This window comes from Rhizobium sp. PEPV16 (genome assembly GCF_008919455.1).
Lineage (GTDB): Bacteria > Pseudomonadota > Alphaproteobacteria > Rhizobiales > Rhizobiaceae > Rhizobium > Rhizobium leguminosarum_Q.
The window spans coordinates 1-49,813 of sequence record NZ_VSZV01000347.1; the positions used below are offsets into that span (position 1 = coordinate 1).

Annotated in this window: 45 protein-coding genes; 23 read left to right on the forward strand and 22 right to left on the reverse strand. The window is 61.6% G+C overall.

Features of this window, described 5'->3' with window-relative positions; all coding sequences use genetic code 11:
• Positions 1-20 precede the first annotated feature (20 nt).
• From FY112_RS28795 to FY112_RS28805, 3 genes are all read left to right on the forward strand, one after another.
• Positions 21-2,426, forward strand: a complete 2,406-nt coding sequence (locus tag FY112_RS28795; RefSeq protein ID WP_017957737.1) for a serine/threonine protein kinase — start codon at positions 21-23, stop codon at positions 2,424-2,426.
• A gap of 167 nt (positions 2,427-2,593) precedes the next feature.
• Positions 2,594-2,905 carry a DUF982 domain-containing protein gene (locus FY112_RS28800; protein WP_011655309.1) on the forward strand — a complete coding sequence of 104 codons (312 nt, stop codon included), beginning with the start codon at positions 2,594-2,596 and terminating at the stop codon, positions 2,903-2,905.
• Positions 2,906-3,510: 605 nt separating this feature from the next.
• Positions 3,511-4,695 (forward strand): phosphatase PAP2 family protein, encoded by a 1,185-nt coding sequence (locus FY112_RS28805; RefSeq protein WP_017957736.1) that lies wholly within the window; start codon positions 3,511-3,513, stop codon positions 4,693-4,695.
• 123 nt (positions 4,696-4,818) lie between these two features.
• On the opposite strand, the gene FY112_RS28810 is transcribed toward FY112_RS28805, so the two are convergent.
• The 12 genes from FY112_RS28810 to FY112_RS28865 all read right to left on the reverse strand — a co-directional run bounded on the left by FY112_RS28810 (position 4,819) and on the right by FY112_RS28865 (position 16,968).
• Positions 4,819-5,973, reverse strand: a complete 1,155-nt coding sequence (locus tag FY112_RS28810; protein WP_017957735.1) for a sulfite oxidase — start codon at positions 5,971-5,973, stop codon at positions 4,819-4,821.
• A gap of 668 nt (positions 5,974-6,641) precedes the next feature.
• A complete protein-coding gene (locus FY112_RS28815) occupies positions 6,642-7,517 on the reverse strand; it encodes an FHA domain-containing protein (RefSeq protein ID WP_151519864.1) in 876 nt (291 codons plus the stop codon).
• A gap of 2 nt (positions 7,518-7,519) precedes the next feature.
• Positions 7,520-8,425: a type II secretion system F family protein gene (locus FY112_RS28820; RefSeq protein ID WP_151519865.1), complete on the reverse strand. Its 906-nt coding sequence runs from the start codon at positions 8,423-8,425 to the stop codon at positions 7,520-7,522.
• A complete protein-coding gene (locus FY112_RS28825) occupies positions 8,422-9,285 on the reverse strand; it encodes a type II secretion system F family protein (protein ID WP_151519866.1) in 864 nt (287 codons plus the stop codon). The genes FY112_RS28820 and FY112_RS28825 overlap by 4 nt, the downstream gene beginning before the upstream one ends.
• 10 nt (positions 9,286-9,295) lie before the next feature.
• On the reverse strand, positions 9,296-11,194 hold the full coding sequence (locus FY112_RS28830; RefSeq protein ID WP_017957729.1) for an ATPase, T2SS/T4P/T4SS family: 1,899 nt from the start codon (positions 11,192-11,194) through the stop codon (positions 9,296-9,298).
• Positions 11,195-11,214: 20 nt separating this feature from the next.
• Positions 11,215-12,171, reverse strand: coding sequence for a Flp pilus assembly protein CpaB (gene cpaB, locus FY112_RS28835; RefSeq protein ID WP_017957728.1), 957 nt, complete (start codon positions 12,169-12,171; stop codon positions 11,215-11,217).
• Positions 12,168-13,094, reverse strand: coding sequence for a hypothetical protein (locus tag FY112_RS28840; RefSeq protein WP_017957727.1), 927 nt, complete (start codon positions 13,092-13,094; stop codon positions 12,168-12,170). Before FY112_RS28840 ends, cpaB begins: the two co-directional genes overlap by 4 nt.
• Before the next feature lies 1 nt (position 13,095).
• Entirely contained in the window at positions 13,096-13,776 is a 681-nt protein-coding gene (locus FY112_RS28845; RefSeq protein ID WP_017957726.1) for a hypothetical protein, read from the reverse strand.
• Positions 13,748-15,388 carry a Tad domain-containing protein gene (locus FY112_RS28850; protein WP_151519867.1) on the reverse strand — a complete coding sequence of 547 codons (1,641 nt, stop codon included), beginning with the start codon at positions 15,386-15,388 and terminating at the stop codon, positions 13,748-13,750. Before FY112_RS28850 ends, FY112_RS28845 begins: the two co-directional genes overlap by 29 nt.
• Positions 15,385-16,182 carry a TadE/TadG family type IV pilus assembly protein gene (locus FY112_RS28855; RefSeq protein WP_017957724.1) on the reverse strand — a complete coding sequence of 266 codons (798 nt, stop codon included), beginning with the start codon at positions 16,180-16,182 and terminating at the stop codon, positions 15,385-15,387. Before FY112_RS28855 ends, FY112_RS28850 begins: the two co-directional genes overlap by 4 nt.
• A 5-nt stretch (positions 16,183-16,187) precedes the next feature.
• Positions 16,188-16,751 (reverse strand): A24 family peptidase, encoded by a 564-nt coding sequence (locus FY112_RS28860; RefSeq protein ID WP_017957723.1) that lies wholly within the window; start codon positions 16,749-16,751, stop codon positions 16,188-16,190.
• Positions 16,752-16,764: 13 nt separating this feature from the next.
• Positions 16,765-16,968 carry a hypothetical protein gene (locus tag FY112_RS28865; RefSeq protein WP_003548168.1) on the reverse strand — a complete coding sequence of 68 codons (204 nt, stop codon included), beginning with the start codon at positions 16,966-16,968 and terminating at the stop codon, positions 16,765-16,767.
• 508 nt (positions 16,969-17,476) lie between these two features.
• Between FY112_RS28865 and FY112_RS38505 the strand changes: the two genes are divergently transcribed.
• Positions 17,477-17,608, forward strand: a complete 132-nt coding sequence (locus tag FY112_RS38505) for a hypothetical protein (RefSeq protein WP_003594894.1) — start codon at positions 17,477-17,479, stop codon at positions 17,606-17,608.
• On the forward strand, positions 17,608-18,750 hold the full coding sequence (locus FY112_RS28875; RefSeq protein ID WP_017957721.1) for an ATPase, T2SS/T4P/T4SS family: 1,143 nt from the start codon (positions 17,608-17,610) through the stop codon (positions 18,748-18,750). The genes FY112_RS38505 and FY112_RS28875 overlap by 1 nt, the downstream gene beginning before the upstream one ends.
• A gap of 206 nt (positions 18,751-18,956) precedes the next feature.
• Here the strand turns inward: FY112_RS28875 and FY112_RS28880 are convergent, their stop codons facing one another.
• Entirely contained in the window at positions 18,957-20,363 is a 1,407-nt protein-coding gene (locus tag FY112_RS28880) for an RtcB family protein (protein ID WP_017957720.1), read from the reverse strand.
• 361 nt (positions 20,364-20,724) lie between these two features.
• Here FY112_RS28880 and rtcR point away from each other — a divergent pair, with 361 nt between their 5' ends.
• Complete coding sequence (rtcR, locus tag FY112_RS28885) at positions 20,725-22,332, forward strand: RNA repair transcriptional activator RtcR (protein ID WP_151519868.1); 1,608 nt, start codon at positions 20,725-20,727, stop codon at positions 22,330-22,332.
• Positions 22,333-22,421: 89 nt separating this feature from the next.
• Here the strand turns inward: rtcR and FY112_RS28890 are convergent, their stop codons facing one another.
• From FY112_RS28890 to FY112_RS28905, 4 genes are read right to left on the reverse strand one after another with little or no spacing between them, the layout of a single operon-like run.
• Positions 22,422-22,967: a sarcosine oxidase subunit gamma family protein gene (locus FY112_RS28890; protein WP_017957718.1), complete on the reverse strand. Its 546-nt coding sequence runs from the start codon at positions 22,965-22,967 to the stop codon at positions 22,422-22,424.
• Entirely contained in the window at positions 22,945-25,917 is a 2,973-nt protein-coding gene (locus FY112_RS28895; RefSeq protein WP_151519869.1) for a sarcosine oxidase subunit alpha family protein, read from the reverse strand. The genes FY112_RS28890 and FY112_RS28895 overlap by 23 nt, the downstream gene beginning before the upstream one ends.
• Positions 25,914-26,195, reverse strand: coding sequence for a sarcosine oxidase subunit delta (locus tag FY112_RS28900; RefSeq protein WP_017957716.1), 282 nt, complete (start codon positions 26,193-26,195; stop codon positions 25,914-25,916). Before FY112_RS28900 ends, FY112_RS28895 begins: the two co-directional genes overlap by 4 nt.
• 11 nt (positions 26,196-26,206) lie before the next feature.
• The gene (locus FY112_RS28905; RefSeq protein WP_131643759.1) at positions 26,207-27,457 is read right to left on the reverse strand and encodes a sarcosine oxidase subunit beta family protein; all 1,251 of its coding nucleotides are present in this window, start codon (positions 27,455-27,457) and stop codon (positions 26,207-26,209) included.
• An 86-nt stretch (positions 27,458-27,543) separates the two neighbouring features.
• Between FY112_RS28905 and FY112_RS28910 the strand changes: the two genes are divergently transcribed.
• The 16 genes from FY112_RS28910 (at position 27,544) to minE (ending at position 42,840) form a co-directional block, all read left to right on the forward strand.
• Positions 27,544-28,503, forward strand: coding sequence for a GlxA family transcriptional regulator (locus FY112_RS28910; protein ID WP_131643758.1), 960 nt, complete (start codon positions 27,544-27,546; stop codon positions 28,501-28,503).
• 80 nt (positions 28,504-28,583) lie between these two features.
• Positions 28,584-29,267 carry a helix-turn-helix domain-containing protein gene (locus tag FY112_RS28915; protein WP_017968483.1) on the forward strand — a complete coding sequence of 228 codons (684 nt, stop codon included), beginning with the start codon at positions 28,584-28,586 and terminating at the stop codon, positions 29,265-29,267.
• Between the two features lie 88 nt (positions 29,268-29,355).
• On the forward strand, positions 29,356-30,264 hold the full coding sequence (locus FY112_RS28920) for a glutamine amidotransferase family protein (protein WP_131643757.1): 909 nt from the start codon (positions 29,356-29,358) through the stop codon (positions 30,262-30,264).
• A 38-nt stretch (positions 30,265-30,302) separates the two neighbouring features.
• Positions 30,303-30,989, forward strand: coding sequence for a GXGXG domain-containing protein (locus FY112_RS28925; RefSeq protein ID WP_027665463.1), 687 nt, complete (start codon positions 30,303-30,305; stop codon positions 30,987-30,989).
• Positions 30,990-31,003: 14 nt separating this feature from the next.
• Positions 31,004-32,332: an FMN-binding glutamate synthase family protein gene (locus tag FY112_RS28930; RefSeq protein WP_003548137.1), complete on the forward strand. Its 1,329-nt coding sequence runs from the start codon at positions 31,004-31,006 to the stop codon at positions 32,330-32,332.
• Positions 32,333-32,415: 83 nt separating this feature from the next.
• Positions 32,416-33,723: a type III glutamate--ammonia ligase gene (gene glnT / locus FY112_RS28935; protein WP_151519870.1), complete on the forward strand. Its 1,308-nt coding sequence runs from the start codon at positions 32,416-32,418 to the stop codon at positions 33,721-33,723.
• Positions 33,724-33,818: 95 nt separating this feature from the next.
• The gene (purU, locus tag FY112_RS28940; RefSeq protein WP_151519871.1) at positions 33,819-34,703 is read left to right on the forward strand and encodes a formyltetrahydrofolate deformylase; all 885 of its coding nucleotides are present in this window, start codon (positions 33,819-33,821) and stop codon (positions 34,701-34,703) included.
• Positions 34,704-34,877: 174 nt separating this feature from the next.
• Positions 34,878-36,011, forward strand: a complete 1,134-nt coding sequence (locus tag FY112_RS28945) for an aminomethyltransferase family protein (RefSeq protein WP_131643755.1) — start codon at positions 34,878-34,880, stop codon at positions 36,009-36,011.
• A gap of 11 nt (positions 36,012-36,022) precedes the next feature.
• Positions 36,023-36,628, forward strand: a complete 606-nt coding sequence (locus FY112_RS28950; protein ID WP_131643754.1) for a dimethylamine monooxygenase subunit DmmA family protein — start codon at positions 36,023-36,025, stop codon at positions 36,626-36,628.
• Entirely contained in the window at positions 36,625-37,590 is a 966-nt protein-coding gene (locus tag FY112_RS28955) for a PDR/VanB family oxidoreductase (RefSeq protein ID WP_017957706.1), read from the forward strand. The genes FY112_RS28950 and FY112_RS28955 overlap by 4 nt, the downstream gene beginning before the upstream one ends.
• A 31-nt stretch (positions 37,591-37,621) precedes the next feature.
• On the forward strand, positions 37,622-38,662 hold the full coding sequence (locus FY112_RS28960; RefSeq protein WP_017957705.1) for a DUF3445 domain-containing protein: 1,041 nt from the start codon (positions 37,622-37,624) through the stop codon (positions 38,660-38,662).
• A gap of 40 nt (positions 38,663-38,702) precedes the next feature.
• Positions 38,703-40,040 (forward strand): NAD(P)/FAD-dependent oxidoreductase, encoded by a 1,338-nt coding sequence (locus tag FY112_RS28965; RefSeq protein WP_151519872.1) that lies wholly within the window; start codon positions 38,703-38,705, stop codon positions 40,038-40,040.
• Positions 40,041-40,152: 112 nt separating this feature from the next.
• Positions 40,153-40,755, forward strand: a complete 603-nt coding sequence (locus FY112_RS38510; RefSeq protein ID WP_017957703.1) for a PAS domain-containing protein — start codon at positions 40,153-40,155, stop codon at positions 40,753-40,755.
• Between the two features lie 209 nt (positions 40,756-40,964).
• A complete protein-coding gene (gene minC, locus FY112_RS28975; protein ID WP_017957702.1) occupies positions 40,965-41,684 on the forward strand; it encodes a septum site-determining protein MinC in 720 nt (239 codons plus the stop codon).
• 83 nt (positions 41,685-41,767) lie between these two features.
• Complete coding sequence (gene minD / locus FY112_RS28980; RefSeq protein WP_018448670.1) at positions 41,768-42,583, forward strand: septum site-determining protein MinD; 816 nt, start codon at positions 41,768-41,770, stop codon at positions 42,581-42,583.
• On the forward strand, positions 42,580-42,840 hold the full coding sequence (gene minE, locus FY112_RS28985) for a cell division topological specificity factor MinE (protein ID WP_003548116.1): 261 nt from the start codon (positions 42,580-42,582) through the stop codon (positions 42,838-42,840). Before minD ends, minE begins: the two co-directional genes overlap by 4 nt.
• A 41-nt stretch (positions 42,841-42,881) precedes the next feature.
• Here minE and FY112_RS28990 read toward each other — a convergent pair whose 3' ends face one another.
• The 4 genes from FY112_RS28990 to FY112_RS29010 form a co-directional block, all read right to left on the reverse strand.
• Complete coding sequence (locus tag FY112_RS28990) at positions 42,882-43,262, reverse strand: DUF6481 family protein (protein ID WP_017957701.1); 381 nt, start codon at positions 43,260-43,262, stop codon at positions 42,882-42,884.
• A gap of 245 nt (positions 43,263-43,507) precedes the next feature.
• Positions 43,508-43,732, reverse strand: coding sequence for a hypothetical protein (locus tag FY112_RS29000; RefSeq protein ID WP_003548112.1), 225 nt, complete (start codon positions 43,730-43,732; stop codon positions 43,508-43,510).
• Positions 43,733-43,860: 128 nt separating this feature from the next.
• Entirely contained in the window at positions 43,861-44,070 is a 210-nt protein-coding gene (locus tag FY112_RS29005; RefSeq protein WP_151519873.1) for a cold-shock protein, read from the reverse strand.
• Between the two features lie 282 nt (positions 44,071-44,352).
• Positions 44,353-46,722 carry a DUF1989 domain-containing protein gene (locus tag FY112_RS29010; protein ID WP_151519874.1) on the reverse strand — a complete coding sequence of 790 codons (2,370 nt, stop codon included), beginning with the start codon at positions 46,720-46,722 and terminating at the stop codon, positions 44,353-44,355.
• Between the two features lie 249 nt (positions 46,723-46,971).
• Between FY112_RS29010 and FY112_RS29015 the strand changes: the two genes are divergently transcribed.
• On the forward strand, positions 46,972-48,756 hold the full coding sequence (locus FY112_RS29015; protein WP_151519875.1) for an APC family permease: 1,785 nt from the start codon (positions 46,972-46,974) through the stop codon (positions 48,754-48,756).
• Between the two features lie 109 nt (positions 48,757-48,865).
• On the opposite strand, the gene FY112_RS29020 is transcribed toward FY112_RS29015, so the two are convergent.
• The coding region (locus tag FY112_RS29020) for an aldo/keto reductase (protein ID WP_151519892.1) at positions 48,866-49,813 on the reverse strand (948 nt) is incomplete at its 5' end.

Consider the following 49,813-nt stretch of genomic DNA (forward strand, 5'->3'; position numbering starts at 1 on the left):
GAATGCAGGGGGACAAGTGCATGAGAAGTGATCTGATCGCCCGCTACACGATCGGCGAGCCGGTCTATGAGAACGAGTTCATCGTCTATCCGGCCCAGGACAAGCGGATGGACCATGCGGTCTTCATCGTCGCGCCCGATATGGCGCTGAAACTGGACAAGGCTCGTTTCGAGCGGGTCTGGACCTCCATCAACGAGGCCAAATCGCTGACGGCCCGGCGCTTCGTCGAAATCGAGGACCTCATTCCGCCGTCGCCGGAAGACGACAATTTCTACATCGTCGAGAAGCGGCCGTCGAAAACGCTGCACCAATATCTCGACGAAACGGAAATGGTGGCTTACGAGCGCGCCGTCGAGATCGGCCGCCACATCCTCGAGGGCCTGGCGACGCTGCATGGCGCCGGTTACGCCCACAATGCGCTGACGGACCAGTGCATCTACGTCTCCGAGGATTATTCCGGCCTGTCGGTGCGGATCGGTAACCTGCACCTGATCTCGAAGATCGGCGAACACATCATCCCGCCCTATGTGCCGGAATTCGGCGCGCCGGAAATCTATGCCAGCGGTACTTTTTCCGCCTCCGCGGCGCTCGACATCTACGCCATGGGCATGATCGCCTACAAGCTGTTCCTGCCGCGGCAGACCTATGCCAGCGTCTTCGACAGCGTCATGGTCTGGGAAGACGAACACCAGCGGGAGCAGAGCTGGAAGAACATCCATCTCGATCCTTCCAATATCTTTCCCCGCCTCGACGTGCTGATCCCGGGCTTTCCCGAGGGTCTTGCAAGCCTAGTGGAAAGGATGCTGAGCCGCGATCCGAGCGCGCGACCGCGAACGGGCGCCGATGCGTTGGGCGAATTCGCACGCGTCACGACGGGCATCCAGCCTATGTCGTGGGATCCGCGCGGCAGCATGCAACAGCAGCAGGACGCGCCGAAGCCGAAAAAATGGACGCTTGCGAAGCTGTCCATGATCGGTGCGCTGCTCCTGATCTGCATCGGCGTCGGCGTCGTCACCATCCCGAAGCTGCTGGCCCCAGATCCAAAACTCGTCGCCGATGTCGGCACCTGGAAGAAGGAGGCCGAAAGCCGCAAGCAGAAGGCGATTGCCGCCAAGGCGCCGGAGCGCCCGGCCAGTGACCAAGCGAAACTCTCCTATGACACCGGCGCCGCGGCGCTGACATCGGCCGATGCCCTGCTCAAGGACGAAGATTACGAAAAGGCCCTTCCGGGCTTCCAGACGGCAGCCATCAATCTCGGCAATGCGCTGATCGGTATCTCCAAAGAAAGTGCCGAGAAGGCGAAGGCTGCCGCTTCAGCCGCCGGCGGCGACAAGGCGCCAGGTTTTGCCGAGGCCGACGCCAAGATGAAGACTGCTGCCGATGCCGCCACCGCAAAGCAGATGCACGCTGCGGTCGGCGCCTACGACGAGTCGAAAACGACGTTTGACGATCTCGCCAAGGCGCTCACCGCGTTGACGGCCGCCGAAAAGGACGCGGCGGCAAAGCGCGAAACCGTCAATCGCATCGGCGCCGGCGATAGCCCCGATGTCGCCAAGGCGAGCGGGCTGATGACGGATGCCAAGGCCAAGGCCGAGCAATGGCAGGTGCCGGCCGCGACCACAGGCTATGGCGACGCCGCTAAACTGTTCGATGCCGTCATCGCCGATGTCATGGCGGCAAAGGATGAGGCGACGGCGCTGAAGCAGAAAGTCACCGATCTCAGCGCCTCCATTGCAACCCGCGCAGGTGCTGCCGATCCGACGCTTGCCGCACTCGCCCCGAAGATCGGCGAGGCCGACGGCCGCTACACTGCGGAGGCTTATAAGCTCGCCATCGTTGCCTACCAGCCGATCCTTGCCGATCTCGAGGCGCTGTCGGCGCGAGGCTTCTGCCCCGTTTCGCAGACGCTTGCCTTCGAGACCGTGCCGGCCGGAAGCTATTCACTTGACAATGTCCGGCTGATGACCTCGTCGATGCAGGAACTCGGCGGCATGCTCGGCGTTGCCAATGGCGCCGTGAAGATCGACAAGTCCTTCTGCATGCAGACGAAGGCGGTCACCAGGGCGGAGATGGCGGAATATTACACCGCCAATTCCGATCCCGCCGCCGCACAGGCCTATGCCGACAATCCTGAGCAGCCGGCCGACGACGTGCCGCTTGCCGTGGCGCAGAACTATACGGCCTGGCTGTCGAAGCAGCTGAACGCGCCCGTCCACCTCCCGTCAGCGACGGAATGGATGGCAAGTGCGGCAAAGATCACGCCGGAAAAACTGCCCGATAACGGTGATATCATCCTGCAATGGAGCGCCACCCCCTGCGAAGCCGGCGGCAATGTCGCCTTCATGGCGCAGGAAGGCTCGACCTTCGTGGTCTGCTCGGATGCGTCGGCCGGCGGCATCTTTCGCGTCACCGCCGAATTGCGGTGAGCGCGGCGAAACTGGGGATAGAATAGGAGCGCGCGTGCGCCGTTCTGCTTCATTCGACAGCTCGCGTTCAAGCCGTATTATTCGACAAATTTCAATTCCAAATTACAAAATACGCGCGTATATTGAACTGGGGACTGCAGTATCCGTGCCTTGAGGGGTCGAGGACAATGTGCTGGAACACATCATCAGCATTCACGCCGGTTGGCTTTGCTTTGCGAGGCCCGGCATCTCGCAAGATCGTATGGACGCTGGGCGACGCGGCGCGTCTCCTGATCAACGACTGGCCTTGCGATGACGGCGAGGAATATGTGGCTGCCGTCAAAGCCTGCGTCGACGCATTGAGCGGGAAGATTGCCCCGGAACAATTCCGGGAAGCGCTTCTGCGCGCGGCCGATGAGGCGGGCATCGCTGCTCTGTCGCTCGTCCGGCAGGGAGTTGGAGAGCGACGGCCGGACCTGCCATCAAGCGCGCAAAGATAGTCCGAATTTCGAAGAGCTACTCGCCTTTCGCCGCCACGTTTGCGCCAGGAGCAGTCGTTGCGCTCGGCGTGAAGGAACGACAGATTTGGGGCCGTTGGCCGGCGGACTGCTTTCGGGAGCAGGCGCTGAAAGCTGACATTCGTTCATCAGCGGCTCGAAGGTCCGCTTTTGACCCGCAGCAACCGATTCCATCGGTACGCGGGGAGGGGCCGCCGATGGCTTGACTGCTGAGCGTCGTCACAGCGACCCTGCGGGGTGCAAGTCAGGAAGACAGCGGCCTTCGGACCTGACCTTTCATACCGCAACCTGCTCTCATTTTTGATCCTTTCACTTAGCAGCGCTTCGCGGTATAATTAGAGCGGGCTAAAATAGAAAATAGAACGGCCGTCAAAGCAGAAACCTTCCGTCTTTGGGCTGGGATCAACTGGGGGTCGAACATGCTTAGCGGCTTTAGCAGGGCCTGCGCGCTGATCCTTTTGTCAGGGAACTTCGCTTTCGCCCAATCGGATCAGATAGAGCCAAACGCTGGAACGTGGAAGACGTGGGTAATCACGTCGGGCAAAGACTTCCGAGTGGCGCCCCCTCCGGATACTTCCGAAACCGAGTTGGAGCAGGTCCGCGAACTTGTCGCAAAGAACGATGCGCAGGTCGCCGCCAAGATCACATTCTGGGACGCTGGCTCGCCCGGCTATCGATGGATCGACTTGGTCAACAACCGTCTTCTCGCAAACCAGACGATCCCCAATGCGCATCGCGTCTACACCTATTTGACGATGGCGGTCTACGACGCCACCGTCGCGGCTTGGGAGTCGAAATACTTCTACAATCGCCCGCGCCCGAGCCAGGTGGATACGACACTGCCGACTGCGCTGCCTACGCCTCAGAGTCCCGCTTATCCATCCGAACACGCGGCAGCCGCTGGAGCCGCCGCGACCGTCCTTGCCTATTTCTTTCCGGACGAGGCGTTGTCGTTCCAGGCGATGGCCGAAGAAGCCGCGCAGTCGCGTGTCCTTGCCGGTGTCCAGTTCCCAAGCGATTCATCCGCTGGCCTGGAATTGGGGCAACGCGTGGCAGAGCAAGTGATTGCGCGGGCAAAGGCCGACGGCTCCGATGCCGTCTGGACCGGCACCGTGCCGACCGGGCCGTGCATGTGGGTCGGAGCCAAACCCGCCAATGCAACCATGCCAAACTGGAAGCCGATCCTGCTCGAGGCAGCCGATGAATTCAGGCCACCGACTCCGCCCGACTGCAAGTCTGCGGCCGTGAAGGCCGAGACGGATGCAGTCCGGCAGTTTGAGCGAAAATTCCCCAACAGCTACAAGGCGTTCTACTGGCAAAGCCCATCCGGCCTGTTCACCGACTGGTATGACTATGCCAGCAAGTGGATGTTCGAGGACAAGACGGATTCGAACCCGCCGCGCGCCGCGCGGGCTTACGCGATGCTCGCAACGGTCTACTACGACGCCTACATTGCAAGCAACGACGGGAAATACGCTTATTGGTACCTGCGGCCTAACATGCTTGACCCGAGCATCACTCCCCTGTTCGCAGTGCCGGCCCATCCCAGTTATCCGTCGAACCACTCCACGTTGTCGACTGCCCGATGCGAGGTGCTTGCCTATCTGTTCCCCGACCAGGCGGAGTTCATCCGAACGGTCGGCAAGGAAGCGGGCGATTCCCGCATCTGGGCCGGCATCCACTATGAAATGGACAACCGGGCCGGTGCCGCACTTGGCAAAGCGGTCGCCGGGAAATTCATCGAGCGGGCAAAAAAAGACGGGGCAGACTAGCGGAAGGGCCGCCAGCGGATGACCGCCGGCGGCTTTCTCCTGAAATGTCGCAGTCCCAAGTAAGGGGTTCTCGGTGGAACGTTCCGTTCACTCAGCAGCCGACGTGCGAGGCAGCAACGTTTCTCAAACGATGCGGATGCGGCGCGTCACCTGGCCATTGCTTTCCCAGTATGTGTGCTTCTTGGCGATCAGCGGATCGTCCATTGCCGGTTGGATTTGCCCTGCGGTACTGATCGCGCGCGAGGTAACCGTGTGTTCTCCAGGCGAGGGATCTGGCCAATCCAGTGACCAAATCTTCCAGGCGTATTCGGCCTCCTCGCTGTGATCGATGACTGCCGGCATCCAAGGCCCTTGATCGATTTTCACTTCGACCCGGTCGATCGGTGCACCCCAGGCTGCGCCGACGATCCGGTGACCGGAGTCCTTGCGCGTGACCTTCGCGGGCGCGGATTTCAGCAAGGCCCGGCCGACCGAGGTTTCGGCCCACACGGTCTCGCCGTTGTGCTCTTCCTCCCGGATGGTGACATAGTCGCGGCCCATCAGCAGGCTCATGAAGCGGGTGTCGCGAACCTCGATGCCCTTCAGCCACTTGACGTTGGCGATCCCGTACCAGCCCGGAGATATAAGCCGCAGCGGGAAACCGTTGGCCACCGGCAGGGTTGCGCCGTTCATTTCGTAGCAGAGCAGATTGTCGGGGTTCATCGCGTCGGCGAGCGACATGCTGCGAGCGAAGTTCTGTTGCATCTTGATGTCGCGAATTGTGACCTCGCCTTTGTCGGTACCGAAGAAGACGACCTCAATGCCCTTTTCAAGGACCCCGGCTTCCTGGAGGATCGGGGCAAGCGGCGTGCCTGCCCAGCGGGCATTGCCGATACCGCCGGTGAAGAAGGGGAAGCCGTGGTTGCCGGAGCATTCCACGGTGAAAACTACCTCCTGCCGCGGCCGCGCCTTGATGTCGGCGAGCGTCAGTTTCAAGGGCTTATTGACCAGCCCTCCGATGTCGAGGGACCAGGACTTGTCGTCAATCGTCGGTCGATCGAAATGCGAGATGCTGAAAAACCTGTCATTCGGAGTTATGAAGGCATCCAAATCCTCCCAGACAAGCTGGGTTTGAATCCCTACCGGATCGGGACTTTCCGTCGGCTGATCGAGCCATGGAATGACTTTCTCGCCCGGCCGCGTCGGAAAAGCGTGGGCCAGCGACGAATAAAGACCCGCGATTCCGGCGAGAACCGCGCTTCCCTGAACGATGAATTCTCTGCGTTGAAGAACAGGCATGGTTTTCCCTCCAGATGCATCCGGAACGAACTGCAGCGCGCCATCGGCCGCAGCGGGGCACGGATATGCGCACAATGTCTTACCTCACCCGGAAATTTTCGGAGCGAGGTCAAGCGTCAGCTGCGCATTCAAACATGCAGCGCCGGACGGTTTTCTAGCTTGCGTCTCCTATTTCAAAATTGCGCCTTTGCAAAAGAAGAGTCCATAGCCGTCGAATCGCCGAGTTCAAGGTAAGCGTCGATATTGAGGATCGACTGCAAGGCTGCTTTGGTCGAGACGCGCCCTCGCGTCATCACCAGAAAAGGTCCGAAAGTGGCGCAAAGCGGACGAAGCGCATGGCTACTGTCGGACCACGGCCGTCATTCGTCCCAATTCAGGATTTCGTCCAAAACGTCTTCACCCAGAACGTTTTCGTTGAACCTCGAATACTTCGACATCGGCCGCCTCCTTCGGACTTGCCTTATCCTAGATCACCATTTCGCGTAGATCGTGGATAAGTCCGCCGAGCCCGGCCTCGGCTCCGACACTTTCTTGTAAACCATGATCCTGACTTTCTTGCCTTTCCAGTCGTCCATTCCGTTTTTTTTCCTCCCGTGGGCAGCGAAGCTGATGGTCAGAGTGTGGAATTTTTCTGATCTGTGCCTTTACAGCGTGCGAAGCATCCAGGATCAGCGGCGCGCGACCGGCTTCACCGCGGCCCGCCGCTGCAGCGCGAAGCGCGCGGCCGAGCAGTTGACGTCGGGAACGAGATCGTAGGTCTGCTGGTAGAGGGTCTGCGCCAGCGTATTGTTGCCGCGGTTTTCCGAGGCAAGGGCTGCGAGCGCCGTGCGTTTGTAGGCCTCGACGATCGGCTCGGCGGCCTTGACCAGCGCGGCGTCGTCAGACGGTTCGGCTGCCAGCGAAAGAGCGGCATAGGTTGCGTCGCCGTCCCTGCCGACGCGGCCGCCGACGGCGCCGTTGAAGCTTGCTTCCGAAACCTGGCGCATGCGCCGGGCATTCTTGATGCATGTCGGAATGCGGGCGGCCTCCGCATTGATGCGTTCGGCCGTCGGCCCACCCTCCGCGCTGCCGCTGTCCGACAGGATCACGTAGCCGATGATGCCGACGATGGCGAGATAGGCGACACCCATGCCGGCCAGGAAGGCCGGCTGCTTCAGCAGCGACTTTTTCGGCTTGTCGTCACTTGTCTTGGATGCCTCCTTCTTCGGCGCCTCCTTGGCAGCAGCTTTGACGACGAATTGGAATTCGACGTCCTTGCCGAGACGAAAGCTGTCGCCGGCTTTCAGCGAGGCCGTCTGCAACAGCGCTTCGCCGCGCAGCATGATCGGGTTCAGCCCCATGCGGCGAATGATGAAGCCGCCGTCGCTCTGCCGCTCGATGCGCGCATGGATCGGCGCCAGGAACGGATCGTCGACGACGATATCGGCACTAGCAGCCCGGCCAATCGACATTTCCGGCCGGTCGAGCACATGGCTGCGGCTCTGGCCACCGGGACCGGTCTGCAGAAGGCTAGGCTTGTTTCCGCGAAAGAAGGAAAAGACCATGATCAGAACATCCCACTCGACATCATCTCGACAATTGCAGGCGCCAGCACCAGAAGCAGGATCGACACGACGATCATCATCGCCGGCATGACGATCTTGGCCTTCAGCTTTTCACTGGCCCGGTCGGCCTTTTCCCAGCGGCGGAAGCGCAGGTCGCGCGCATGTTCGCGCAACAGCTCGACGCGGTTGCTGCCCTCGACTTCCCCCTGGATCACGGCGCGGATGACGCGGATGACCTCCTCGGCGGTCATGCGGCGCTCCAGGCGCTGCAACGCCTCGATCATGCCGGTGCCGAGCGCCACGTCCTTCAGCGTCTGTTCGATCTCCTCGCTCATGACGGTGCCGGGTGCGGCTTCGGCATAAAGCCTCAGGCTTTCCGGCAGCGTCGCCTGCGCCTGCTGCGTCATGACGACGAGATCGAGAAAGTAGGGAAATTCGCGCGAGATTCGTTCCTTGCGGTCCTGCGCCTTGTCGTCGGCGACAACCCAGAAATAGATCGCGGGGATCAGACCGAGGATCAGTCCGGCCACGAGCCCGCCGATGACGCTGCCGCTGGCGATGCCGAACAGCAGGCCGAGCAGGACGAACCCGAAGAGACTGAGAACCACGAGAAGCGCGATATATTCCCGCCCCGTGACACCGCCGAAAGGCCGGCCGCCATAGATCAGCTTCTGCTCGAGCTGCGCGCCGTAGTCCGCCAGCAGCGGCTCGAAATGCGTCAGCACGAATTCGACCGGCGTGCGCATGCCGATGCTGTCGACGATATTCGGCGGCGGACCATCGCCGCCTGCGGACCGGCGCACCACCTGAATGCTGCCGAGCATATCGCCGATCCACCAGACGAATAGCGCAGCGGTAACGCCGGCAAAGGCGATGGCGATCGGGGCGAGGGGTATCTGAGAGATCATACCGACACCTTCATCATCGAGCGCATCCAGAAGAAACCGGTCGCGTAGAGGATGGCGCCGACGATCGCGATGACGATGCCGATGGCGTTGCCGAACACCTTGTCGATCAGTTCCGGCTGGCCGAAGAAGATCATCAGCATCATGAACAGCGCGCCGCCATTGACGACGCGAAAGTTCATGCGCGCCTGCGACGACGAGGTCGTGATCTTCTGATCGAGCTTCCAGATTTCCTTGAAGGATTTCGACATTTCCGTCAGCGGCTCGGAAATGTCGCCGCCCTGGCGAGCAAAGAGACCGAGTGCCGCATCGACCATCTTGAAATGCAGGCTCGGCACGTTGCGGCCGTGGCGGTCGAGCGCCTCGACCAGGCCGATGCCGAGCTTCTGTTCGCGGGCAATGCGCTCGAACTCGCGCGAGGCCGGCATCTGGCCGGTATCGGCCACCGCATTGACTGCGATGGCAAGCGGCTTGCCGGTGCGCACCGCCGAGACGATCTGGTCGACGGCATAGGGAAGCTGCGATTCGATCTGCAGCCAGCGGCGCTGCAGATAATAACGGATCACGCCCTTGGGCAGGAAGATCGCGACCGGGATTGCGATGACGAAGCCGAATATCGGCCCGAAGATCAGCGAAATCACGGTGAAGACGACGATCGCCGTGATGCCGTAGGCGAGGATCATCGTATAGGGCGGAACGGCATCGCGCCCGAAGACCTGTGCTGCCTCGCTGGCGAGCGCGATGTCACGCTCGGTGGCGCGCAGCAGCGGTGCCGGCCAGCGCACCGGCGCGCCCCAGACGAGCAGCCCCGCCGTTATAGCGCCGAGGGCGACCGTAAAAATCTGCAGAATGCTGATATTCATCGCTTTGCCCTCAGACGAACATGTCCAGTTTTTCGATTTCGCCGTCGTCGTTGAACTCGACGAGTTCGGCGACGAAGCTCGGCAGGTAGCCGGTGAAGGCATGCACGGCCTGCCCGCCGGCGCGGCCGACGAGATTGAAGATCGGCTCGACGATGATCAGGCCGGTATCCGGATCGATGCCGATTACCTCCGATATTTCGGTGACGGCGCGCCGTCCATTCGCCAGGCGATTCAGCTGCACGACGAGTTCGACGGCGGCAACGATCTGCTGGCGGATCGCCATGACGGGCAGCGAGCTCTGCCCCTGCAGCACCATCACCTCCAGGCGGGTCATCATGTCCTGCGGCGTGTTGGCATGCGCCGTCGTCATCGAGCCGGCATGGCCGGTGTTCATCGCCTGCAGCATGTCGATCGCTTCGGCGCCGCGGCACTCGCCGACGATGATGCGGTCGGGACGCATGCGCAGCGCGTTGCGCACGAGGTCGCGGATGGTGACGCTGGTCTCGGATTCCGCCGTCTTCGGCCGCGATTGCAGGTAGACGACATGAATGCCGTCGAGCTGCAGTTCCGACGTGTCCTCGACGGCAACGACGCGCTCACCGACCGGAATGAATTGCGACAGGCTGTTCAGGAGCGTCGTCTTGCCGGAGCCCGTCCCGCCTGAGACAACGATGTTCTTGCGCGAGCGGACGGCCGCCTCGAGGAAGGCGCGCATCGGCTCGCTGAGTGCGCCGGCGGTGACCAGCTTGCTGATATCGAGCCGCGACTTGCCGCCGAACTTGCGGATGGTGAGGCAAGCGCCCTTGACGGCCAGCGGCGGAATGACGGCGTTGACACGCGACCCATCCGGCATGCGGAAGTCGGCCATCGCCTCGCTCTCGTTGATCGAGCGGTTGGAATCGACGGCGATGCGCTCGATCACCTTCATCAGCTGCCGTTCATTGGCGAAGGCGAAGGGATAGCGCTCAAGCAGGCCGAATTTTTCGACGTAGATCTCGTCGTAGCGCGTGACCATGATTTCCGAGATGACGTCTAGATCCATCAGCTCGGAGATCGTCCCCCAGCGATACATCAGCTCCTCGATGCTGGAGCGCAGATGCATATGGGCGATCTCATAGCGATCGCCGGCGTTGAAAAGAGCCTGCCGGGATTGGAAGGCGGCGCTGAACCGGGTATCGAGCTGGGCGAAGTCCGAGCGGGTGGATTCGAAGTTGAGCTTGAGCTGCAGCGCCGAAATCAGAGCCTTGCCGACGTCGAAGAGGCGGCGATTGTCCTGCTCTTCGCGCGACAGGCTTGCGGCATTCGACGAGCCGTCACGACGCCCCGTACGGGCAATGCGTTTGGCCAGCCAGCGATAGACGGCGTTCTTGATGACGAGGATGACGAGATCCTGCTGTGCTGCGTCGAGCGCCTCCTTGATGAACATGTCGAGGCGTTCGCGGATGCGGCCGCGCGTCTCCTCGCGGCCGAAATCGGCGGATTTCACCAGCCGGTCATATTGCGTGTCCTTCAGCAGGCGCTCGTGGATTTCCATCTGCAGGGCGAGCACACGTTCCTGATCGGGAAATTGTGTGACCACTTCGGCGGCCGCGGCCGGCTCGACGAGCTCGATCGTGACGTTCGGCACCCAGATCGACATGCCGGCCGAGACCGCGACCGGCGTGCCGGCCCGAAGCGGCTGATCGTCGACGCGCGTCGGGTTGCGGCCGTGATGCTGCACCGACCAGCCTTGGCCGGACTTTCGCAGCACGAATTGCGGCGAAGAGACGTGGCTCCCGCGCAGCCGCACGACGCCCGCACCGGCGGGCAGCGTCAGCGTGCTGCTTTCGCCGACGAAATAGGTTTCGTTCGCCGAGAGCGGGATGACCTCCCGACCACTGCCGTCCTCATAGGAAATCTTCAACAGCATGGCTCATTCCCCCGCGGCGGTCACATGCGCGTCCAGTTGATGCTCGGCAGGTCCTCGACGGTATTGTCGGCCGGATTGCGCAGCACGAGGTTCAGGCTGCCGTTCGACTGGCCCATGGCAAAAATCAGCATTTCAGCTTCCGACGGCGTCACTTCGACGGTCACATTGTTGTAGGTGCTGTTGGCCTTGGTGACCGCGCCCTCCGCCGTCGTCGCCGCGCCGACGGCTAAAACCTTGACATTCTGCAGGAAGGTGCGGGTGACGACGCGGGTGCGCGAGCTGATGCCGAGTTTATAATCCTGCGCCTGTTTGCGGTAGGCGTTGACATCGTTCTCGTCGGCGCCCGGATACTGGGTGAGATAGTTCTTCAGCATCTGCTCGACGGGCGACTGCGGCTGGGCTGGAGCCTGCGGCTGTCCTGCTGTGGCCGGCGCCTGACCAGGGACGGCAGGCTGGCCTGGCACGGCAGCGGGCTGGCCGGGCGCTCCCGGCTGGGTCGCTGCGGCCGGCGCCACGGGCTCGACCGGTTCGTCGACCGTGCCGAGGATATCGACATAGCTGCCCGGCTCGACGAAATGGCCAACGGCCGCGGCCGCGTTGACCGGAAGGGTCAGCGCCCGCTTGCCGGGCGCGATCATCGTCGTCAGGCGTCCGCCATCGGTATCGTCGAAATACTGGAAGAGCAGCACGGAGCCGGCCGGAATATCGCTCGCCGCCGTCCTGTCCTTCAGCCATTCCTGATAGGCGCTGGCGGCAGGCACCGCGAGCTTGGCGAGCGGTCCGAAGCTTTCCGGCAGCATCACCGGCTCGGCAAGCATGTCGGGCGTGATCGCCTGTCCTCGCGTGACCTTCCTGTCGGCCTGGAGCCGCATGAAGGCATAGGCCGTCTGCTCGTTCTTGACGCTCTCGGTCCAGAAGTAGAGCAGAACGCCGGTGATGAGCCCGACGATGACGGCCGCGATGAGCTTCCAGTTCATGGTGTTATTCCCCCTACAAAGGGTTGCCTGATTTGGATGACCTCGACGGTTCGGCCGTCGGTTTTGCTGCGAGTGTAAAGAACATTGGCCTCGACGCTGCCGCGCCGGCCATAAAGGGCAGTGACCCCGCCGCGCTGTGCCGGCGGAGTCTCGATGGTGAAGCCGTCGCGCGAAAGCAGATCGGCGCGCTGATCGGACCAGCGCACGGCCGACAGCGTGCCTTTCGACACGACTGTGCGTGACGTGTGGCCCTTGTCGCGATCGCCGATATCGCTCAGCACCTCGACACCGGCCGGCGGACGCAGCGACATCGGCAGCTTGCCGACATCGGCAGGTGCTGCAAAGGCAGGCAGCGTTGAGGCAACATCGTCGAAGCGGCTCATCAGCACCTCGGTCATCGGCGCATCGGCCGGCCTGCGGATCATGATCGTGACGCCCGGTATGGGCGCTCTCGCCGAAGAATTTGCAGGGTCCTGCCGTCTGAGATAATCGAGGGCAGCCTCGCCGTCGCCGTCGAAGAACCGCACCACCACGGCGAGATCGTCGCGGATGCGGCTCGTCTTCGGGACGATCAGCATGTTGGCGGCAATGACGGCGGTCAGTTCTTCCTTGTCGTTGCTTTTCGGCAGGGCAGGCCTTGTATTGACGGCCAGTACCCGCAGCCACTCGTCGGTGATATCGGAAATGCTGCGATCGCTCTGATAGGGCGTGAATTCAAGCGGTTGGCCGTTGATGACGAGATCGCGCGGCGCGCGTTCCGGCGCGCCGACGATACTGGCCAGCATCGAATTCAGCGTCACCCTCAAATCCTTGTAGATCTCGGCGCGAACAGGTGTTGCCATGGCGGCGGCGAGCCCGAAGACGAGCACCAAACCAGCGAGATGGCCGACGAGACGAAAGGAGATGCGTGAACCCTGTCTCATCTTATTTCGCTCCGGGAAAGACGCCGTCGAACAGATCGCCGGAATCGCTAGCCACGCCGCGAATCTCCCGGCGCAGCGTCGGATCGTAGCCGCGGCGCGTGGTATCGTTGTTGTGCGAGGCAAACAGCGTGGAATCGTCGACCGTGAACGCGTCCTTCCAACGGATGCTCCTGATCGTATCGAGATCGTCGGAATCCCTGAACTTGTAGACCCGGTCGGCCGTCGCTGTGACGAGCTGCGGCTTTTCATTGGCGAGGTCGCCGACCATATCGCCGAACTGGCGGCCATCGCTCTCGAGGGTATTCTGCACGTCGTCCCAGACAAAGCTGCGCTGAGGGTCGCCGCCGCCTTCATGCGATGGCGTGCGCGAGCAGCTCATGGCGTCGCGTCCGGGCAGTGCCGGCAAAGCCGGGATCGGGAAGGCGTTCGAGAAATCCGACGTGCAGTCCAGCCCATTCGCCTCGGCGAAGGCGGCGTTGCGCATCGCCACCATGGTTCCGACCTTCTTGGTGGAAATCTTGTTCGCGTGGATGACGAAAATCACGATCAGCAGGATGACCGGCGCGGCGAGCACGAATTCAATCGAGGCGAGGCCGCGCCTGTCGCGGTGCAGCCGCATCAGCAGCCCGCGGCCGGGAGGACCGCTCATTCGCTCAGTGTGTGTTGACGGCAGCCCAGGCATTGGCTCCTCCTCGGTCGAAGACGCGGGTCAGGCCGGTGAAACTATCGGCCGCCGGGCTCTGCTTGATGGTGTTGGAAACCGCGCCGGTATCGTCGGCGAGTGTCGCGGGGGCAAGTGATGCCAGCCAGTCCTGCGTGTAGAGGTCGAAGGCCGTGTAATTGTGGACCCAGCTCTGCGCCAAGGCGTAGGCGGACGGTGTCTTGTCCTTGAAGATGCGGATCTGCAGCCTGGCGCGCGTGGCGCGGGAAACAATCGCCAGCGTCTGGTAGTCGTCGAGCTGCTCGCCGCCGAAGGGCGTGAAGTTAAACGGTATGCGTCCTTTCAGCCAGTAAGGCTTCGGGAAGGAGATGACAGGCAGGGGAGCACCCGCCACGGAAATCGCGCCACCGGCTGGGCCGCAGACCTGATTCCAGATCATGTCGAACTTGCGGGTGAAATCGTTCTCGTCTTTTGTCTGCTTGTCGGAATAGCGCGGCGGTACGTCGATCGGCAGCTGGAAGGGGTTCACGATGCCGAACTCGATGCCGAAGAGTTCCTCGGCGATATAGAAGCTGCCATCGAGCAGCAATTCCTGCCACCAGCTGAGATCGCCAAATTGCTCGATGATTGCCTTGAACGGGACCTTGCTCAGATAGGCCGGGCCGAAGGCTTCATAAAAGATGTAGAAGTCCACTAAAGCATCGTCGATGCCGCTCTCGTGGTTGACCCAGTCGCGGATATGGCTGCCGTCGACGCCGCCTGCGGTCAACGGGCCCTTGCCGTTGGGGAAGCCACGCTTGGCAAACTCGCCGCGCATGAGGAGCGGGTCCTGCCCTTGCGTGCCCTTGCTCATCGCCAGGCACATTTCAGCATAGGCCGCAGCGGGATTGATGCCGTCGCGATCGACCGGGAGGTTGCCGCCGGCGCCCTCTCCGGCGTCGTTGCAGGATTCGCACGGCGGGTGGAAGACGACATGATCCGACTTGTTCAGGCGCACCAGATGCAGGGCTTCGTTGCCGACCCGCTGCGGAAAACTCTCGACGAGGTAGTCGTTGAGATCATTCATGGCATCAATGATGTCGCTGGACTTATTGATGAGATCCCATGGATCATATTTGTGTTGAGCGATGCCCACATATGCAAGCGCTTTGGTGGCTCCTATCGCCCGGACCCCCTGGAACGCCAGGCAAGCACCGTAGATGATGCCGCCGACGATCGGGACCTTCTGCCAGCCCGGGCAATAGGGCATCGGCGGCATCGGCGGCAAAAGGGATGCCGGCCCGAAGCCTTCGGTGAAAGAATACTGGGCGAGTTTTGCCAGAATGGCGGTAGAGCGCAGGGCAAGCTCCGCCGTCGTCAGCTGGAAGGCGACTGACGTCGCCATGACGACGGTTGCCTGCGAGGAGGCGACGTTGTTCATCGCCATGATGTTGAGATAGCGGGCTTCCCAATCGGCGTGGACGAGTGCTGCGGCATCCGCCGTGTCTTGCGTGCGCTGCTTGTCGTAGATCATCTGTCCGGTATTCAGGATCCAGACGATCATCAGGGCGAGCGCAATCGTCATGTAGAGAATGATCGGCGACAGGAAGCCGCGTTCGTCGCGGTGCAGGCGCTTGATAAGGGTCGGGGTCATAGCAGGTTCACCTCCGCCGTCGAAATCGTGTAGTAGCGGCCGTCCTTCCTCTGGCCGCGGGCAAAGACCCAGCCTGCATATTCGAGCAGCAGGAAGCGCGCTTCCACCTTGGCGGTGACCGGCACATGCGGCGAACGGTTGATGGCGGCATAGATCGCCATCGGCGCGCGGTCGACGGTCACGGTGACGTTCTGCGGGTCGAACATGTAGCGGGCTTGGTTGCGCATCGCGCGCCAGTTCTTCGAAAGACCCGAAGCATCGGCAAGGCTTTTCAGCGCATCTTCCGGCGGCTGGCAGGCGCCGACGCATTTCAGCTGGTCGTAGGGTGCTGCCGGGATCAGCGCCAGGCGGGCGGCAAGATCTGCCTTGCCGGCGGCAGCATCGTCGTCGCAGGTCCTGGCGTCGATCAAGCTCCGGATGGTGATCGGCAGGGCCGGACAGAAATAGACACGGGCGCTGCGCGCCGCCGCATAGGCGGCATAGTGGGTGAAGAGGTGGTTCTTGGCCAGGATCGTGAACTGGAAGACCACGAACATGAAGAAGACGAAGACCGGTGTCACAAGCACGAAATCCATCATCGTCGTGCTGCCGGAGGTATCGCCGTGCAGCTCCGATATCCGGCGCCGGTGGGCGGAAAGCCGCGGCAGCAGCAGCATCGAGGCAAGCAGCATCATGGCGATCGCAAAGGTACCGAGGAGCGCGCCGTGATCCTGAGGGACCCAGAAGGTCCGCGAGTGCAGGATCGAACTCCAGAAGGCACCGTCGAAGATGGGGCGTTCGAGTTCCGCGCGCATTGCCGTTACCTCACGAGTGAAAGAGGGGTGAAATCGGGCATGAAAAGGCACCAGAGAAGTCCGAGAGCAGCGGCAACGCCGAAGCGGACGGTATGATGTGTCTCGCGCGGCTTCAGCACCGACGCGGCATCGCGGAAACCGGCAGGCAGGAGAAGCGCAAACAGTCCGACCGTTCGGGCCAGCACGCTCCACTGAACACGCCGCGCCATGGAGAAAACGGCGATCACGCCGCCGGCCATCAGCGATGCAAGGGTGACGTCGATGGCGGGCCAGAGGCCGAGAATGGCGCCGAGCGCCGCCATCAGCTTGACGTCGCCGCCGCCGCAGCTTCCGGCTGCGAAGGCGATGATGAAGATCAGGCCGGCTGCAAGGAGGCCTGCGAAGGCAAGCCCTATTCCTGCGAGACCGCCGCTGATTGCCGCCAACATGAACCCGCCAAGCAGGCAGGGGTAGGTGACGGCGTTCGGAATATGACCGTGGCGATGGTCGAGCACCGCCGCGGTCATGGTGCAGGCGACGGCAAGAGCCGCCGCCGCAGGCATCAGGGTCAGATCATAGGTCGTATCCATGATCCCGATCCGCTTATTGACCGGGCTCGGGAATTCTCTCGGCATCCGAGAGCGCCGTGTTCTTTTCGTTGAACCATTCGCCGATCTGTTTGCCGAATGCGAGCAGGATCAGCATCAGCGGAATGACGATCAGGGCGACGGCCAGGACGATCTGGGCCATGTCGCCGCGTTCGTCCTTGTGAAGTGCAATTGCGAGAGTCTTGAGTTTACCAAACATGTGATTACTCCTCATTCCCAGGTTTGTTTCGGTTCGAAGCCGTGGTGAAGATGGACCAAGCATACGCCATCGATCCGAACGAGCATGTTGCTCGATCCAATGATATTTTCTGCTTCAGCTTATCTTCCCCGGCGGCCAACGTTTGTTGAACAACACCATTAAGACCCAAGAGTGCGCCCAAGGCCAGCCCTCCGTCAAGCAAACGAAACGAAGGGTTCCAATTGTCTTGGAGGCATCGGCTGCAAAACCGCAGTTGACGTCGGATTCTTTCAACTAACTGATTGAACAAGCTGCAGTTTTACCTGAAGATACGAAGTTTTGGACGGCATTTTGGAGCTTCGTCTACTGCTCCATAATTGGTCAATTCTTTCAAAGCGATAGAAGAAACGGCGCGCTGCGCGCATAATGGCCGTCTTCGCCGAGCCCAACCATGGCGTTATTTGGGGATCTGGATTAAGCTTTCCTCAAATGGCGGGTATCGCCCGCCAGTCGATCCGGAGAGAAAACGATGGAAACGATGAGCAGCATCTTGATACTTGCATTGGTCCTCATTCCATTAATGATGTTCTTTCCGACCGCGGTTCAGATGATGGCGACGCTGTTCGGCATGAGCACGGTCCTGGTCGGGATGCCGCTCTGATGAAGGCCGTTTCCGACGACGCCGCCGAACAGGCGACCTTCCAGGTCCTGACCCGGGCGCTGGACAAGCTGCTCGGGCCGATCCGTTTTCTCCTCGACGATCCGAGCGTGTCCGAAATCCTGATCAACGGCACATCCGACATCTTCGTCGAAAGACGAGGCAAGCTCGAACGGGCCGATACGCGCTTCGCCAGCCGCGAAGATCTGGAATCGGCCGCGCGCAGCATCGCGCAGTTCTCCGGCAAGCGGTTGACGCCGGAGGAGCCGAGCGTCGAGGCGCGTTTGCCGGATGGTTCGCGCGTGCAGATGATCCAGCCGCCCGCCTCCCGCACCGGGCTTTGCATTTCCATTCGCCGCTTTTTGAAGGAACATCGCAGCATCCGCGATCTCGTCACCCAGGGCAGCCTGACCGACCAGTCGCTGACGCTGCTGCAGGCGGCCGTCGGGCTGCAGAAAAACGTCATCATCTCCGGCGGCACCGGCACCGGCAAGACGACGATGCTGAACGCACTGTCGGAAGCCTTTGCCGACCACGAGCGCATCATCGTCATCGAGGACACGTCCGAACTGCAGATCCGCAAGGAACACGTGGTCTATCTCGAAGTGACGAAGCCCGACCGCTTCGGCCGCGGCGGCGCCAGCATCCGCGACCTGTTCCGTTCGTCGTTGCGCATGCGGCCCGACCGGGTCATCGTCGGCGAGTGCCGCGGCGGCGAGGCTCTCGATATGATCCAGGCAATGACGTCAGGCCACAGCGGCAGCCTTTCGACGGTGCATGCGAACACGCCTTATGACTCCCTGCACCGGCTGGAGACGCTGGCGCTGATGTCTGATATCGACATGCCGCTGCGGCCGCTGCGCGCCCAGATCGCCTCGGCGGTCGACGTCGTCGTGCAGATCGCCCGCTTCAAGCGCACCGGCCGGCGCCGGGTGATCGAGATCTCCGAGATCAAGGGCCTGAACAATGACGGCCAGTATATCGTCGAAAGCATCTACAAGCTCGAGGGCGACGGCCATTCCAATCCCGATGGCGCACTGCTGTGGACCGGTGTCGTGCCGAGCTTTGCCGCCGATGCGGTGGAAGAACTGCAAGGCGCCGAGCGCCCCGAATGGGTCGGCGCCGCCGCGCTGCATACAGCTTGAAACCTATTGGCGAAAGCTACCTGGGCCTGTCTGCCCGACTCTCGAAGCATCGCACGAAACCCGCACTGCCGCGTTCCTATCATCGAGCGATATATTGTGATCGGCTAAGACCCCATTGCAGTCAAGGCCCCGAGCTTTAAACTTACCGCACCTTTATAGGCATGGTGCATTCGAGGGAAGGCAAGCCTAGTTGCCTTCCCCGGTGTTTACTGGCGCTTTTTGCGCCAGGGCGCGTTCTTCTGCCAGTCGCCGGCCATGATGCTCCCGAAGGGGACTACCTCGTCGACCACTTCGGCGAGACCGTAGTGCTCGATCTGCGCCCGGACGTTCGCAGCGCTCTTGTAGGCACTCGGCAGTTCCGACACATCGGCGAAACCAGAGAAGAACCGCGCGTCGAGACCGCTTGTTTCCTTCTCCAGAATAGCCGCGATGTTGTTCGGGCTCAGACCTCGCGAATCCGCCCCATACTCCGCAGACAGCTGCCTCATATGCGCGCTGCGCGAAAAGTTGCGGCCAGCGCCATGCGGCGAGAAGCCGAGGCCATGGGCAGCGTTCGAGCCACGAACGATCAGGATCGGTTCCGCCATATTGAGCGGAATGATGGTCAGATCGGTCGCGTCATGCGCCCAGTTGTCGAAGGCAGGGGTGGCACCCTTTCCGTGGTAGAACAGCCCGTCCGACTTCCGGAAGACGAAGTTATGCTCGTTCCAGAAGCGGTCCGCGACCTTGGCCGAGAGTCTTTCCGCCGCCATGTCGTGAAGGACATAGTGGTTTTCCTTCGTCCACTGGCGGATCGTCTGCAGCGCCGACCAGTAGCAGTCACCTTCCTCGGTATCCGCCGGAATCCAGGCATTTTCCCTATGCGTCTCGGGCGAAATGCGCTCCCGAAACCGGTTGGCGACCTTCATGCCCTTGTCGTACAGCCGAGCGCCCGGTGCCCGCGATCCATGGTGGGTCACAAGCGCGGTTTCACCGGTCGACTTCATCGTCCCGACATAGGCGAAATGATTGCCGTCGCCCTGCGTGGCGAAATGCTCGATGCCAGCGCTCAGCGCACCGTCGCGCAGATAAGGATTCTGCTCGAAGGCCGAAAGCGTCGCCTCGGAAGGTCTGATCTGCGCGCCGCGCGGCCGGCCGCCGGGACCGAAATGCGTCACGGCATGCACGGCATCCAGAAGCGACTTCGGATCTGTGCCGGGAAAGATCGAGATCGCCATGGAACAGCAGATATCGGCCGAATGCATGCCGGGATGGATTGCTTCGGACGCGACTACGCCGCCGACCGGGATCGTTCCGATCGGACCCGCCGGGCAAGCGTCCGGCATGATCGCCGCGGAACGGACAACTGGCGTACGCACCAGCGCCCGCATCGTCGCATTGACCTTCTCTACATTGTCCTGTTCGAAGGCGTTCTCGGCGCGGATATTGGAATAGATCTCGACATCGTTGTCAGCCCTCAAGGCAAGCGTCGGACCTGGCTGGAAGCTCCTTGCCGCCTCCAGCGCATCTGTCACCGAGCCACCCCTGCTCAAAACCGCATTGGCCGCATCGAGAGCCGGGCGAAACCATTTCCCCTGGCTCATGCCGGCATCGATCAAATCCTGTCCGCTCATTATCGTTATCATTGTCTTTTCTGCGTCTGCAGTCCTTCTTGTTCAGTTACTTCTCTTCACACCACCTGGGCGACGAGCGTTGCCGGAGATCTATCCCGCCGCGCGCATTCCATAATCATGGCGCCATGCGGTCCCTGTAGTCACCGGCGGCATTCGCCAGGGCTTTCTTATCGTGCCAGATACACTTCAAGACGCGTGCCAGTTTGGAGAAAGGAGCGAGAGATACGCAATAATTTTCGTGCATCCACCTGTTTTTAAAAGGAAAAATTTTTCTGCCACGTCGGACTCAATCATGAATTGCGAAAATCGTAGCCCGATTATATTATCGCGAATTATACCGTTTTATAATTTTGGATAAGACATGAAGCGCCGAGTGGCCATCAGCATATTGGGAACCACCTTGGATGCAGGTAAATGGGAAAATCGCTGGAGCCGCTGGCGGCCCAATGTGGCGCTCTGCCAGCAACCGGGCCTGTTTATCGACCGGCTGGAACTGATCCACGACAACCACTCGCAAGCTCTCTGTCATCGTATCGTTGCCGACATCGAAACCGTGGCGCCTGCAACGGGGGTGCGGAGCAACATCATCAACTTTCGAGATCCCTGGGATTTTTCGGAGGTCTACACGAACCTCAGGGACTTTGCCCGCAACTACAACTTCGACCCTGACACGGAAGATTATCTCGTCAACATCACGACCGGCACTCATGTCGCACAGATCTGCTGGTTTTTGCTGGCCGAAGCCCGCATCATTCCCGGCCAGTTGTTGCAGCTCTCGCCACCGCGCGACCGGGAAGCGGAGCAGGATTTTGCCGGCACGCATCGGATCATCGACCTCGACCTTTCCCGCTATGACGAGATCGCCAAGCGCTTCGCCTCCGAGCGCGCAGACGCCGCCTCTTTCCTGAAATCGGGGATTTCGACCCGCAGCGCCGCCTTCAACAGAATGATCGACGAGATCGAGAGGGTGGTGATCCGATCGACCGCGCCTGTTCTCCTGACCGGGCCAACCGGCGCTGGCAAGTCGCAACTCGCCCGCAGGATCTACGAGTTGAAGAAGAGCCAGCGCAAGGTCACTGGTCCGTTCATCGAGGTCAACTGCGCGACCCTACGCGGCGACCAGGCCATGTCCACCCTATTCGGCCATGTGAAAGGAGCGTTTACCGGCGCTGCCGGGGAGCGTGCCGGCTTGCTCAAGTCCGCCGACAAAGGCGTGCTGTTTCTCGACGAGATTGGCGAACTCGGCCTTGACGAACAGGCCATGTGCCTGCGCGCGATCGAGGAAAAGAAGTTCCTGCCCGTGGGGGCTGATCGGGAGGCGTCCGCAGACTTTCAACTGCTCGCCGGCACCAATCGCGATCTTGGCGAGGATGTCCGCAAAGGCAGGTTCCGCGAAGATCTCTATGCCCGCCTGAACCTCTGGACTTTCCAGCTGCCGGCCCTGCGCGAGCGCAAGGAGGACATAGAGCCCAATCTCGACTTCGAGCTCAGGCGCTATCTGGAACGCGAGGGCGAAAATGTTACTTTCAACAAGGAAGCACGCGAACGCTATCTTACCTTCGCAACTGGCCCGCAAGCCGTCTGGAGTGCCAACTTTCGCGACCTGTCGGCTTCGGTTACCCGCATGGCGACCCTCTCGCCGCATGGGCGCATCACGAGTGACGTCGTTGACGATGAAGTCCGGCGGCTGAATGCGTTTTGGCGCAGCTCGAGTGACGACGGCAGGGTAGATCTGATTATTGAAGAAGTGCTGGGTGCAGAGACTGCTGCTAGCCTCGATCGCTTTGACGCAGCACAGCTTGCCACTGTTCTTCATACCTGCCGTCAACATGCCACGGCAAGCGCGGCGGGCAGAGCCTTGTTCGCGATCTCGCGATTGGAGAAAAAGAGCAGCAACGACGCCGATCGCCTGAGTAAATATCTCGCGCGCTTCAGTCTCAGATTCGAGGACATCAAGAAACCCGGATAGGATAGAGCGCTCATTGGCTATTTTGACGAGGGAGCGCGGTCATCCCGTCCCGTTAACATCGTTCTTGATGTTGCGAGTACCGACGACCTCTAAACGCTATCCTTTTCGGCGCTCGCCGCCATATGCACGAGATCGTCCCAGAGGCTTTCGGCAAAACTGCGCAGGACCGTGAGTTCGAAGCTGTCATCGCCGGTGCGGACGATCTGCACCGAGAGATGACCGACCATTGTCATGGCCGAATGGCCTTCCGGAAAGACGGAAGGATCGAGATCGACGGCGGTCCCCCTTGAGAGAAGCGCCCGCGAAGAACGGCCGGAAACGCCGATACGCACGCGCCCGTGGCTCTGATCCATGACGGAGGCCTTTCCCGCAAGCGCTGCAACGAGAGCATCGAGGCTGGCGGGCACGAGCGGTTCGTCGCCGGCGACGAACCATTGCCGGAAGCCTGCCTGGCGGATCGAACTTTTCGCAAAGCCTGCTTTCACCAATTCCGTGGCGAGCGCGGTGGGCTCGATCGCGCCGAGCACATGCAGGAGATGGCCCTCCGGCAAGGCTTCCAGCCGGAGGCCGGCCCCTGAGATGCCATTATATGCCATGCCGGCTAGAACCGGTTTATGTTGCGGAAGATGACGCATGGAGCTTCTCGTTTTCGGGATCGATGAAGACGGGATGGCAGAGCACCGCATCGGTAAATTCGTTGCGCAGGCCGTTCCAGACCGTCACCTTTTCACCGATGCGCTCCGGCCCGCGCCTGACGAGCGCCAGGCCGATCGTATGGCCGAGCCCCGGCGAAAACGCGCTTGAGGTGACGTAGCCCTGGTCGTTTTCGAGCGTCGCTGCAGCACCCTCGGCAAGGATATGCGAGCCGGTGCGGAAGCCGGTCGCCGGATTAAGCGGCTTGACGCCGACGAGGCGGGGCCGCTCGGGATCCTGCAGCCCTTCGCGGGCAAGCATTGCCTTGCCGATGAAATCCGGCTTGGTTGAGGAAACCATGCGGCCGAAGCCGAGATCGCCGGGCGTCACCGTGCCGTTGATTTCGGCATGAGTGACATGACCCTTTTCGATCCGCATGACGCCGAGCGCTTCGGCGCCGTAGGCGCAGATGCCATGTTTCTCGCCCGCGGCCATGACCGCATCGGCAACGCCTTCGCCGTAGCCGGCGGGTACTGCCAGCTCGTAGGCAAGTTCGCCGGAGAAGGAGATCCGGAAGAGCCGGCCTTCAAGTTGGCCGCCGAACAGGGAGACCTTGCGGGCGCTCATGAAGGGGAAGGCTGCATCCGACAGATCCTCGTCGACGATCTCCTGGAGAATGATACGCGACTTCGGCCCGGCGACGGCCATCTGCGCCCATTGATCGGTCGAGGAGGCGAAGCAGACGTCGAGTTCCGGCCAGAGCGTCTGGGCGCAGAATTCGAGATGGGTCAGCACGCCGGCGGCGAGCGCCGTCGTCGTCGTCATGAAGAAATGGTGGTCACTGAACCGGCTGGTGGTGCCGTCATCGTAGATGAAGCCGTCCTCACGCAGCATGATGCCGTAACGCGCCTTGCCGACGGCGAGCTTGGCGAAGCCGTTGCAATAGATGCGATCGAGGAAGGTCGCGGCATCCTTGCCAAAGATTTCGATCTTGCCGAGGGTCGAGACGTCGCAGAGGCCGGCATTCTTCCGGATGTTCAGCACCTCGCGGTCGACGCTTTTGCGCCACGTCGTCTCACCGGCGCGCGGGAACCAGGAGGACCGGTACCAGAGGCCGGTTTCGACGAAGACCGCGCCGTTCTTCTCGGCCCAGCCATGCAGCGGCGATTTGCGCGCCGGCTGGAAATGTTTGCCGCGCGATGTCCCGGCCAAGGCGCCGAAGGAAACCGGCGTATAGAAGGGCCGAAAGGTCGTCGTTCCCACTTCGGCCGGCGACACGCCGCGCGCCTCGGCAAGGATGCCGATGGCGTTGATATTGGAAAGCTTGCCCTGGTCGGTCGCCATGCCTGATGTGGTGTACCGCTTGGCGAGCTCGACATGGCCGTAGCCTTCGCGGACGGCGAGGCCGAGGTCCTTGAGATGCACGTCGTTCTGATAATCGACGAAGGCCTTGCCCTTCGAGCCCTTGACCGACCAGAGCGGCTTTGCCTGTGCGGCCGTCTCGGAAGCGGCAGCAAAGGCCGGCTCCGCCGCTGCGAAACCGATCGCCTTCAACGCGGCAGCGGCCTTTGCGGCGCCATCCCCGAGGCAGGTCGCGGTTTGCGCCATGCCGGCGGCCGAGCCGGCAACGGTCAGACCTTCCTGCTGGACAGGTGCCAGAAACGCCGAGGCCTCGTGCGACCATTGCGGCTTCGCGCCGCGATGACAGGCAAGATGAATGATCGGGCTCCAGCCGCCCGACATAGCAAGCGCATCCGCTTCGATCCGGCGGGTGCCGTCTGCGGTCTTGATGGTGACGCCGCGCAGGCTCTTGCCGCCAAACGCATCGATGACCCTGGCGCCCTCCAGCACTTCGGCGCGGCCCTGCCAGCTCGCGGCCACATCCCTGCGGCTGTCGACGATCGCCGCAACGGCGAGGCCGGCGGCTTCAAGATCCGCAGCGGTGCGATATCCTGCATCGTTGGTGGTGAAGATCACCGTGCTTCTGCCGGGCGCGACCGCTTGTCGATTGAGATAGCTGCGCATCGCGCCTGCCATCATCACACCGGGAATATCATTGCCGCCGAAGACAAGCGGACGCTCCTCGGCGCCGGTCGCGAGGATCGCCTGGCGGGCGACGATGCGCCACAATCTTTCGACAGGACGATCGGGATCGGGCATCGCCACATGCTTCTGCACCCGTTCGACGGCGCCGAAGACATTGTCGTCGTACCAGCCGAACACCGTCATCCGCGGCAGGCGGCGCACATTCTCCAGGCTCGCCAGTTCGGCAAGCAGCTCGCCGAGAAGCGCGTCCGCTGGCTCGCCGTCGATGGTGCCGCTGTCGGAAAGCAGGCTGCCGCCGAGTTCGGATCCCTCGTCGGCGAGGATGACGCGCGCACCGGCGCGCCCGGCGGTCAGCGCTGCGGCAAGACCGGCGGGGCCTGCGCCAACCACCAGCAGATCGCAATGCGCCCAACATTTTTCGTAGGAATCGGGATCGGCCTCATAGGATGCCCTGCCGAGGCCTGCCGCCTTGCGGATCACCGGCTCATAGAGCTTTTCCCAGAAGGCCGCCGGCCACATGAAAGTCTTGTAGTAGAAGCCGGCGCTGAGGAAGGGCGACAGCAGTCCGTTGACCGCGCCGACATCGAAGCCGAGCGAGGGCCAGCGGTTCTGGCTCTTTGCGGTCAGCCCCTGGTAAAGCTCGATCATCGTCGCGCGCGTATTCGGTTCGGTGCGCCCGCCGCTACCCGTCGTCACCAGCGCGTTCGGTTCGGCAGCCCCCGCTGTCAGGATGCCGCGCGGACGGTGATATTTGAAGCTGCGGCCGACGAGCTGGACACCATTGGCAAGCAGCGCCGAGGCGAGTGTGTCGCCCGGATGGCCCTCAAGAGGCTTGCCGTCGAAGGTGAAGCCGAGCGAAGTAGCGCGGTCGATGCGGCCGCCGGAGGAAAGACGGAAGCTCGTCATGCCGGTTCTCCGCCGAGCTTGGAAAGGGCAGCATCCCTGACGCCATGGACCGCATGGGTGACGGTATCGCGTTCGACGATCAGCCAGCGGCGGCATCCGGAGGAATGGTGCCAATATTCGCTGTGCCGGCCGCGCGGATTGTCGCGCAGATAGACATAATCGAACCAGGCCTCCGCACCGGCATCCGGCGCCGGCCTGACAAGGCCGGCATCGCCGCGGATCGAGAATTCCTCCTTCGGTCGGGCGCCGCAATGAGGACAGGAAATCAGGCTTGCCATCTTAAATGTCCTCAGTGCAGATTGGGCTGGGCGCCGACGCCCTTTTCGTCGATCGGGTAGCCGCGCGCGAAACGATCGAGCCGGAAGGCGCGGGCGGTCTGATGCGGCGCGTTGCGGGCGATCAGATGGGCGTAGCAGAAGCCGGAGGCGGGTGTAGCCTTGAAGCCGCCGTAACACCAGCCGGTGTTGAGATAGAGATTGTCGACATGGGTGCGGTCGATGATCGGCGAGCCGTCCATGCTCATATCCATGACGCCACCCCAGGAGCGCAGATATCGCACGCGCGACAGCGACGGAATCAGCGCCAGCCCGGCTTCGGCGACATGCTCGACCGAGGCGAGATTGCCGCGCTGGGCATAGGAATTGTAGCCGTCGATGTCGCCGCCGAAGACGAGGCCGCCCTTGTCCGACTGGGACGCGTAGAAATGCCCGGCGCCGAAGGTGACGACCGTGTCGATGAACGGCTTCAGCCCCTCCGAAACGAAGGCCTGCAGCACATGGCTTTCGATCGGCAGGCGAAGGCCAGCCATATCGGCGACGACGGTGGAGTTGCCGGCGGCAGCAAGCGCCAGCTTGCCGCAGCCGATGAAACCCTTGCTGGTCTCGACGCCGGTAATCTGGCCGTTTTCGCGGCGGATGCCGGTCACCTCGCACTGGGTGATGATGTCGACACCGCGTTGATCGGCGCCGCGCGCATAACCCCAGGCGACCGCATCATGGCGCACCGTGCCGCCGCGCGGCTGGAACAGGCCGCCCATGATAGGGAAACGGGCATTGTCGAAATCGAGGAACGGCAGTTTCTTGCGCACCGCCTGGCGATCGAGAAGCTCGGCGTCGACACCGTGCAGCCGCATGGCGTTGCCGCGGCGCGTATAGGCGTCACGCTGCGCGTCGGAATGGAAGAGGTTGAGAACGCCGCGCTGCGAGACCATGGCGTTGAAGTTGAAGTCCTGCTCCAACCCCTCCCAGAGCTTCATCGACAGCTCGTAGAAGGGATTATTGCCCGGCAGCAGGTAATTCGAGCGGATGATCGTCGTGTTCCTGCCGATGTTGCCGGAGCCGAGATAGCCCTTTTCGAGGACGGCGACGTTGGTGACGCCGAATTCCTTGGCAAGATAATAGGCGGTGGCAAGGCCATGGCCGCCGCCGCCAACGATGATGACGTCGTAATGCGGCTTCGGCGCCGGATCGCGCCAGGCCGGCGCCCAGCCTTTGTTGCCGCGAAGGCCGTTCAGGAAAATCGAAAGAGCGGAATAGCGCATGGGTCACCCGGAAAGAACATCTGCATGATGCCAGAAAGAGGAGGGCGGACTTGCACAGAAAGGACATGATTGGCTAAGAAGGAGACATGTCCTCGCTTGATGCCAGAAATGTGCAGACGATCGGCTTTATCCTCATCCCGGGATTTGCGCTGATGTCCTATGCCTCGGCGACCGAACCGCTCAGGGCGGCAAATCTTCTGGCCGGACGCGAGATCTATCGGCTGCAGATCTTTTCGCCGGATGGCGCAGCGGCACTCTCCTCCTCGGGCGTCAGCGTGCCCGCTGAATCTCTGCCCGCCAGGGGCGCGGGCCTCGGAACGGCCTTCGTCTGCGCCGGCGGTTTGCCCCGGGACTGGCGGTATCCCGGCGTGCTTTCCTGTTTGAGGCAGTTGTCGCGCGAAGGTGTGAGGATCGGCGGCATCTCGGGCGGCCCCTATCTGATGGCCGCCGCCGGACTGCTCGGCGGCCGCGACTTCACCATCCACTGGGAGCATGCGGCCGCCCTTCTCGAAGCCTTCCCGGATCTCACGCCGCGCCAGGCGCGCTTCATGATCGACGGCAACAGGATTACCTGCGGCGGCGGCATCGCACCGCTCGACATGATGCATGTGCTGATCGCCGAGCGCATGGGGCCGGATTTCGCCCGCCGGGTCAGTGACTGGTATCTTCATACCGAGGTCAATGAGCCCGCGGCACCCCAGCGCGCCTCGCTGGCGCAGCGTTACGGCGTCCATCATCCCGGTCTGCTTAACGTTCTCGAACGGATGGAGGAGACGATCGAGATGCCGCTGGAGCGCGCCGCTATGGCGCGCATTGCCGGCGTCACCACCCGCCATCTCGACCGGCTCTTTTCGATCCATCTCCGCACCACCTTCCTTGATCAGTACCGCAGGATCAGGCTGCAGCATGCCCATCGGCTGCTGAAGCAAAGCCCGCTTTCCGTCTCGGAAATCGCGGTGGCCACCGGCTTTTCTAGCCTGAGCCATTTTTCCCGGATGTTCCGTGCCGTCTACGGCATCGCCCCGCGCGCGGCGCGGCGGGAATAGGTTTTCTTCACGGTTGAGGAATTTTCACTATGACGATAGGGTTGCCTTTGGACAAAAGAGAAGGCGGCAGGGGAAAATCCATGAAATCCAAGCGTGAAGCGGCAGAGCAACCGGAACAGGCGCATAGTGGACGCGCTCCCTTTTCCCAGGACCCGCACGCCGTCCGCGAGCCGAAGGAAAACAACCTCGAAATGGCGATCGGCCATGAGGTGCGCGCCTACCGCAAGAAACTCGGCATCACGGTCACCGATCTGGCGGCGGCGACCGGCATTTCGCTCGGTATGCTGTCGAAGATCGAGAACGGCAACATATCGCCGTCGCTGACGACGCTGCAATCGCTGTCGCGGGCGCTCGGCGTGCCGCTGACCGCCTTCTTCCGCCGTTTCGAGGAACCGCGCAACGCCGTCTTCGTCAAGGCAGGCCAGGGCATCGAGCTCGAACGGCGCGGCACCCGCGCCGGCCACCAATATAATGTGCTCGGTCATATCGACAACAATACCAGCGGCGTCATCGTCGAGCCCTACCTCATCACCCTGACGACCGACTCCGACATCTTCCCAACCTTCCAGCATGAGGGGATGGAATTTCTTTATATGCTCGAAGGCGAGGTGGTCTACCGTCACGGCGACCAGCTTTTCCAGATGCAGCCGGGCGACAGCCTGTTCTTCGACGCCGATGCGCCGCATGGGCCGGAACAGCTGGTGAAACTGCCGAGCAAATACCTCTCGATCATCAGCTATCCACAGCAGAGCTCGAAAAGCTGACTTGCCTTAAAAGAAAAAATCTTTCTTCCGAGTTGAAAATCCAAAACAGACCTGCTAGTCCTTTCTCAACACGAACGGAGGTCTGGTCATGTGCGGAATTGTGGGTCTCTTCCTCAAGGATAAAAGTCTCGAACCGGAGCTCGGGGCACTGCTGTCCTCGATGCTGGTGACGATGACGGATCGGGGGCCGGACAGCGCCGGCATCGCGATCTATGGCGACGCCAGCGGCAACAATGCCAAGATCACCATCCAGTCGGCCAATCCAAAGAAGGATTTCGCCGGTCTCGAGGCCGAGCTCGGCCAGGCGGTTGGCGCGTCGGTCGCCATCCAGGTGAAGAGCACGCATGCCGTCATCACGCTTGCCAAGGATCTGCTTGACACGGGCAAGGCAGCCGTTGCGGAACTGCGTCCGAACATCCGCATCATGAGCAGCGGCGACGCCATCGAGATCTATAAGGAAACCGGCCTGCCGAAGGATGTCGTCTCCCGCTTCGCGGTCAATTCGATGGCCGGCACCCACGGCATCGGCCATACCCGCATGGCGACGGAATCGGCCGTCACGACGCTCGGCGCCCATCCTTTCTCCACCGGCTCCGACCAATGCCTGGTGCATAATGGTTCGCTGTCCAACCACAACAATCTGCGCCGCGAGCTGAAGCGCGAAGGCATGACCTTCGAAACCGAAAACGACACCGAGGTCGCCGCCGCCTATCTGACGGCAGAGATGGCCAAGGGCAAGAATCTCGGCCAGGCGCTGGAAGGCGCGGTGGGTGACCTCGACGGCTTCTTCACCTTCGTCGTCGGCACGAAGTCCGGCTTCGGCGTCGTGCGCGATGCGATCGCCTGCAAGCCCGCCGTTATGGCCGAAACGGACCAGTATGTCGCCTTCGGTTCGGAATACCGGGCGCTCGTCAATCTGCCCGGCATCGAGAATGCCCGGGTCTGGGAGCCGGAGCCTGCAACCGTCTATTTCTGGGATCACCAGAAGGTCGCTTGACCGGCGCCTCATGCGTATTCTCCAAGGGTTATCGAAACATGCCTGTCATTGATCTTGCCACTACGCCGTTGCGTGAACTCAACAGCGCCCTGCACAACATCCAGAACGGTTCGAACGATCTTTCCTTCGAAGTCGTCAATCCGCGCGGCAGCCATTCGGTTGCCGTCGGCATCGATGCACCGGTCACGGTCGATGTGAAGGGGTCGGTCGGCTATTACTGCGCCGGGATGAACGACGGCGGGACCGTCACCGTTCACGGTTCGGCAGGTCCGGGTGTTGCGGAAAACATGATGTCTGGAACAGTCGTCATCGAGGGCGATGCCAGCCAGTATGCCGGGGCAACCGGCCGCGGCGGCCTCCTTGTCATCAAGGGCAATGCGGCGTCACGCTGCGGCATCTCGATGAAGGGCATCGACATTGTCGTTCATGGCAATATCGGCCACATGTCCGCCTTCATGGGCCAGTCCGGCCACCTCGTGGTGCTCGGCGATGCCGGCGATGCACTTGGGGATTCGCTCTACGAGGCGAAGCTCTTCGTGCGCGGTTCGGTCAAGAGCCTGGGTGCCGATTGCATCGAAAAGGAGCTGCGTCCCGAGCATCTGACGAAGCTGGCCGAACTTCTCGAAAAGGCGGGGGTGAGCGAAGTGAGGCCCGAGGAATTCAAGCGTTACGGCTCCGCCCGCAAACTCTACAATTTCAATATCGACAACGCTGACGCATATTAAGGCGAGGGACCATCATGAGCTATCACAACCCCTATACCCCGCCGCGCAAGTCCGCGACCTTCGACGATTACACGCTGGCGGAAATCCGCCGTGCTGCGGCGACCGGCATTTACGACATCCGTGGCGCCGGCACCAAGCGGAAGGTTCCGCATTTCGACGACCTGCTGTTTCTCGGCGCATCGATCTCGCGCTATCCGCTCGAAGGTTACCGCGAGAAGTGCGACACATCGGTCGTCCTCGGCGCGCGCTTCGCCAAAAAGCCCATCCACCTGAAGACGCCGATCACCATTGCCGGCATGAGCTTCGGCGCGCTCTCCGGCAATGCCAAGGAAGCGCTCGGACGCGGCGCGACGATTGCCGGAACCTCCACCACGACAGGCGACGGCGGGATGACCGATGAAGAGCGCGGCCATTCACAGACGCTGGTCTACCAGTATCTGCCGTCGCGATACGGCATGAATCCCAAGGACCTGCGTCGCGCCGATGCGATCGAAGTGGTTGTCGGTCAAGGTGCCAAGCCCGGCGGCGGCGGCATGCTGCTCGGCCAGAAGATCTCCGATCGGGTCGCCAACATGCGCAATCTGCCGAAGGGCATCGATCAGCGCTCGGCCTGCCGCCATCCGGATTGGACAGGCCCGGACGACCTCGAAATCAAGATCCTGGAACTGCGCGAGATCACCGACTGGGAAAAGCCGATCTATGTGAAGGTCGGCGGCGCGCGTCCCTATTACGATACGGCGCTTGCCGTGAAGGCTGGGGCCGACGTGGTGGTGCTCGATGGCATGCAGGGCGGAACCGCCGCGACGCAGGATGTCTTCATCGAGAATGTCGGCATGCCGACGCTCGCCTGCATCCGCCCCGCGGTCCAAGCGCTGCAGGACCTCGGAATGCATCGCAAGGTGCAACTGATCATCTCGGGCGGTATCCGTTCAGGCGCCGACGTGGCCAAGGCACTGGCGCTGGGCGCCGATGCCGTTGCCATCGGCACGGCAGCACTCGTTGCGATCGGCGACAACGATCCGCACTGGGAAGAAGAATACCAGAAGCTCGGCACGACGGCCGGCGCCTATGACGACTGGCACGAAGGCAAGGACCCGGCCGGCATCACGACGCAGGACCCGGAACTGATGAAGCGCCTTGATCCGATCGCCGCCGGCCGCCGTCTCGCCAACTATCTGAAGGTTATGACGCTGGAAGCCCAGACCATCGCGCGCGCCTGCGGCAAGAACCACCTGCACAACCTGGAACCGGAAGATCTTTGCGCGCTGACGATGGAGGCGGCTGCCATGGCCCAGATCCCGCTCGCCGGCACCAACTGGTATCCCGGCAAGGGAGGCTACTGATTTCTACTACCGGCCGGGCAAACGTCCCGGCCGTCTCGCATCCATAAGCAAAGTGTCTCCAAGAAATCCAAAGGGGAACGAGAATGACACTGGACCTTGCTGCTTTTGCCAGAGACAAAGGCATCAAATATTTCATGATCAGCTATACCGACCTGTTCGGCGGCCAACGCGCCAAGCTGGTCCCCGCAGAAGCCATCGCCGATATGCAGAATGATGGCGCCGGCTTTGCGGGCTTTGCAACCTGGCTCGATCTGACGCCTGCCCATCCCGACCTGTTCGCGCTTCCCGATGCTTCCTCCGTCATCCAGCTACCCTGGAAGAAAGACGTCGCATGGGTTGCCGCCGACTGCGTGATGGACGATCAGCCTGTCGAACAGGCACCGCGCGTGGTGCTGAAAAGACTGGTCGCTGAAGCTGCGAAAGAAGGGCTCAGGGTGAAAACCGGCGTGGAGCCCGAGTTCTTTCTCATCTCCGCGGACGGCTCGGTGATTTCTGACCAGTTCGATACCGCCGAAAAGCCTTGCTACGATCAGCAGGCCGTGATGCGTCGCTATGATGTCATCGCCGAGATTTGCGACTACATGCTCGAGCTCGGCTGGAAGCCCTATCAGAACGACCACGAGGACGCGAACGGCCAGTTCGAGATGAACTGGGAATATGACGACGCGCTACAGACGGCAGACAAGCACTCCTTCTTCAAGTTCATGGTCAAGTCGGTCGCCGAAAAGCACGGCCTTCGCGCGACGTTCATGCCGAAGCCCTTCAAAGGCCTGACCGGAAACGGCTGCCATGCCCACATCTCGGTCTGGGACATCGATGGCAAGGTCAACGCCTTCGCGGACAAGGAAATGCCATTTGGGCTCTCCGCTCAGGGTAAAACCTTCCTCGGCGGCATCATGAAGCACGCCTCCGCCCTTGCCGCGATCACCAATCCGACGGTCAATTCCTATAAGCGTATCAACGCGCCGCGCACCACATCGGGCGCGACCTGGGCGCCGAACACCGTGACCTGGACGGGCAACAACCGCACCCACATGGTGCGCGTGCCGGGACCGGGCCGCTTCGAGCTGCGCCTGCCTGATGGTGCGGTCAATCCGTACCTGCTGCAGGCGATCATCATCGCCGCCGGCCTCGACGGCATCCGCAGCCAAGCCGATCCCGGCCGGCACTACGATATCGACATGTATGCCGAGGGGTACCTGGTAAAGGACGCGCCGCGCCTGCCGCTCAATCTGCTCGACGCGCTGCGCGCCTATGATGCCGACGAGGGCTTGAAGCAGGCGATCGGGGCCGAGTTTTCCGCCGCCTATCTCAAGCTCAAGCATCAGGAATGGAATGCCTACTGCTCGCATTTCACCCAGTGGGAACGCGACAGCACGCTCGATATCTGAACGGACGGACGTTCTGCAGACACGCTGATGCGCCGGAGCGGACAGCTCCGGCGTGATCTGCCCTCTGCGCTTGGGATAGCGAAGAAAGTGACAGCATGAAGAACTTCGTACTCACCGTATCCTGCAAATCGACACGCGGCATCGTCGCGGCGATTTCGAGCTATCTGGCCGAAAAGGGCTGCAACATCATCGACAGTTCGCAGTTCGACGATCTCGATACCGGCAAGTTCTTCATGCGCGTCAGCTTCATTTCGGAGGAGGGGTTTTCGGGCACCGATATCGCCGCCGGTTTCGCAGCCGTCGCCGCGCCCTTCGAAATGGACTACGATTTTCACGACAGCGAAAAGCGCATGAAGGTGCTGCTGATGGTCTCGCGCTTCGGCCATTGTCTGAACGACCTGCTCTACCGCTGGAAGATCGGCGCGCTGCCGATCGATATCGTCGGTGTCGTCTCCAACCATTTCGACTACCAGAAGGTCGTGGTGAACCATGACATCCCCTTCCACCATATTCCGGTCACCAAGGCCAACAAGGTGCAGGCCGAGGCCCATATCATGGACGTGGCCGAGCAGACCGGCACCGAGCTGATCGTGCTCGCCCGCTACATGCAGATCCTGTCGGACGAGATGTGCCAGAAAATGTCCGGGAAGATCATCAACATCCACCATTCCTTCCTGCCGAGCTTCAAGGGCGCCAATCCCTACAAACAGGCCTACGGCCGCGGCGTGAAGCTGATCGGGGCGACGGCGCATTATGTCACCGCCGATCTCGACGAAGGCCCGATCATCGAGCAGGACACGGCGCGCATCACCCATGCGCAGTCGCCCGACGACTATGTCTCGATCGGCCGCGACGTCGAAAGCCAGGTGCTGGCGCGCGCCATCCACGCCCATATCCATCACCGCACCTTCATCAACGGCAACCGCACCGTGGTCTTCCCGGCAAGCCCCGGAAGTTACGCGTCGGAGCGGATGGGTTAGAGACGGGTTGAGGGACGGCAAAAGCGTCGCCGCATCCCTCATTCATTCGGTAAGGGATGCAGCAAGGGCGCCGAAAGTTTTGGGAAATGCATGTCGGGCGGGGTTGCCACGGCGCGAAAGACGAATATAGTCAGGAAATAAATATTCCGTAGAGGAAACAAAAGGGAACGGACAATGGCTTTATCATGGCGTTTCTCCGTCTTGGCGGATCGGCATCGCGCTCTGGGATCGAAGCTCGAGGACTGGAGCGGCATGGGCACCGCCTGGACCTACGACAAGGACATGTCGGAAGAACATGTCGCCGTCCGCACCAAGGCCGGCATCATGGATGTCTCGGGCCTGAAGAAGGTGCACCTGGTCGGCCCGCACGCCATCGCCGTGCTCGACTCCATCACCACCCGCGACCTGACGAAGATCTACCCCGGCCGGTCGGTCTATGCGACCATGCTGAACGAGCGCGGCCACTTCACCGACGACTGCATCGTCTATCGCACCGGCCCGAATTCCTGGATGCTGGTGCATGGCTCCGGCTCCGGCCACGAGGAACTCGTCAAGCAGGCTGCGGGCCGCAATTGCGCCGTGCTCTTCGACGACGACCTGCACGACCTGTCGCTGCAGGGTCCGATCGCGGTCGACTATCTCGCCAAATATGTGCCCGGCATCCGCGACCTCAAATATTTCCACCACATGCAGACGACGCTGTTCGGCGCGCCGGTGATGATCTCGCGCACCGGCTATACCGGCGAACGCGGCTACGAGATCTTCGTGCGCGGCCAGGACGCCGTCATGGTCTGGGACCGGATCGTCGAGGAAGGCAAGGAGATGGGCATCATCCCCTGCTGCTTCTCCGTTCTCGACATGCTGCGGGTCGAAAGCTACCTGCTCTTCTACCCTTACGACAATTCGCAGATGTATCCCTTCGCCGATCAGCCGCCCGGCGACAGCCTCTGGGAACTCGGCCTCGACTTTACCGTCAGCCCCGGCAAGACAGGCTTCCGTGGCGCCGAGGAACATGCGCGCCTCAAGGGTAAGGAACGTTTCAAGATCTTCGGCATGCTGATCGATGCCGACGGACCGGCCGATCTCGGCGACGAAGTCTTTGCCGACGGCAAAAAGGTCGGCGTCATTACCTGCCCGAGCTATTCGTCGCTGACGAAGAAATCCATGGCGATTGCCCGTCTGGACGTTGACAAGGCGGTGCATGGGACGAAACTCGAAGTCCGCGGCAAGACCGTGAAGGCAGGCGCCACCGCCCACACGCTTCCTTTCGACGATCCGGAGAAGAAGAAGAGGACCGCCGTAGGTTAAGGAGCACGCCAATGCTCGTTGCAGGCATCAAGAGCCGACCAGTCTACACGGGCCTGACCATCCAGCCCAACGCCCGGCGGCACATTTTCGCGCTCGAAGGGGAGGGTGCCAAGGCGCTCCTCGATCAGCAGCCGGCGCTTGACGAAACGGCGCTTTCCCGCGGCGAAATCCTCTATGTCGCCCGCGGCTCGCAAGGCACCGGCCTGGACGAGACGCTGCGCCGCCTCGGCGCCGACATGTTCTTCACCGCCCCGACCATCGCAACGCTGCTCTTCCGATTGAAGGGTTCGCTTGCCACCGCCCATATGGGCACGCGGCTTTATCTATCGGGCACGGAAGGCTTCATCGGCCAGGCAATGCTCGTGGCGCTCGATTACGGCATGGACCATGCCTCCGTCATCACCGAGCATCGCGGCTCGCTGGCCCGGCGCGTGCAATGCGTCCATTGCAAGGGCATCACCGACGACGTCACCACCAGCCCCTTCACTTGTAGCCATTGCGGGCTGCCGCTTCTGGTGCGCGACCATTATTCGCGTCGGCTCGCCGCCTTCCAGGGCGTCAATATCGATGCGGAAGAACCGGGCAGCGCGCCTGATCCGGAGGAGTTGTTCCTTTGAGCGGTGGCACTGAAATTCCTGTCCGCGTGACGCGGATCACGCCGATCGCCGAGCGCGTCAAGCGCTTCCGTTTCGAGCGCCTTGACGGCAAGCCTATGCCGTATTTCTCCGGCGGCGCCCACGTCATCGTTTTGATGAATGATGGCGGCCATATGCGCCGCAACGCCTATTCGCTGATGTCGCCGCCGCATGATTGCGCAGCCTATGAGATCAGTGTGCTGCACGTCGAGGATTCGCGCGGCGGCTCCACCTTCATGCATGAGAAGCTTAGCGAAGGCGACGAGCTGAAGGTCAGCTATCCCGTCAACCTGTTCCAGCCGGACTGGCGCGGGCGCAAGCATCTTCTGATCGCCGGCGGCATCGGCATTACCCCCTTCATTGCGATGATGGAGCAGTTTTCCCGCGAGGGCGCCAATTTCGAGCTGCATTATGCCATCCGCACGCGCGACCGCGGCGCCTATTGGCAGCAACTCGTCGAGCGCTATGGCGGACATCGCATCAAGATCTATTGCGACGCCGAAGGCGGCGCCATCCCCCTGACGCGCCTGCTCGGCACCCAGCCGCTCGGCACGCATCTTTATGTCTGCGGCCCATCCGGCATGATCGACGGCGTGCTGAAGGCGGGACTGGACGCCGGCTGGCCGGAGCAGAACCTGCATTCGGAACGGTTCCTGTCGTCTCTACCAGGCAAGCCCTTCGCGATCGAGCTCCTGCGGTCCGGCAAGACCGTGAAGGTCGGCCATCACGAAAGCATGCTGGAGGCGATCGAGGCGGTGGGCGTCGACGCGCCATTCCTCTGTCGCGGCGGCGCCTGTGGTCAATGTGAGACCGGGGTCGTCACCTGCGACGGCAAGCTGCTGCACCATGACGTCTATCTGACGAACGAAGAAAAAGCATCCGGCCGCAAGGTGATGATCTGCGTTTCCCGCTTCGAGGGAAACACGCTGCATCTTGATCTCTAGCGACATCGGAAGCGGAACAAGGAGACCGGACATGGCAATCGTCTTCAAGCAGGAAACCTTCCGGAACGATTTCAGCTATCGGAACAGCCCCGAGAACATCCGGCGTTTCCCGTTTCCGTTCGACCGCGACGAATACATGTATTCGGTCAATATGGAGCCGCATGTGCACGGCCGGGCGGGAACCGTCTACGAAAGCCTGATCGACGTCGACGAGCATTATGTCGCCGAGATGCACGACCGGGCGCTGGTCCTGAAGGAAGATCCGCTGCGCTACCAGGCGCTGCCGCACATGATGAGCGCGCAATGGGACACGCTCGAACTTTTGATGGAAGAGCAAGCGGCGGGTTACCCCGACCACTTCACGCTGATCCGCAACGGCGACCAGTGGCGCTGGATCAACCGCCCGCTCGGCATCGACGACAGCTTCACCTTCGGCGATACCTCGACGCTGCCCTACGAGCCCTTCGAATATATCACCCGCCAGGCCCAGGGCGATTTCTGCATCGTCGACCAGCGCGACGGCAATCTCTGGATGGACGCCGGCATGGTGACGACGCAGGCCGACTGGTCGCTCGATTTCGATATCGGCATGAACTTCATGGAATGGCACGGGCCGGTGCCGCTCGCCCACCAGATCGGTGTCTTCGACCGGGCGCTGAAATTCCTGTTGAACCTGCAGCAGGGCAAGCCGACACGGCGCTTCAATTGGACGATGACGATCAATCCGCGGCTCGACACCAGCCCGGAGAATTATCACAAATGGGGTCCTGACCGCACCACGGTGAAGCCGGAGAATGTCGGCGAGAAGGTGCATTTGCGCGTCGAGCTGCAGAGCCTCTGGCGCCTGCCGCGCTCGAACGCCATCCTCTTCGTCATCCGCTGTTACCTGATGAACATGGAAGAGCTCGTCACCGTGCCGAAATGGGCGCGCCGCTTCCCGCGCGTGCTGAAGACGCTGCCGCCGGAGCTTATCGACTACAAGGGCCTCACCCGCTTCCGCGAGACGACGATCGACTGGCTTTCCAAATATGACGACGGGGCCCCGACCAGCCCCGGCATCTATCCGGACTGACACGCAGGACAATACGATATAATCAAGAGGGGAATGCTTCATGACAAGAGTAGCCGTCATCGGTGCCGGGCCTTCCGGGCTGGCGCAGCTGCGCGCCTTTCAATCGGCCGCACAGAAGGGCGCTGAGATCCCGGAGATCGTATGCTTCGAAAAGCAGTCGGACTGGGGTGGGCTCTGGAACTATACCTGGCGCACCGGGCTCGACGAATATGGCGAGCCGGTCCACGGCAGCATGTATCGTTACCTCTGGTCGAACGGCCCGAAGGAATGCCTCGAATTCGCCGATTATTCCTTCGAGGAGCATTTCGGCAAGCCGATCGCCTCCTATCCGCCGCGCGCCGTGCTCTGGGATTACATCAAGGGCCGCGTCGAGAAGGCGAACGTCCGCCACTGGGTGCGTTTCAGCACGCCGGTGCGCATGGTCCGCTTCGACGAAGCGACGAAGAAATTCACGGTGACGGCGCATAACCGCATCGAAGACCGGATGTATGACGAGGAGTTCGACTATGTCGTCGTGGCGTCAGGTCACTTCTCGACGCCGAACGTTCCCTATTTCGAGGGTGTGAAGACCTTCAACGGCCGCGTGCTGCATGCCCATGACTTTCGCGACGCGCTGGAGTTTAAGGGCAAGGACATCCTGATCGTCGGGCGCAGCTATTCGGCCGAAGACATCGGCTCGCAATGCTGGAAATACGGCGCGAAATCGGTGACGACGAGCTATCGTTCAAAGCCGATGGGCTTCAAATGGCCGGAGAATTTCGAAGAGCGGCCGCTGCTGACCAAGCTCGAAAACCGCACGGCGCATTTCCTCGACGGCTCGACCAAGGAGGTCGATGCGGTGATCCTCTGCACCGGCTACCAGCACCATTTCCCCTTCCTGCCTGACGATCTCCGGCTGAAGACCGCCAACCGCCTCTGGGCTGACGGCCTCTACAAGGGTGTGATCTTCGACAAGAACCCGCAGCTTTTCTATATCGGCATGCAGGACCAGTTCTACACCTTCAACATGTTCGACGTGCAGGCCTGGTGGGCGCGCGACGTGATGATGGGCCGCATCACCCTGCCGCCGGAAGAGGAGTTGAAGGCCAATTTCGACATGTGGCGCGCCCGTGAGGATACGCTCGAGGATGCCGAGCAGATGATCTGGTATCAGGGCGACTATGTGAAGGAACTGCTTGCCGAAACCGATTATCCCAACTTCGACATCGAGGGGACCAACCAGACCTTCATGGAGTGGGAACACCACAAGGCCCACAACATCATGGGCTTCCGCGACCATGCCTACCGGTCGCTGATGACCGGCAACATGTCGCCGACGCACCACACACCCTGGGTCGAGGCGCTCGACGATTCCATGGAGGAATATCTGCGCAACTGATGAGGCGGGCCTACATTGCCGGAGGAGGGTGTTCGGGCACTCTCCTCCGGCATATTGTGAGCCGCGCCTTTGAGCGAGACGACTGCAACTCTTCTCTTCGGATGTCGCCTTCATGGATTTTCAAACGAGCATTCTCGGGCGCATGAGCGGTTTTCTCTATCGCTGCCGTGCCGATGAAAACTATACGATGCTGGAGATGACCAACGGCATCGAGCGCATCTTCGGTTATCCGGCCGACGAAATCATCGGCAACCGCACGCGGACCTTCACCTCGATCATGTACGAGGAAGACGTGCCACTGATGGACGAGATCGTCGGGCGGGCGCTGGAGAGGCGCACAGACTGGACGATGGAATATCGCATCCGTCACGCCATGGGCCATCTCATCTGGGTGACCGAGACGGGCGGCGGCATCTGGGACGAAAAGAGCGAGCTTCTCTATCTCGAAGGCAGCATCATCAACATCGAATCACTCTACCAGCGAATCGATGACCAGACCGCCGACATGCGCGTCACCGCTTCGAAGACCAATGAGATCCTGCAATCGCTGCGTTACCTGAAGCTGCTCGCCGTCAATGCCGGCATCGAGGCCGCCCGCGCCGGCACGGCCGGATCGGGTTTTGCCGTGCTGGCCGCCGAGATGCGCACGCTTGCCAACTCCTCGGAAGAGGCCGCACGCGCCATTTCCAACGCACAACGCACGGCGAAAGGCTGAGCGTTACCCGAGCAGCGGCGGATTTGCGGCTCAAGTTCAAAGCCGCGTCATTAACCGTTCAGTGCTTCCAGAGATTGCGACGCTTTCCCAATGACTTGCGGTAATTCCGCGCTTAAAGAATCTCAGGTGATTGTTGGTGATATTAAGGTCGCGTTAACTTTTTGTTAACCATAGCAGCGGTAGACATGGTCAACGATTTCTTCACATAGATGACCAAAGTGCTAACAGACGCTCGCTCCATCCGCATCAAGGGCCGTTCTTTCCTCGCGGTCATGCTGTCTCCGGATCTTCCGATCGATGATTGGTTGATGCGGCTGGACGATCTGGCCGCGCGTTCGGCCGGCTTCTTCCTCGGACGGCCTGTCGTGCTCGACCTGACGGACCTGCAAATCGACCGGCCGCAGCTGAAGGACCTGATTGCCGAACTTGCCAAGCGCAATGTCAGCATCATGGGCATCGAGGGCGCGCGGCCTTCGATCCTCGGATCCGGCATGCCGCCGGCGCTTAAGGGCGGTCGGTCGGTTTCCGATATCGAGGTTCAGGCAAAGGAGCCTGCCGATCTACCCGGCAAACCGGCAGTGGCAGAGACCCGCCCGGCCATGCAATCGATCGTCATCCGGGAGCCGGTGCGCTCGGGGCAATCGGTGATCTTTCCGGAAGGCGACGTCACCGTCATCGGATCGGTCGCCTCGGGTGCCGAAGTCATTGCCGGCGGGTCCGTCCATATCTATGGCGCCTTGCGTGGCCGAGCCATGGCGGGATCCATCGGAAACGCATCGGCGCGGATCTTTTGCCGCAAGCTCGAGGCCGAGCTGGTTGCAATCGACGGCATCTACAAAATGGCGGAAGACATGGCGCCCAATCTTCGCGGACAGGCTGTTCAGCTCTGGCTCGAAGACGACGCGATCATGGCAGAGAAACTGATCTGACGGCAGCGCCGCGCGTCTCATCGAGCCGCAAAGGACGCTCTAACACTTTGAATTACTGGGGCCACGGCAAAGGAGAGACAATGATGGGGAAAGTGATCGTCGTCACGTCAGGCAAAGGCGGGGTTGGCAAAACGACCTCGACCGCCGCGTTGGGAGCGGCGCTGGCGCAACGCAATGAGAAAGTCGTCGTCGTCGATTTCGACGTCGGCCTGCGCAATCTCGACCTGGTGATGGGCGCCGAACGCAGGGTCGTCTACGACCTGATCAATGTCATCCAGGGCGACGCCAAGCTTACCCAGGCGCTGATCCGCGACAAGCGGCTGGAAACGCTGTTCCTGCTGCCGGCCTCGCAGACGCGCGACAAGGACAATCTGACGGCCGAGGGCGTCGAGCGCGTCATCAACGACCTGAAGCGCTATTTCGACTGGATCATCTGCGACAGCCCCGCCGGGATCGAGCGCGGCGCAACGCTCGCCATGCGCCACGCCGATGTTGCCGTGGTGGTTACCAATCCCGAGGTCTCGTCGGTGCGTGATTCGGATCGCATCATCGGCCTGCTGGATGCCAAGACCGCCAAGGCCGAACGCGGCGAGCGGATGGAAAAGCACCTGCTGCTCACCCGCTACGACGCCAACCGCGCCGAACGCGGCGACATGCTCAAGGTCGACGACGTCCTGGAGATCCTGTCCATCCCGCTCCTCGGCATCATACCCGAAAGCATGGATGTTCTGCGTGCATCCAACATCGGTGCGCCGGTCACGCTGGCAGACAGCCGCAGCGCGGCTGCGATGGCCTATTTCGACGCCGCTCGCCGGCTCGCCGGCGAGACGGTGCCGATCGCCATCCCAGAGGAAAAGAGGAATATTTTCGGTAAGATCTTCGGACGGAGGGCGGCATGAATATTTTCCGTCTTTTCAACAAGCAGAGAACCGCACCGGCCGCCCGCGAAAGGCTGCAGGTCCTTCTCGCCCATGAACGTTCCTCGGCGGGGTCGGACCTGGTTACCCTGCTGCGCGAGGAAATCCTGGCGGTGATCGCAAAGCATGTGCAGCTTGACCACGACAAGGTGCAGGTGACGATCGATCGCAACGAGTACGTCTCGACCCTTGAGATCGACGTCGAAATCCCGCTGAATGCAGCCGTGCAGGCCGCTTGAAAGAGAGCGCTGCCTGTCCTGACGACAGGCGGCGCTGACGATCAGGACTTCCTGGCTTTGCGATTGGCGTAACGCAGGTCGCGTTCGGCCTTTCGGGCGGCTTCATCGGCAATCACACGAGCGATCCGGTCTTTGTCAGCCGCTTCGCGCGCGTCGGCATCGGCGCGTGCTGCGGCCTCGGCGGCAGCCTGACGTTCGGCTTCGGCGGCCTGAGCCCGCTCCAGTTCCTCGAGCTTGACGCGTTCCCGCTGAGCGCGACGTTCTTCCCTGGCCGCGGCAATAGCTTGACGCTCCGCCTGCTTTGCCAGCCTTGTGGGTTCGGCTGAATCCTTGGCGCTACGATACGCATTGAGGAGAGCCGCCTTGGCTTCGGCAGCGGCGCTGCGGCGATCGGAAAGCTCGTTGTTTTTGGCGTTTTTCAAATCTGTTTCCTGACTGTTTGACTTCGACCCGAGAGCATGATGTCGAAAAGCGTGCGCGGTTTTCGGACCACATCATGCTCTACTCTTTAATTAGAACAGATTCAGTGTCTAGGCCGATCCGGCCTAAAATCATCCTGTTCCAGGGCGCCGCGCGCCATCAGACGCGCGAAGGGCGCTGCAATACTTTGAACTGCCGCATGGTTTATCCTGAAATCGAATCCGATTTAAGGAATTATGCAGTAGTGTCAGATTTTCTTTTTTCGCTTCGCGCCGGGAGCAGTAACCCCTGTCAAGCGATCCTGCAATTCCTTGGCCTCACGCGCTTCGCGTAATCGCAAGGTTTTTTCCTCGCGGGCACGTACGGTCGAATCGATCTCTTCGACCGCGCGGCTTCGCGCCAGGAATTGCGATTGCGCGTTTCCGAAGGCAATCTCCGCCTGCTTGCGTGATTTGCTGTGTGACTCTGTCATATTAATCCTGGATTTGTGAGCCCGCTTGGCGAAAGCAGCAAAAAGGCCAGGCAACTTGCCTGACCTTGATAGTATCATACTTTCGACAGTGCCGGTACATCCGCGGTCAAAGGAAAGCAGATTTCAGTTTAAGCAGCTTGGAGATTGCAAGCGGACATTTTGCCCGACTTGTTATCGCGCTCAAGCTCGTAGCCGATCTTCTGGCCTTCGGCGATTTCGCGCATGCCGGCGCGCTCGACGGCAGAGATGTGGACGAAGGCGTCAGCGCCGCCGTCATCAGGCTGAATGAAGCCGAAGCCCTTGGTGGAATTGAACCATTTAACTGTGCCAGTGGTCATAACAAACCCTTTCATAGCAATTGAACGACCGCACGTGCGGAAGCACGACGGATGATGATCTCGATTTTGAAGAGGGAAGTTCGTCCAGGGCACGTTGCCAGCGTGCGATAACAAAAGTCAAACAAGCAATATCGACCACCGAGATATAATCATCAAAGCGGGATATGTCAACTTTTAGTTTTTTTGACGCGCCAATTCGCCATTAGATTGCATCTCGCTGGTCGTGCGCGTCGGCGGCAATATCAACTGCCGATCGCCGTCTCCCGACCTCGAAAGCAGGCATTACGAGCGCGGCCGCGTCTTCTGCGGGTCGTAGTGCGAAAGCGGCACGATCGTCGCCGGCAGGCGCTTCTGGTGGCCGTCGAGCTTACCGATCTCCACCTCGGTGCCGGGGCTTGCATGCGTCACGTCGATGCGGGCGAGCGCGATCGTCTTGCCGAGGATCGGCGAGCGGGTGGCGCTGGTGATAACGCCCACCTGGCCCCGGCCGATATGGATGCAATCGCCATGGCCGACGGCCTCGTTCGCCTTGATGTCCAGCCCGACGAGCAGATGGCGCGGATGCTCCTTGCGTCGGATCAGCGCCTCGCGGCCGATGAAATCGTCCTGCTTGGATTTCAGCGGCACCGTGAAGCCGATGCCGGCCTCGAACGGGTCGGTCTGATCGGTGAATTCATGGTGAGCGAAGATCAGACCCGCCTCGATGCGGACCATGTCGAGCGCCTCCAGCCCCATCGGCTTCAACCCGTGCGGCTGGCCGGCCTCCCAGACGGCGTCGAACACCGTCAGCGCGTCCTTCGGGTGACAGAAGATCTCGTAGCCGAGTTCGCCGGTGTAACCCGTGCGCGAGACGACGATTGGGGCACCCTCGAAGCCGCCGATGCGGCCGACGGTGAAACGGAACCATTCGAGCTCGCCGATATCAGGCTGGCGCGGCGCCGTCCAGATGATCTCCTTCAGGATATCGCGGCTCTTCGGACCCTGCAGGGCGATATTGTGCATCTGATCGGTCGAGGAGCGGACCCAGGCCTTGAAGCCTTTCTTCTCGGCCTGCTGGCGCAGCCATATGCCGCTGAAATCATCGCCGCCAATCCAGCGGAAGTTCTTGTCGCCGAGCCGGAAGAGCGTCCCGTCATCGATCATGCCGCCGTTTTCGTAGCACATGGCCGAATAGACGACCTGGCCGGTCGACAGTTTGCGCACGTCGCGCGTCAGGCAATATTGCAGCAGCTCCTCGGCATCCGGCCCCGTCACCTCGAATTTCCGCAAGGGCGAGAGGTCGATGACGGCGGCGCGCTCGCGGCAGGCCCAGTATTCCTGGACCGGCCCTTCGCTGGAAAAGCGGTTCGGCAGCCAGTAGCCGCGATATTCGGTGTAGTCCCGCGTCAAGGCGGAGAGGCGGGGATGGAAGGCGGTTTCGCGCGTCAGTTCGGCGTCTGCATCTGGGGTCATGCGATAGGCCACCGCTCGTGAGAATTTCTCTTTTCCGGAAAAGGTGCGGACGTGGATATCCGTCGGGTCCCAGCCGTTCGCAGCGTCGATATCGTCAGGGCAGGACGAGGAGACACAGACGAGATCGGTCAGCGCCCGCATCAGCACGTAATCGCCGGGACGCGACCAGGGCTCGTCGAGATAGAGCTGGTTGTTGTGGTCGATATTGGTGTTGTAGAAATAGTTTAGCGCTTCCCAGCCTTTGCGGCCGGCAATGCCGTAGGGCGCCAGCGCAGCGTTGAAATTGTCCGTGCAGTTGACGTGGCCGGGATAACCCATGTCGTCGTAATAGCGCGAATTGCAGGCGGTCGCGAAAGCATCGTGGCGGCCGACCGTATCCTGGACGATTTCGACCAGCGGTTCGAAATCGCGGTCGAAGGCCTTGGAGGGGAGACCCGGCATCGGATAGCTGCGGCCGAGCAGCGTGCGGGTGACGGTGGAATCAAGCGCGAGGTCCAGACCCTTGTCGACCTTGCGGGCGGCAAAAGCCTGGAAATCGGTGCACTGGCGTCCATAGACGTCGATGATCTGGATGAATTCGCCGGCACGCACGAAATAGGCTGCGGCGGTTGCAGCCCGGATGCGGATATCCTCGACCGGATCGGCGGCCGGTTCCGGCAGGGCGGAGGCGTAATCGCGGATCAGCAGGCTGCGCTTGATCCTGATCTCGATCGGCGTCGCCGTATCCTGCGCCTCCGGCGACATGGCGCTGGCGGGTGCTGCGACGATCAGTAGGCCCTTCATGGAAATCGTGAATTCCGCCCGGCTGCCAGGCGTCGATCCCGCCCCGAAGATGCTGAGCGCGCCAGCCGTTGCCAGATCGGCGCCGCGACGCTGAAGCGCTGCACACGTGCGGGCAGCGCTCTCATCCTCCGCTTGAAGAATAGCCTTCAAACCATCGGCTGAATTGCTGAAAGGCGTTCCGAGACCGGCCGCGAGGAAACGGCCTTTCTCGTCGAGGAAGGAGATCTCGCAGAGCTGGCCGCCCTCGCTGTCGATGACGCCGACGCGATCGCCCGGCTCTACGCGCATAACGACCGATCCGCCGCCCTTTGCCCTGTAGCGCTCCGTTCCCTCCGGCAGGATGGGAATGCCGGGATAATGCACGAGGCTCGCAGCCGCCGGCCGCAGGCCTGTCATAGCAGGATGAAGTTCTCGCATACTGCCCTCATGGGAGGATCGGGCGTCCTCGGACGTCCACCCATGCAGGTTACAAAATGCCCCGGGAAAGTAAAGTGATGTTGACTAAAAAGAAAATATCTTCACTATGCATAAAGAGTTGAGACTCGGGAATCCGTCGGGAACACGGATCGCCAAAATCATCCGGGCGGGCTTGAGACGGTCAGGGAGACACGTTCAGGGAGACGTACAAAGATACGTCCGGAACAAATAGAATGGGGAATTTCACCGATGACAGACGTTGTGGAGGCCGGGATTGCATCCGGCACCGAAGGTAAGCTTGTACGCGCGCTCGACTGGAAGGGCGCATTCTGGGTGGCTGCGGGCGTGCCGCCGCTCGTTCTTTTCTCCATTGGCGGCATCGCAGGCACGACGGGAAAGCTCGCCTTCGTCGTCTGGATCATCTCGATGGTGATGGGTTTCCTGCAATCCTTCACCTATGCCGAAATCGCCGGCATGTTCGCCAACAAATCCGGCGGCGCCTCGGTCTATGGCGCCACCGCCTGGCTGCGTTACTCGAAATTCATCGCGCCGCTCTCCGTCTGGTGCAACTGGTTTGCCTGGTCGCCGGTGCTGTCGCTCGGCTGCGCCATCGCCGCCGGTTACATCCTCAACGCATTCTATCCGATTCCGGCGGCGGATTCGCAAATGGTCCTCGACTGGATCTCAGCGCATGCCGCTTCCATCACGGCCGACAGTCCCCGGGTCGCCGAATATATCGCAGCCCATGCCGGCACCACGCCGGATGACGCCGTCAGGGCATTGCTCGGCGCCGATGGCGTCGCGGCGCTCACGCCGGCGATCCGCAGCTGGTCGCTCTTCAGCTTCAACATTCCGTTCCTTGCCACCGCCAATATCAATGCCACCTTCTTCATCGGCGGCATCCTGATGCTGATCATCTTCGCCATCCAGCATCGCGGCATTTCGGAAACGGCAAGCGTGCAGAAGTGGCTGGCCATCATCGTGCTGGTGCCGCTGCTCATCATCGGCCTTTACCCGATCGTCAGCGGCCAGATCCTTGCCACCAACGTCACCGGTCTCGTGCCGCCGACAGCCGCCTATGCCGCTGCCGACGGCACCTGGAGCAACGGCGGCTGGACACTCTTCCTCGGTGGCCTCTATATCGCCGCCTGGTCGACCTACGGCTTCGAGACGGCGGTCTGCTACACCCGCGAACTCAAGAACCCGAAGACCGACACCTTCAAGGCGATCTTCTATTCCGGCCTTGCCTGCTGCCTGTTCTTCTTCCTCGTGCCCTTCGCCTTCCAGGGCGTTCTTGGCCATGCCGGCATGCTGGCCCCCGGGATCGTCGATGGTACGGGTGTTGCCGAAGCACTCGGCGGCCTGATCGGCGCCGGCCGGATCGTCACCCAATTGCTCGTCGTACTGATGATCATGGCGCTCTTCCTCGCCATCATGACGGCGATGGCCGGCTCCTCGCGTACGCTCTACCAGGGCTCGAAAGACGGCTGGCTGCCGAAATATCTCGACCACGTCAACGAACACGGCGCGCCGACCAGGGCGATGTGGACCGATTTCGCCTTCAATCTCTTCCTGCTGGCGATTGCCTCGGATGTCGGCGGCTATTTCTTCGTGCTCGCCGTCTCGAATGTCGGCTACATCATCTTCAACTTCCTGAACCTCAATTCCGGCTGGATCCACCGGATGGATTCCGGTCATATCGAACGCCCCTGGAAGGCGCCGACCTGGCTGATCGGCCTCAACACCGTGCTTGCCTTCGTCAACGCGCTCTTCCTGGGCGCTGGCGCCAAGGTCTGGGGTTACTCCAATGCGCTCTGGGTCGGTTTCATCTTCGCCGCCCTGATCCTGCCGGTCTTCGCCTATCGCCACTACGTGCGCGACGGCGGCAAATTCCCGGCCGGGGCGATGGAGGATCTTGGCCTCGTCGGCCAGGATCTCGGCGTCAGGAAAGCCGGCATGCTGCCCTATCTCGCACTCGCCGGCGGCCTGGCGATCGTCCTGATCGCCAACGTGATCTTCCAGCTTCCGGCCTAAAATCGCCTCCCAAGCAGACAGGCCGAAAAGCCGCCATGGAAACATGGCGGCTTTTTCATTGGTGGTTGCAGACCGGGCGAGACGACTCATCCGGTTGCAGAAGGAAGGCTCAGCGGCCGCCCTCGATCTTGCGGTGACGCTGGTTGATGCCGCCCTTGCCATAGGGATAGTCAAGTGGCTGAGGCGCGCTCACATCGTTCAATCTTGCCATCTCGTCGTCGGAGAGTTTGACCTTCATCGCGCCGAGATTGTCGGCGAGCTGTTCCGGCGTGCGGGCGCCGAGGATGACTGAGGTGATCGCCGGCTGCGCCGCCGTCCAGGCGAGCGCCACCTGCGCCATGCTGACGCCATGCGCCTTGGCGACCTCCTCGACGACAGCGATGATCGCCCAGGTTCGCTCCAGCGCATTGCGCGGCGCATATGATTCGCCGCCGCGATTGGGGTTTTCACCGAGGCGGGTGGCACCCGTCGGCATCTCGTCGCGCTTGTATTTGCCGGTCAGCCAGCCGCCGCCGAGCGGTGACCACGGCAACAGACCCATGCCGGCATCCTGACAGGCCGCGACGATCTCGAGTTCGATGTCGCGCACCAGCAGGTTATATTGCGGCTGCAGCGTCACCGGGCGCGTATAACCGCGTGCCTTGGCGATCTCCGAGGCCTTGGCGATGTGCCAGCCGACATAGTTGGAGAAGCCGTAATAGCCGATCTTGCCGGAGGAAACCGCATCGTCGAGGAAACGCAGCGTCTCCTCGATCGGCGTCAGCGCGTCCCAGGCATGCATCTGGTAAAGGTCGATCTGCTCGAGGCCGAGGCGGCGGAGCGAATCGTCGAGCGCCTGGCCAAGATGCCGGCGCGACAGGCCGATATCGTTGGGGCCGTTGCCCATCGGGAACCGCCCCTTGGTGGCGACGATCGCCTGGCGAGCCTCAGTCGGGCGCGCCTTCAGCCAGCGGCCGATGATCTCTTCAGACTTGCCGGCGCTGTAGACATCGGCGGTATCGATGAAATTGCCGCCCCAGGCGAAATAATCGTCGAGCAGCTTGTGCGAGGCGGCCTC

Excerpts from the sequence above, each read along its gene's own strand:
- FY112_RS28795 (WP_017957737.1), top strand. The coding sequence starts at position 21 with ATGAGAAGTGATCTGATCGCCCGCTACACGATCGGCGAGCCGGTCTAT.
- FY112_RS28800 (WP_011655309.1), top strand. The coding sequence starts at position 2,594 with ATGTGCTGGAACACATCATCAGCATTCACGCCGGTTGGCTTTGCTTTG.
- FY112_RS28810 (WP_017957735.1), bottom strand. The coding sequence starts at position 5,973 with ATGCCTGTTCTTCAACGCAGAGAATTCATCGTTCAGGGAAGCGCGGTT.
- FY112_RS28815 (WP_151519864.1), bottom strand. The coding sequence starts at position 7,517 with ATGGTCTTTTCCTTCTTTCGCGGAAACAAGCCTAGCCTTCTGCAGACC.
- FY112_RS28820 (WP_151519865.1), bottom strand. The coding sequence starts at position 8,425 with ATGATCTCTCAGATACCCCTCGCCCCGATCGCCATCGCCTTTGCCGGC.
- FY112_RS28825 (WP_151519866.1), bottom strand. The coding sequence starts at position 9,285 with ATGAATATCAGCATTCTGCAGATTTTTACGGTCGCCCTCGGCGCTATA.
- FY112_RS28830 (WP_017957729.1), bottom strand. The coding sequence starts at position 11,194 with ATGCTGTTGAAGATTTCCTATGAGGACGGCAGTGGTCGGGAGGTCATC.
- cpaB (WP_017957728.1), bottom strand. The coding sequence starts at position 12,171 with ATGAACTGGAAGCTCATCGCGGCCGTCATCGTCGGGCTCATCACCGGC.
- FY112_RS28840 (WP_017957727.1), bottom strand. The coding sequence starts at position 13,094 with ATGAGACAGGGTTCACGCATCTCCTTTCGTCTCGTCGGCCATCTCGCT.
- FY112_RS28845 (WP_017957726.1), bottom strand. The coding sequence starts at position 13,776 with ATGCCTGGGCTGCCGTCAACACACACTGAGCGAATGAGCGGTCCTCCC.
- FY112_RS28850 (WP_151519867.1), bottom strand. The coding sequence starts at position 15,388 with ATGACCCCGACCCTTATCAAGCGCCTGCACCGCGACGAACGCGGCTTC.
- FY112_RS28855 (WP_017957724.1), bottom strand. The coding sequence starts at position 16,182 with ATGCGCGCGGAACTCGAACGCCCCATCTTCGACGGTGCCTTCTGGAGT.
- FY112_RS28860 (WP_017957723.1), bottom strand. The coding sequence starts at position 16,751 with ATGGATACGACCTATGATCTGACCCTGATGCCTGCGGCGGCGGCTCTT.
- FY112_RS28865 (WP_003548168.1), bottom strand. The coding sequence starts at position 16,968 with ATGTTTGGTAAACTCAAGACTCTCGCAATTGCACTTCACAAGGACGAA.
- FY112_RS38505 (WP_003594894.1), top strand. The coding sequence starts at position 17,477 with ATGGAAACGATGAGCAGCATCTTGATACTTGCATTGGTCCTCATTCCA.
- FY112_RS28875 (WP_017957721.1), top strand. The coding sequence starts at position 17,608 with ATGAAGGCCGTTTCCGACGACGCCGCCGAACAGGCGACCTTCCAGGTC.
- FY112_RS28880 (WP_017957720.1), bottom strand. The coding sequence starts at position 20,363 with ATGAGCGGACAGGATTTGATCGATGCCGGCATGAGCCAGGGGAAATGG.
- rtcR (WP_151519868.1), top strand. The coding sequence starts at position 20,725 with ATGAAGCGCCGAGTGGCCATCAGCATATTGGGAACCACCTTGGATGCA.
- FY112_RS28890 (WP_017957718.1), bottom strand. The coding sequence starts at position 22,967 with ATGCGTCATCTTCCGCAACATAAACCGGTTCTAGCCGGCATGGCATAT.
- FY112_RS28895 (WP_151519869.1), bottom strand. The coding sequence starts at position 25,917 with ATGACGAGCTTCCGTCTTTCCTCCGGCGGCCGCATCGACCGCGCTACT.
- FY112_RS28900 (WP_017957716.1), bottom strand. The coding sequence starts at position 26,195 with ATGGCAAGCCTGATTTCCTGTCCTCATTGCGGCGCCCGACCGAAGGAG.
- FY112_RS28905 (WP_131643759.1), bottom strand. The coding sequence starts at position 27,457 with ATGCGCTATTCCGCTCTTTCGATTTTCCTGAACGGCCTTCGCGGCAAC.
- FY112_RS28910 (WP_131643758.1), top strand. The coding sequence starts at position 27,544 with ATGTCCTCGCTTGATGCCAGAAATGTGCAGACGATCGGCTTTATCCTC.
- FY112_RS28915 (WP_017968483.1), top strand. The coding sequence starts at position 28,584 with ATGAAATCCAAGCGTGAAGCGGCAGAGCAACCGGAACAGGCGCATAGT.
- FY112_RS28920 (WP_131643757.1), top strand. The coding sequence starts at position 29,356 with ATGTGCGGAATTGTGGGTCTCTTCCTCAAGGATAAAAGTCTCGAACCG.
- FY112_RS28925 (WP_027665463.1), top strand. The coding sequence starts at position 30,303 with ATGCCTGTCATTGATCTTGCCACTACGCCGTTGCGTGAACTCAACAGC.
- FY112_RS28930 (WP_003548137.1), top strand. The coding sequence starts at position 31,004 with ATGAGCTATCACAACCCCTATACCCCGCCGCGCAAGTCCGCGACCTTC.
- glnT (WP_151519870.1), top strand. The coding sequence starts at position 32,416 with ATGACACTGGACCTTGCTGCTTTTGCCAGAGACAAAGGCATCAAATAT.
- purU (WP_151519871.1), top strand. The coding sequence starts at position 33,819 with ATGAAGAACTTCGTACTCACCGTATCCTGCAAATCGACACGCGGCATC.
- FY112_RS28945 (WP_131643755.1), top strand. The coding sequence starts at position 34,878 with ATGGCTTTATCATGGCGTTTCTCCGTCTTGGCGGATCGGCATCGCGCT.
- FY112_RS28950 (WP_131643754.1), top strand. The coding sequence starts at position 36,023 with ATGCTCGTTGCAGGCATCAAGAGCCGACCAGTCTACACGGGCCTGACC.
- FY112_RS28960 (WP_017957705.1), top strand. The coding sequence starts at position 37,622 with ATGGCAATCGTCTTCAAGCAGGAAACCTTCCGGAACGATTTCAGCTAT.
- FY112_RS28965 (WP_151519872.1), top strand. The coding sequence starts at position 38,703 with ATGACAAGAGTAGCCGTCATCGGTGCCGGGCCTTCCGGGCTGGCGCAG.
- FY112_RS38510 (WP_017957703.1), top strand. The coding sequence starts at position 40,153 with ATGGATTTTCAAACGAGCATTCTCGGGCGCATGAGCGGTTTTCTCTAT.
- minC (WP_017957702.1), top strand. The coding sequence starts at position 40,965 with ATGACCAAAGTGCTAACAGACGCTCGCTCCATCCGCATCAAGGGCCGT.
- minD (WP_018448670.1), top strand. The coding sequence starts at position 41,768 with ATGGGGAAAGTGATCGTCGTCACGTCAGGCAAAGGCGGGGTTGGCAAA.
- minE (WP_003548116.1), top strand. The coding sequence starts at position 42,580 with ATGAATATTTTCCGTCTTTTCAACAAGCAGAGAACCGCACCGGCCGCC.
- FY112_RS29000 (WP_003548112.1), bottom strand. The coding sequence starts at position 43,732 with ATGACAGAGTCACACAGCAAATCACGCAAGCAGGCGGAGATTGCCTTC.
- FY112_RS29005 (WP_151519873.1), bottom strand. The coding sequence starts at position 44,070 with ATGACCACTGGCACAGTTAAATGGTTCAATTCCACCAAGGGCTTCGGC.
- FY112_RS29010 (WP_151519874.1), bottom strand. The coding sequence starts at position 46,722 with ATGCGAGAACTTCATCCTGCTATGACAGGCCTGCGGCCGGCGGCTGCG.
- FY112_RS29015 (WP_151519875.1), top strand. The coding sequence starts at position 46,972 with ATGACAGACGTTGTGGAGGCCGGGATTGCATCCGGCACCGAAGGTAAG.